Raw genomic sequence first — 57,671 nt, 5'->3', positions numbered from 1 at the left:
TGGACGACGCGGACGCGTATGCCGAAATCGGCCGCCGCGGCAACCCCTACGGCGACGGCCACGCCTGCCGCCGCATCGTCGATGCGCTGTGCGGCCGCCCCGTGGCCGAGTTCGCACCCCCGCCCCTCCAACCCGCTTCCGTTCCGAGCCTGGACTTCGCATGAGACTGCCCCATCGCCTCCTTCGCCCTCTTCCGCTGGTCCTCGGGGTCGGCCTGCTGGCCCCCGTGGCCGCCCTGGCCAGTCCTGCGGGCGACGCCCTGCAGCGACTGCAGGGCGAGACCTGGGTCACGCGCAGCTTCACGCTGGCCGACCTTGGCATCACCCGCACGGTGCTGCTCACCGGCTTCGACGCCAAGCAGGAGTTCTACCTGCCGGTGCCGCGCAGGGTGGCCATCGCCGATGCCGGCATCGACTTCCGCGGCCGCTACTACAAGCCCGAGGAGGCCCGCACCTCCATGACGCTGGCCGTCAACGGCCGGCCCGGCTACGCCACCCGCGTGGACACAGCCGAAGGCGACGCCAGCCAGACGCTGAAGGTGGACACCCGCACCATCGTCGACGGCTTCCTGCGCCTGGGCGTCAGCTGGATCAACAACTCGCCCGAGCGCATCTGCGCCTACGAGCGGCCGTCGGGCAACGTGCTGGCGGTCGAGCCCGACACCCGCTTCACCTACCGCTTCACCAGCGGCGCCCTGACCGACCTGGCCGACGCCTGGGTGGCCCTGCCCGCCAGGCCCACGATGATCGTGGCCGGCAAGCGCCTGTCCAAGGGCGCCTACGACAGCGCCTGGCGCATCGGCCTGGCCATGGAACAGGCCGGCCGCCAGATCAACGTGCGCAGCTTCCCCGCGGTGGGCGACAGCGTCGACACCCAGGGCTGGCAGATTCCGCCCGCGCTGGCCGGCCTGCCCGCCTTCTCGGGCCTGGCCGCCGGCGAGGCCCGCCACCAGATCCGCGACGCGGCCGAGGTGGGCGCGCTGATGGTGCTGGGCTCCGGCGCCGCCACGGGCGACCTGCTCGTGATGGACGCCCCGTTGCGCCAGCAGATGAATGCCGCGCTCGATGCGCTGGCCGCGCAGCTCAATGGCGATGCCGACGCCGCGCGTGCCCTGTCCGACTGGCGCGGCCGCCAGACGGCGCTGGCCGCCGACGGCATGCCCTCGCACATGGTGCGCCTGGCCACGCTGGGCGCCCGCCCCGTGATCGTGCTGGCCGAGGACGCCGGTGCGCAGGCCGCCGGTGCCTTCGCCGATGCGTGGCGCAACGTGCTGATCGGCCGCAATGCGGTGATCGACAAGGCCGACCAGGCCGAGGCCACCAGCCGCACGGTGATCCACCCGACGCAATGGGGCGGAACCAATCCCAACTTCGACGTGCTCGCCAAGGGCGACTGGACCGTCACCATGCCGCTGGCCGCGCTGTCGGCCGACGGCCGCCTGCCCACCGACATCGCCGTGGACCTGGCCGTGTCGCCCAGCGCGGGCCGCTCCGCGCCGGTGGCCACGATCTACTGGAACGACACGCTGCTGGGCGCGCGCCGGCTCAATGCCGACGGCCATCCCGAGCGCATCGACGCCCGCGTGCCCAGCTATGTGCTGGGCCTGAACAACGTGCTGCGCGTGGCCATCCAGCGCCAGCCCTACTACGACGGTTGCAACGAGGCGCCCCAGCCCTACCCGGTCCAGGTGCTGCGCACCACCGCCCTGCGCACCGGCGACGCCAAGCCCGACGGCACCTTCGTCGGCCTGCTGCCGCTGATGGCCTACCACCCGCAGGTGGCGGTGCCCGAGTCCTACCTGGCCGATGCCATCGCCACGCTGCCGCGCGTCGTGCGCATCGCCGCCGCTGCCGGCGTGAGCCCCGTGCGCGCCGAGCTGGTGGTGCAGGGCCAGGGTGCCTTCAACCCCGCCCGCCCCTTCCTGGCGCTGCAGGTTCCGGTCGACGGGGCCAACGCCCGCGTGTCCGTCAAGGACGGCCACCTGCGCATCAACGGCAAGCAGTCGCCCTGGCTGGATGTCGGCGGCCTGAGCCAGGCCAGCGCCATCGAGGTGGCCAGCAGCCACGGCCAGTACGGCCTGGTCTACCAGGTGCTGGGCACGCAGCCGGCGCTGGGCAAGCCCTTCGTGCTCAACCGCGGCGACCTGGCCGTGCTGGGCGATGAGGGTCCGGTGGCCTGGTCCGACGGCAGCACGGCCGCCAACAGCGATGCCGCGCCCGAAGACTCCGGCTTCCTGGCCGAATGGCGCCGCCATCTGTCGTGGGGCGTGCCGGTGATCGCCTTCGCGCTGCTGGCACTGCTGCTGCTCTTCGTGATCGCCCATCGCCTGAAGCGTCGCCATGACCGGAACAAGTGACCCCCAGGCTGCGCGCTGCGCGCTCCGCCCCCCCCCTGAAGGGGGCGCACCCGGCGGCCTGGCAAAGCCAGTTCCGCGGGTGCCTGCGCGTGGCCTGCTCCGCGGCCGCTTCTTGCGCGCCGGCGCCCGGCTCTGCGGATGCTGGCAGGGGGTGGTGCTGCGCTCGGCCAGCGTGTTGCGCTGAGGCACTTTCCAAGCATGGACTCGCTCTACTGGCCGTACCTGGCGGCCGACTACTACCACCTGCTGGAGGTGCTGACGGCGACCGTCGCGGTGCTGGTGCTGATCTCCGGCCTGGATGACCTGTTCATCGACCTCTGGTACTGGGTGCGCGAAGCCTGGCGCGCGCTGACCGTGCGGCGGCGCTATGCGCCGCTGTCGGTGGCGCAGCTGCGCGAACGCGCAGAGCAGCCCATGGCCATCATGATCCCGGCGTGGCACGAGTACGACGTGATCGCGCCCATGCTGGCCAACATGGTCTCGACGCTGGAGTACCGCGACTACGCCATCTTCGTGGGAACCTACCGCAACGACGCGCGCACCATCGAGGAGGTGGAGCGCATGCGCCGGCGCTACCGCCACCTGGTGCGCGTGGAAGTGCCGCACGACGGCCCCACCTGCAAGGCCGACTGTCTCAACTGGGTGGTGCAGGCCGTCTTCAAGTACGAGAAGTCCACCGGCCAGCGCTTTGCGGGCGTGGTGCTGCACGACAGCGAGGACGTGCTCCACCCGCTGGAGCTCAAGTACTACAACTACCTGCTGCCGAGGATGGACTTCATCCAGCTGCCCGTGACCTCGCTGGAGCGCCACTGGTTCGAGCTGGTGGCCGGCACCTACATGGACGAGTTCGCCGAATGGCACAGCAAGGACCTGGTGGTGCGCGAGAGCCTCGCCGGCACCGTGCCGTCGGCTGGCGTGGGCACCTGCTTCTCGCTCCGGGCCCTGCACACCCTGGCCGAGGCCACGCAGAACCAGCCCTTCAACGTCGACAGCCTGACCGAGGACTACGACATCGGCAACCGCCTGGGCCAGCTGGGCATGAAGCAGATCTTCGGCCGCTTCGAGGTGGACTACGTGACGCGCCGCACCAAATGGTTCGGGCTGGGCGGCGAGAAGGTGCATGCGCTGCGCATGCCGCTGGGCGTGCGCGAGTTCTTTCCCGACACCTTCCGCACCGCCTACCGGCAGAAGGCCCGCTGGACGCTGGGCATCGGCTTTCAGGGCTGGGAGCAGGTGGGCTGGCGCGGCTCGCTCGCCGCCAAGTACCTGCTCTACCGTGACCGCAAGGGGTTGGTGACGTCCTTCGTCGCCATGCTGGGCTATCTGCTGGTGCTGAACTTCATGCTGTTCTTCCTGGCCTACGAGTTCGGCTGGTTCACGGTGCACTACCCGCCGCTGCTGCATCCGGGCAGCTGGGTGGTGACGGTGATGGCCATCAACGGCGTCCTGCTGCTGTGGCGCGTGCTGCAGCGGGCCTGGTTCGTGACCCACATGTACGGCTGGGAGCACGGCCTGCTGTCGGTGCCGCGCATGGTGGTGGGCAACTTCATCAATGCCGCCGCCGCGGCCCGGGCCTGGCGCCTGTTCCTGTCGCACAAGCTCTTCGGCACGCGGCTGGTCTGGGACAAGACCATGCACGACTTTCCCTCCGACGACCACCTGGTGCAGACGCGCCAGCGGCTGGGCGAGCTGCTGCTGTCCTGGCGCGCCATCGACCCCGAGCACCTGGAAGCCGCGCTGCGCCTGCAGGCGCAGTCGCGCCGACCGCTGGGCGCCATCCTGGTGGACAACGGCTGGCTGGACGACGCCACCCTCGACGAGGCCATCGCCTTCCAGGAGAACGACTCGCAGTTCGTCGGCCTCGAAACCCACACCCAACAACAGGCACCCGCATGAAACCGCTGCACCGCAAAGCCACGCTGGCGATGGCCCTGGCCGCGGCCTGGCCGGTGATGCCGGCCCTGGCCTCGGTCGCGCCCCTCGCCGCCGAGGTACCTGCCGGGCAGGACACCGGCGTCCAGTTGCGCGTCGCGTGGCGGCTCGCGCTGCCCGAGACGGCCACGGCCGGCGGGCAGCCCGCCCCTACGCCCACGCCCTCGCCCGAAACCCCGCAGGACGCCCTGCAGATGGCCGAGCTGCCCGGCTGGCGCCGGCGCCTGTCGGGCGACAGCCTGGCCATGGTGCGCATGGCGCGCATCGAGCCGCGCGGCCTGCCCTCCTCCGCCGACGCCGATCCGCTGATGCAGATCGGCGGCGCGCCGCCGCCGGCGCCGCCGCAGGGGCCGTTCCCGCCCGGTGGCCCCGACGTGGTGCTGGGTGCCGGCGCCCGACGTCTGCCGACGATCCCCACGCGGCTGGACCTGGCGCAACTGCAGGAGCCGCCCTCGCCCGACGCGCCCGCGCAGTTCGTGCGGCCCGGCGAGCGCCGCGCGGCGCCGGCCGCGCGTGCGTCCGGCCCCCGCACCGGCCGCGCGAGCCGCGGCGGCAACCGCCTGCGCGGCACCGCCTGGCGCCTGGCCGCGCAGGGCTACCGCGCCTACAACCAGGGCCGGTATGCCCTGGCCCTGGAGCGCGCCGACGCGGCCCTCAAGCTGCGGCCGGACGTGCCGCGCCTGCAGCTGCTGCGCGTCTACACGTTGCAGAAGCTCGGCCGCCTGGACGAGGCCGAGCGCAGCGCCGCGCAGGCCATCGCGCAGGGCCACGGCAGCCCCGAGCTGCAGGCCGCGCTGGTCAACCTGCGCCCGGCGCCCGCCGGCACCGGCGCCGCCCCCACCGAGGCCTATCGCCGCGGCTTTCCCATCGCCACCGAGGCCTACACCCTCTACAACGACGGCAAGTACGCCGAGGCCGCCAAGCTGGCCGAGCAGGCGGTGCGCATCGATCCCAGCCAGGGTCCATGGACGCTGCTGTGGCTCAACGCGCTGGAGAACCAGCAGCGCTACGACGACGTGGTGCAGTACGGCAACGTGGCCATGGCCCTGGGCGCGCCCAACAAGGACGCGATCATGGCCCGCATGCGCCTGGCCCGGCAGCAGATCGCCAACCTGCACGCCCAGGCCGCCTACGCCGCCCTCAACAAAGGCCGCAACCGCGAGGCGCTGGCCGAGGCGCGCGATGCGGTGCGCATCGCGCCCGACGTGGCCAGCCACCGCATGCTGCTCATCGGTGTGCTGCAGGCCATGCGCGACGACGCCGCGGCCGAGAAGGCCGCCACCGAGGCGCTGTCGGCCGACGACGAGAACACCGGCGTGCAGCTGCTGCGCGCCTACCTGCGCCAGTCGCTGGGCGAGACCGCCGCCGCGCAGCAGGACATCGACGAGGTGCTGGCGCTGGACTGGATCACCGACGACCAGCGTCGCAATGCCCGGCTGATCGGCGCCGACCTGGCGCTGGCGGCCGACCAGCCCGATCGCGCCCGCGCCCTCGTCGCACCGCTGCCCGCGGACGACGCCCAGGCGCAGGCACGGCTCAAGCGCGCCAGCCGCTTCGCCGGCTGGGGGAGCGATGCGGACAACAGCCTGGAGACGCATGCGCCGCTGCAGCTGTGCCGCGACACGCCCTACGGCACCGTCTGCGAACTGGCGCCCTGGGACGACCCGGGCACCGACAGCCCCGCCAGCCGCGCCTATGCCGCCTATGGCCGGCAGGAATACCCCAAGGCCATCGCCCTGGCCCGCCGTGCCGTGGCCGAGCAGCCGGACAGCGAAGCCAACCAGAACCTGCTGACCACCACGCTGGCCTCCGGCAACGCACAGGAGCAGCAGGAGGCCATGGACCGCCTCAACACCGCCCTGGCCGCCAAGCCGCAGGACGCCGGGCTGCTGCGCCAACGCGCCTACCTCTATGGCGCGCGCAAGCAGTACGACCTGTCGCTGCAGGACTTCGTGGCCGCGCGCAGCACCGGCGAGGCCCCCGAGACCAACGTGCTGGACGAGGCCTATGCCACGGCGGCCGTCGGCAACCGGCCGGCCGCCGCGGCCATGCTGCGCCAGGCCATCGACGATGCCGATGCCGGCAAGCTCACGCTCGACAAGCAGCAGCGCTTCGACACCCGCAGCGCCATCGCCAACTTCTCGCGCGAATGGGGCGTCAACGCCTCGGTGGGCTACCGCGGCGCGCGCTCGCCGTCCAACGCCCTGGCGGGCCAGCCGATCTCGGTGCCGGGCAATGCCACCTTCAGCACGGTCGAGGCCTACTGGCGCCCGCCGGAATTCCTCAACAGCAGCAACCGCACCTTCGAGGTGTATGGCCGGCTGTCGAACACGCTGCACAGCGGCAATACGGTGACCGGCGCGCAGGTGGTGGACAACCCCTGCGGCGGCACGACAACCGTGAGCCAGGGCACCTTCAACAGCGCCTCGGGCTGGCCGTCGACCGTGGGCGCCATCGGTGCGCGCTTCACGCCCGATGCCGGCACCAACCTCACCTTCGGCATCGAGCGTCAGTTCCTGCTGGGCACGGCCACGCGCTCGGGTGCCATCAACGCCGGGCCGGCCTCGGTGCGCTGCGCGCTCAACAGCCAGGCCGCCACCATCGACTACCAGGGTGGCAAGGCCTCGGGTGGCTGGCAGGCCTACATGCTCTACGGCTTCTACGAGGGCACCGCACTGCGGCTGGACAAGCCCAGCTGGTACACGATGGAAGGCTATGTACAGGCCGGCTACACGCTGCTGGACCATGGCGTGGACTACACCGAGCGCGATGCCTCGGGCAACACGCTCGCCACCGGCAACGGACGCCTGCGCCGCGGCCAGGGCTTCGCGGCCGGCGAAGTGCGCGTGGGCCGCAGCTTCCTGACCTCGTACAGCGACCGTCTGGTGGTGTTCCCGCACGTCACGCTGGCGGCCGACTGGTACTCGACGCAGGCGCGCGTCAGCGGCGTGCCGCTGGCCGGCGCCAGCAGCTTCGCGCTGGCGGGCAACGGCAGCAGCTGGTCCGCCGGCGCCGGCATCGGCGTCAACCTGCGCTACTGGCTCAACGAGGACCGCTACAACGCCCAGCGCTCGCATGCCGACCTGAGCCTGCAGTACCGCGCCCGCCTGGGTGGCGACGCCGACCGGGCCAAGGGCCTGTTCATGACGCTGTCCTATTCCTACTGATTCCTGCCGACGCGCGGCCCAACCGCGCGCACCGAGACGACACGACGAGGGGTTTGCATCCATGACCGACGACCGCACCGCCCGCGGCCTGCGACGCCGCCACCTGCTGGGCCTGCCCATGGGCCTGGCCCTGGCCGGCCTGGCACGGGCCCAGCCCGCCGACAACCTGGCCTTCGTGGGCCAGGACAACTACATCTTCGCGGCCTGGGACAGCCTGACCACGCCCGACTGGAAGGGCATCAATGCCACCGTGGCGCGCGTGGCGCAGGTGGGCCAGCTGCTGGCGGCCAAGGGCGTGGCCCTGGTGGTGCCGGTGCTGCCCGACAAGATGCGCATCTACGAGGAGAAGCTGCCCGCGGACAAGCCCATGTCGCCCGAGATGCGGCAGCGCTACGCCGGCATCCTCTCGCGCCTGCAGGCGGCAGGCGTGGCGACCTTCGACGACGAGAAACTGCTGATCGCCCTGAAGGCTGCCGGCCAGCCGGTCTACTACCGCACCGACCAGCACTGGGCGCAGCCCGCGGCCGACGCCACGGCCCAGGCCACGGCCGACCTGATCCGCCAGAAGGTGCCGAACCTGGCCGGGCAGCCCGGCACCGGCATGGCGCTGGGGCCGCTGATCAACGAGCGCCGCTACGGCGACCTGGCCGACCGCTTCCTGTCGCCCGAGCAGCGCCGGGCGGTGGGCCGCGAAATCTATTCCGTGCGCCGCGCCGGCGATGGCGAAAGCCTGCTGGCCGATGCACCCTCGCCGGTGCACGTCACCGGCAACAGCATGGTGCAGCCCTACTTCGGCTTTCCGCAGAAGCTGTCGAACCTGCTCGACCGGCCCGTGTCGGTCAACTGGAAGCCGGGCGACGTGGGCTTCTGGCGCGTGCTGCTCGAATACGTGGAATCGAACGCCTTCCGCCAGCAGAAGCCGCAGGCGCTGGTGTGGCAGCTGTTCGAGCCCAACTTCCACCTGGGACCGGACGCGCGCGGGCTGTGGGACAGCGCGTCGGTGGTGTCGGCCGAGGAGTGGCAGCGCCGCATCCAGGCCGCGCTCGCGTGAGCATGGCCGCACCGCCTGCGCCCCCGCCCTCCGCCTCCGCCCCCCCCGACCGCCGGCACGTCCCCTTCGCCATCGTCATCGGCCTGCTGCTGGTCGCCGGCCTCGCCTGGGGCGCGTGGCGCTTGGCAACGACGGATCGCACCGCCTGGCAGCAGACCGGCGCCGAGGCCGCCATGAACCGCACGCTGGGCGCCTTGCCTGGCCAGGGCGACTGGACGCGCTGGGGTGCCGGCCTGCGCTGGCGCCTGCTGGGCGACCTGGGCCCACAGGTGGCCCCGGGCTGCCCGGGATGGCTCTTCTACCGCGACGGGCTGCGCCCCCAGGCGGGTGAGGCGGCCGCTGCAGCGGCCTATGCGCGGCGCGTGGCGCTCATGCGGCATTGGGCGCAGTTGCTGCGCGCACGCGGCGTGCAGCTGGTGGTGGCCACGGTGCCGGACAAGTCGCGCATCGAGGCCGCGCACCTGTGCGGCCTGTCGGTGTCGACCGCCATGCAGGCCCGGCTGGACGACTGGCAGCAGCGCCTGGCCGAGGCCGGCGTGCCGCAGGTGGACCTGCGCCCTGCGCTGGCGGCCCTGCCCCAGGCCTACTACCGCACCGACGTGCACATGGCCCCGGCAGGCGCCGAGGCGGCGGCCGATGCCATCGGGCGCGCCGCGCTGCCGATGCTGGGCGGTCCCGGCACCCAGCGCTTCGACGACCAGCGCGGCGCCGCGCCCGAGCCGCGCATGGGCGACCTGATCGTGCTGGCCGGCCTCGATCGGCTGCCTGAGGGCTGGCGCCCGGCGCTGGAGCGCTTTACGCCCGAGCGCATCGTGCCGGTGGCCAGCGGCGGCCTGCTGGATGCCGGCCCCGCCGCCGAGGTGCTGCTGGTGGGCGACTCCAACGGCCTGCGCAGCGAATTCCCCGGCCGCCTGGGCCGCCAGCTCGGCCGCGAGGTCTGGACGCTCAGCCATGACGGCGGCTACTTCTCCGGCGCCATGCTGGCCGCCCTGGCCCAGCAGGAGCGCTGGCCCGCCAGCCTCAAGCTCGTCGTGTGGACCTTCTCCGAGCTCTCGCTCTCGCTGCCCCTGAGCGCCGACGAGGCGCGCGCCGCCGCCGCCCTGCCCTGACGCGCATGCTGTTCAACTCGTACCTCTTCCTGTTCCTCTTCCTGCCGGTGGCGCTGGGCGGCTACTACGCCCTGGCCGCGACCGGCCGGCGCTGGGCGGCGCTGTGGCTGTGCCTGACGTCCTTCGTCTTCTATGGCTGGTGGAACCCACGCTTCGTCGCGCTGCTGGCCGGCTCGATCCTGGTCAACCATGTGTTCAGCCGGCTCATCATCGGCAGTGCCGCCGACAAGCGCCGGCAGTGGTGGATCACCGCGGTGGGCGTGGGCTGCAATCTGGCGCTGCTGTTCCACTACAAGTACTTCACCACGCTGCTGGGGGCGCTGGCCGACCTGGGGCTGCGCGCGGGGCCGGTGCAGGACATCCTGCTGCCGCTGGGCATCTCCTTCTTCACCTTCACGCAGATCGGCTACCTGCTGGACTGCCAGGCCGGCGCGGTGAAGAAGGCGAGCCTGCTCAACCACACGCTGTTCGTCACCTTCTTCCCGCACCTGATCGCGGGCCCGGTGCTGCATCACAAGGAAATGATGCCGCAGTTCGACCAGGCCGAAACCTATCGCTTCCGCGCCGAGAACCTGTCGGTGGGCGGCACGCTGTTCGTCATCGGCCTGGCCAAGAAGGTGCTGCTGGCCGACAGCATCGCGCCCTATGCCGATGCCGGCTTCGCGGCACCCGGCGACCCGCAGTTCTGGGGCGCCTGGGGCGCCGCGCTGGCCTACACGCTGCAGCTGTACTTCGACTTCTCGGGCTATTCGGACATGGCGCTGGGCCTGGCCAAGATGTTCGGCGTGCGCTTTCCGCTGAACTTCAACTCGCCCTTCAAGGCGGCCAGCATCATCGACTACTGGGCGCGGTGGCACATGACGCTGACGCGCTACCTCACCACCTACCTGTACTACCCGATGGCGATGAAGGTCTCGCGCTGGCGCAGCCGCCGCGGCCTGCCGGTGGGCGCCGCCGGCAGCCGCACGCCGCTGGGCTTCGCGCTGATGATCGGCTGGCCCACGCTCTACACCATGGGACTGGCGGGCGTGTGGCATGGCGCGGGGTTGCAGTTCTTCATCTACGGGCTGCTGCACGGCAGCTACCTGTGCATCAACCACGCCTGGCGCATCGGCCTGGCGCCGCGCATCGCACCCCAGGGGGAACGGGGCAAGCGCCTGTGGCTCTTCGGCTGCGTGGGCCTGACCTTCGCCTCGGTGACCGTGGCGCACGTGTTCTTCCGCGCCCATGACGTGCAGGGCGCTCTGGCGCTGCTCGAAGGCATGGCCGGGCTGCGTGGCGTGGAGTCGCTGGGCGGCGCCCAGGCGGCCGGCCTGCTGGCGCAAGGCTGGGCCGGCTGGCAGGCCTTCGTCGGCCGCCACGTGCAGGCGCTGCTGATCGTGGCGCTGCTGGCCATCGCCTGGGGCACGCCCAATGCGTACCAGATCCTCGGACGCTTCTCCCCTGCCCTGGGGCGCGTGCAGGAAGGCCGGCCCACGTGGCTGCGCTGGCAGCCCAGCGTGGGCTGGCTGGGCGTCGTGCTGCTCCTGCTGCTGGTCAGCGTCATGAACCTGCATCGCGAAGCGCGGTTCCTCTACTTTCAATTCTGATGAAGCCTCTCGCCTTCCTCCTTCACGCGCTGGTGCTGCCCGCCGCCTACGCCTTCATGGCACTGCCCGCCCATGCCCAGGACGGCACGCTGTCGCAGCTGTATGCCGCGCGGCCACCAGCCGGCTCGTCCTTCGTGCGCGTGGTCAACCCCACGACCGAGACGCTGCTGGTGCAGGTGGCCGGCGGCCCTGCGCAGCGCATCGGGCCGCAGACGCCTGCCACCAGCTACGCCATCGTGGCCGGTGGCAGGCCCTTCACCGTGCAGGTGGGCGGCAAGAAGGCCGCGACGCTGGAGGTGCAGCCCGACCGCTTCGGCACCTGGGTGCTGCGGCGCGAGGGCACGGGCCATGCCTTCACCGCCATCGACGACACGGGCGATGTGCCCGATGCGCTGAAGGCCGAGCTGCGCTTCTACAACCTGGTGCCCGGCTGCGCCAAGGCCCAGTTGCAGATCGCACCCGCCGGCACGCCCGTCGTGCGCGACGTGGCGCCGATGGCGGCCGGTGCGCGCTCGGTGAACCCGGTGACGGCCCAGCTGGCCGCGGCCTGCGGCGGTGCCACGAGCGCGGCGCAGCCCCTGCCTGCGCTGCAGGCCGGCGACCATCTGAGCCTGTTCATGACCGGCACGGCCGACAAGCCGGTGCTGACGATGCAGCCGGCCCGCACCGACACCTTCAAGCGTTGAGCGTCTCGTACAGCCGTGCCAGCCTGGCGCGGTCGGTCTTGTAGTTGACCGACACCGGCAGCTGCGCGCAGGCCAGCAGCTCCGACGGGATCATGTAGTGCGGCAGGCGCGCGGCCAGCAGCGCCTTCCAGTCGGCCAGTTCGGCCGGCAGCGCCGGGTCGTCGCTGCCCGTCTCGACGAAGGCCACCAGCCGCGCCACGGTGCCGTTGGGCCGACGAAGCGCCACCGCCGAGGCGCCGCGGCTGCCCGGCAGCGTGGCCAGCGCCGCATCCACCTCCATCAGCTCCAGCCGGTAGCCGTTGAGCTTGATCTGGTCGTCGATGCGGCCATGGCAGAAGAGCAGGCCGTCGTCGGTCTCGGTGCCCAGGTCGCCGGTGCGAAAGCCGCGCTGGCCGTCGCGCAGGAACATGCGCGTGGTGTTGAGGTCGGGCCGGTTGAGGTAGCCGCGCATGACGTGCGGGCCGGCGATGCACAGCTCGCCCTCGTCGCAGTACACGGCGCTGTCGCGCTTGGCACGCCCGATGGGCAGCGGCGCGTCGGTGGCGAGCATGGCGTCTTCCACCACCAGGAGCGTGGTGGCCACCGTGGCCTCGGTCGGGCCATAGGTGTTGAGCAGCGGCACGTCGGGAAAGCGCTTTCGCAGCTGTCGGCACAGCGGCACGGGCAGCGGCTCGCCGCAGAAGACGAAGGTGCGCAACTGCGGCAGCGCGGCCTGCGTGAAGCCCGGGTTGACCAGCTGCTGCTGCGCGAAGGACGGCGTGGACACCCAGGTCGTCACGCCGTGCTCGGCCATCAGCGTCGCCACCTTCAACGGCGAGGCGGCGTCCTGCCGGTCGAGCATGAGGATGGTGCCGCCCAGTGCCAGCGTGCCGAACACGTCGTAGAGCGACACGTCGAAGCTGAACACCGTCTGGTCGAGGAAGACCGGGCGCTCGCCCAGGGCGAAATCCAGCCGCATCCAGTCGATCAGGCCCTGCACGCTCTCACGGCCGATCTGCACGCCCTTGGGCTGGCCGGTGGTGCCCGAGGTGAACATCACGTAGCAGAGTTGCTTCTCGGCCAGCGGCATGCCAGGGCCATCGCGCAGCACCTCGAAGCGGCCCTGGGCCGCGTCGTAGAGCAGATGGGCATCGAGGATCTGGCAGATGCTGGCCAGGCGCTCGGCCGGGTACACGGCATCGACCGGCACGAAGGGCGCGCGCAGCATCAGCGCGCCCGTCAGCGCCACCATGAAGGCCGCTTCCTTGTGGCCGCGGATGACGATGGGCATGTCCGCGCCCAGGCCCAGGCGGCGGGCCTGGTCGCACCAGGCTTCGGCCTCGCGCTGCAGTTGGGCCCAGTCCAGGTGGCGGTCGCGGGCCACGATGGCGGGCCGCTCACCGCCGGACTCGGTCTGGACGAAGCGGCCGCTGTCGTAGTCGAAATGCATGGCGGGCGGGGCAGGCCTCAGGCTGCGTTGGCGACCACGAAGTCGGTCAGCGTGCGCACCGAGTAAAGATGCTCCTGCGCCTCGGTGATGGGCACCGTGCAGCCGAAGCGGCTCTCGATGGCCAGCATCAACTCGACGGCGGCCACAGAATCGAGCAGGCCGGATTCGAGCAGGGGCACCTCCGGGTCCACCTTCTTGAGGATGGCGGACTGGATCAGGGCGATGAGTTGTTGTTCGATCTCGGCAGGCGTGGTCATGGATGGAAAAGGCGGAGGCGCGGGGCCTCGATGTTCAAAGGTCGCGGTTGAGCGGCACGCCCAGCACCACGGTGGAAAGGCTGCCCAGGATGCGGTCGTCGTTGACCATCACCGCCGCAGCATGCGCGTCGCGGATGTGGCGGCTCAGGTAGAACTCGCCCGGCTCCATGTAGCCCTGGATGCCGCAGATGCGCAGCGCAATGTCGGTCACGCGCACCACCAGCTCCGAGGCGCCGACCTTCAGCGCGTTGTAGCTGACCATGCGCTCGGTGGCGGTCTGCGGGCCGTCGGCGTCCTCGTAGAGCGCCATGCAGGCGGCGAGCGTGCCGCGGAACTGCTGCACCAGCGTCTCGCCCTCGGCCAGGCGCAGGTTGGCGATGGGGTTGAGCGGCGCGCCGCCACGGTTGCGATGACGCAGAAAGGCACGGGCCCGGCCCAGCGCCGACACGGCGATGCCCAGCCACACGGCGCCCAGCAGCAGGTGCGAGGTGGGCAGCATGGTCTGCGACATGTGCACCGAGAACGGCTCGGCATAGACCTGCTCCGGCCCGCAGTCGGCCACCAGGTCGTAGCGGTCGGTGCGGGCGCCGCGCATGCCCATGGGGTTCCACGGCGCGTGGGCGTGCAGCTGGATCTGGTCCCTGAGCACGGCCACCAGCCGCTGGTCGGTGGGCGCGGCGTCCTCGGCGCGGCGGGCGCTCACCAGGAAGACGTCGGCCGCAGGCGCATAGGAGATGACGGCGCCGTTCTTGCGCAGCCGCAGATGGCCATCCGTCTGCGGGTCGAGGAAGCAGGCGCTGGAGCGGATGGCACCGCCGGTGGCGCCTTCGGTGGTGGCCGAGGCCACCAGCCACTGCCCGGACGCCATGCGCGCCAGCAGGCCCTGCAGCCAGTCGCTGTTCTGCGCATGCTGGATGGCCACGGCCGACTGCGACTGGTGCATGGCGTAGATCAGGCCGGTCGAAGCGCAGGCCTCGGACAGGCGCCGGCAGACGTTGACCACGGTGCGCAGCGGCAGCCCGGGGCCGCCGTGACGGGTGGGCACCAGCAGGCCCAGGAGCCCTTCCGCCCGCAGGGCGTCGAGCACCTCGGTGGGCAGCCGGCCCTCGCGGTCGACGGCATCGGCATGGGCGGCGGCCAGCTGGGCCGCACGGGATGTGGCGTCCTCCACGGAGGCCGCTGCAGACAACGATTCAGCGGCCTTCATGCCCGTCCACAACTTGCGAATGTTGATACATTTTTAGTATATGTTCACTTTTCGCAAGCTTTGCGGAGCCGGCGTGACCACCACCTGACGCGGGCGCGCCCGGTGTGACATCGGCCACGCGCGGACGCTTTTTTCAGGCGTCGCCGCCGCGCCAGTCGCGCAGCAGCTTCTTGGCCTCGGGCGTGTCGCCGAGCAGCCAGGGGTCGATGGCGAAGGCGAGCACATGCTCGGCGCCGTAGGTGCGCGCCACCTCCAGCTGGGCGCGCACGCGTTCCAGCGTGGCGGCCCGGGCGCGAAAGCCGTCGGGCTGTCCGGGCGGGTTGGGCAACTGCTCGAACAGCTCCACGATCAGGTCGAAGGCGACGCCACGCTGGCGCAGCAGGCGGCGCAGCGGCTCCAGCCCCGCATAGTTGCCCATGCCGGCCACGCCCACGCCATCCTGCAGCATGGGCCGCAGCGGCGCCGCGTCCAGGATCTCGGCCCACAGGCCATCCAGCGAGCCTGGCGTGGGCAGGCGGCTGTAGAAGGTGGAGACGGCCAGGCGCGGCTGCCCGCGCCGGGGCGGCTCGGCCGCCAGCTCGCGCAGCCAGGCCGTGAGCAGGCGCCGGCGCTCGGGCGTGGCCCAGTTGTACTGGTCGATCTCGTAGGGCAGGTACCAACCGCGGAAGGCGGCATGCCCGGGCCACGGCTCGGTGCGCATGGCCGCCAGGCTGCGCTCGCGCGTCTGATCCAGGAAGGCCGGCAGCGCCTCCGGCTGCTTCGCACCCAGCGTGGTCCACCAGCGCTCGTCGTAAGGCAGGCCCAGGCGCACGCCCATGCCCTGGCGCGCCGCTTCGTCGAACAGCATCTGCAGCAGCGCGGGCGGCAGCATCCAGTCGTTGGCGCCACCGTACAGGCCCATCCACTGGACGACCACCTCGCGGCAGCCCAGCTCGCGCGTCACGCGCAGGCGGCGCTGCCACTCCTCGAGCGACAGCGCCTCGTGGCTGCGCCAGGGCTGCAGGAAGGTGCCGTCCAGGCGCATCGGCGCGGGCGCGCAGCCGGCTGCCAGCAGGGCTGCCGCGGCGCCCGCGGCGCCGAGCCAGGAACGTCGGGTGGGCATCGTGTCGCCCGCTCAGGTGTAGCGCTTTTCGAGCGCGTCCCAGCCGGGCTTGCCCACCAGGCGCTGGCGCTCCGCGAAGGGCGCGACCAGCCCGCTGGACTCCTGCACTTCCTTTTGGTCGCGCAGCACGGTCAGGGTCTTCTGCATGCCCATCACCGCACCTTGCAGCGCGGCATTGGCGTACAGCACGATGCCGTAACCCAGCTCGCCGAGCTGGTCGGCATTGAAGATGGGCGTCTTGCCGCCGATCACCATGTTCATCAGCTGGGGCTTGGCCAGGCGCTGCGGCAGGGCGCGCACCTCGTCGGCCTTCGTCACGGCCTCGACGAAGAGGATGTCGGCCCCGGCCTCGGCAAACTGCTGCGCCCGCTCCACCGCGGCCTCGAAGCCGTGCGTGGCGGCCGCGTCGGTGCGGGCCAGGATCATCAGGTCGGCATCGCGGCGCGCATCGACGGCCGCCTTGATCTTGCTAACGGCCTCTTCGGTGCTGATGACCTCCTTGCCCGAGAAGTGGCCACAGCGCTTGGGCGCGACCTGGTCCTCCAGCTGGATGCAGTCGGCGCCGGCACGCTCCAGGGTGCGCACCGTGTGGTAGACGTTGAGCGCATTGCCGAAGCCGGTGTCGGCATCGACGATCAGCGGCAGCGACACCGCATCGCGGATGCGCGCCGTGTGGTCGGCGATCTCGGCCAGGCCCATGAAGCCCTGGTCGGGCATGCCGAACCACATGTTGGTGACGCCGGCGCCGGTGACGTAGATCGCCTCGAAGCCGAGGTCTTCGATCACGCGGGCCGAGAGGGCATTGAAGGCCCCCGGCACGAGCACGCCGCGGCGGGCCTCGACCAGGGTCTTGAGTTGTTTGCGAGTGGACATGCAAGCAAGGGGTTCGACGGTCGGGGGCCGCCCGGCAATGCCGGGCCCACCCTGGCCGTCCGGTTCAGAAACAGTCGCCGGGCACGCGCACCCAGCCTTCCATGAGCACACGGGCGCTTCGGCTCATGAGGGCCTTGGTGACCTGCCATTGCGGCCCGGCCGGCCCATCGACCTGCCGCGCCTCGGCGCCGACCCGCAGTAGACCAGAGGGATGGCCGAAGCGCACGGCGCTGCGTTCGCCGCCCCCGGCCGCAAGGTTGACGAGCGTGCCCGGAATGGCCGCCGCAGTGCCGATGGCCACGGCCGCCGTACCCATCATGGCGTGGTGCAGCTTGCCCATGGAGAGCGCACGCACCAGCAGGTCGATGTCGGCCGCGCGCACCGCCTTGCCGCTGGAGGCCACGTAGTCCTGCGGCGGCGCCACGAAGGCGACCTTGGGCGTGTGCTGCCGCGTAGCGGCCTCGGCCACATCGCGGATCAGGCCCATGCGCACGGCGCCCCAGGCGCGGATCGTCTCGAAGCGCGCCAGCGCGGCGGCGTCGCCATTGATGGCGGGCTGCAACTCGGTGCCGGTATAGCCCAGCTCGGCGGCGCTGAGGAAGATGGTGGGGATGCCGGCGTTGATCAGCGTGGCCGCGAGGGTGCCGACACCGGGCACGTCGAGCTGGTCGACCACCCGGCCGGTCGGGAACATCGCGCCGCCCTCGCCTTCCTCCGCCGGGTCCAGGAATTCGAGCGGCACCTCGGCGGCCGGGAAGGTCACGCCGTCGAGCTCGAAGTCGCCCGTCTCCTGCACCTGGCCGTCCGCCATGGGCACATGGGCCACGATGGTCTTGCCGATGTTGGCCTGCCAGATGCGCACGGTGCAGGCGCCTTCCGCTGGCACGCGCGACGCATCGACCAGGCCCGCCGCGATGGCGAAGGGCCCGACTGCCGCCGACAGGTTGCCGCAGTTGCCCGACCAGTCGACGAAGGCGCTGTCGATGGCGACCTGGCCGAAGAGGTAGTCCACGTCATGGCCGGGGCGCGCGCTCTTCGACAGGATGACGACCTTGCTGGTGCTGGAGGTGGCGCCGCCCATGCCGTCGGTCTGCTTGCCGTAGGGGTCGGGGCTGCCGATCACGCGCATCAGCAGCGCGTCGCGCGCGGGGCCGGGCGTGCGGGCGCGTTCGGGCAGGTCCTGCAGGCGGAAGAACACGCCCTTGCTGGTGCCACCGCGCATGTAGGTGGCGGGGATCTTGATCTGATGGGCGGGCATGGTTCAGCGGGCGGTCGGTTGAAGGCGTGCAGTCTGCCCCGCCAGGAAGTCCTGCGCAAAGCGCTGCAGCACGCCGCCGGCTTCGTAGACCGACACTTCCTCGGCCGTGTCCAGCCGGCAGCGCACCGGCACGCGCAGCAGCTCGCCGTTGCGGCGATGAACGATGAGATCCCACTGCGCACCGGGCACGCGCTCGCCCTCCACGTCGTAGGTCTCCGTGCCATTCAACCCCAGCGTCAGCCGCGTGGTGCCGGGCAGGAACTCCAGCGGCAGCACGCCCATGCCGATCAGGTTGGTGCGGTGGATGCGCTCGAAACCCTCGGCCACCACCGTCTCCACGCCAGCCAGGCGCACGCCCTTGGCCGCCCAGTCGCGGCTGGAGCCCTGGCCGTAGTCGGCGCCAGCGATGACCACCAGCGGCTGGCGGCGCTGCAGGTAGGTCTCGATGGCCTCCCACATGCGCACCACGCGGCCCTCGGGCTCGATGCGGGCGAGCGATCCCTTCTTGACCTCGCCATCGACCACGGCCATCTCGTTGACCAGCTGCGGATTGGCGAAGGTGGCACGCATGGCCGTGAGGTGGTCGCCGCGGTGCGTGGCGTAGGAGTTGAAGTCCTCCTCCGGCAGGCCCATGCGGGCCAGGTATTCGCCGGCCGCGCTGTCGGCCAGGATGGCGTTCGAGGGCGACAGGTGATCGGTGGTGATGTTGTCCGGCAGCAGGGCCAGCGGCCGCATGCCGCGCAGCGTGCGCGGCTGGGCCGCGAGGGCGCCCATGCCCTCGGTGTCCCAGTAGGGCGGGCGGCGGATGTAGGTGGAATGCGGGCGCCAGTCGTACTGCGGGCTCGTGCGCGCCTCGCCCTCGGCGCGGATGGCGAACATGGGCTCATACACGCGGCGGAACTGCTCGGGCTTGACGCTCGCCGCGACCACGGCGTCGATCTCCTCGTCGCTGGGCCAAAGGTCGGCCAGGCGCAGTTCGCGCCCCTGCCCATCGGTGCCGAGCACGTCGCGCTCGATGTCGAAGCGGATGGTGCCGGCAATGGCATAGGCCACCACCAGCGGCGGCGAGGCCAGGAAGGCCTGCTTGGCATACGGATGGATGCGGCCGTCGAAATTGCGGTTGCCCGACAGCACGGCGGTGGCGTAGAGGTCGCGGTCGACGATCTCCTGCTGGATGGCGGGGTCGAGCGCACCGCTCATGCCGTTGCAGGTGGTGCAGGCGAAGGCCACGATGCCGAAACCCAGCCGCTCCAGTTCGCCGAGCAGGCCGGCGTCCTGCAGGTAGAGCTCCACGGCCCTGGAGCCGGGCGCCAGCGAGGTCTTGACCCAAGGCTTGCGCAGCAGGCCATGGGCATTGGCATTGCGCGCCAGCAGCGCGGCGGCGATGACGTTGCGCGGATTGCTGGTGTTGGTGCAGCTGGTGATGGCGGCGATGACCACGGCGCCATCGGGCAGGCGGCCCGCGGCCTCGTCGGCCCGGCCGGCCGCCAGCTTGGCTGCATCGGCGATGCCGCGCTCGGCCAGGGCACGCGCCGGCAGGCGGCGGTGCGGGTTGGAGGGGCCGGCCAGGTTGCGCTCCACCGTTGCGATGTCAAAGCGCAGCACGCGCTCGTACTCGACCTCTGCCAGCGTGTCGGCCCACAAGCCGGCGACCCTGGCATAGGCCTCCACCAGTTGCACCTGCGCCGGCTCGCGGCCGGTCAGGCGAAGGTAGTCCAGCGTCTGCTCGTCGATGGCGAAGAGCGCGGCGGTGGCGCCGTACTCGGGGCACATGTTGGAGATGGTGGCGCGGTCGCCGATGGACAGGCGCGCCGCGCCCTCGCCGAAGAACTCCACATACGCGCCCACCACCTTCTGCTGGCGCAGGAACTCGGTGAGCGCCAGCACGATGTCGGTGGCGGTGATGCCCGGCTGGCGCTCGCCGACCAGTTCCACGCCGACGATGTCGGGCAGGCGCATCCACGAGGCGCGGCCCAGCATCACGTTCTCCGCCTCCAGGCCGCCCACGCCTACGGCGATCACACCCAGCGCATCGACGTGCGGCGTATGGCTGTCGGTGCCCACGCAGGTGTCGGCATAGGCCACGCCGTCCTGCACGGCCACCACCGGGGACATCTTCTCCAGGTTGATCTGGTGCATGATCCCGTTGCCCGCCGGGATCACCTGCACGTTGTCGAAGGCCCGCTTGGTCCACTCGATGAAGTGGAAGCGGTCCTCGTTGCGGCGGTCCTCGATGGCGCGGTTCCTGGCGAAAGCCTCGGGGTCGAAACCGCCGCACTCCACGGCCAGCGAATGGTCCACGATCAGCTGCACCGGCACCACCGGGTTCACCGCCGCCGGATCGCCGCCTTCGGCCGCGATGGCATCGCGCAGGCCGGCCAGGTCCACCAGCGCGGTCTGGCCCAGGATGTCGTGGCACACCACACGCGCGGGGTACCAGGGAAAGTCCAGGTCGCGGCGGCGTTCGATCAGCTGGCGCAGGTAGTCGTCGAGGCGCGCCGGGTCGGCACGCCGCACCAGGTTCTCGGCATGCACCCGCGCGGTGTAGGGCAGCCGGGCCCAGGCGCCGGGCTGCAGCGCCTCGATGGCGGCGCGGGCGTCGTAGAAATGCAGATCGGTACCGGCAAGCGGCTGGCGGTGAAGACGGTTCATGGGAGCGTGGAGCGGGCGGCGCCTAGGTGCGCCGCCGCGTTGCAAAAGAAGGCCGGGGGCCGGCGCCGGCCGACCGGTTTTTACTGGGCCTGGATGTTGTTGTCGCGCGCCACCTTGGCGTAGCGCGGGATCTCGGCCTTGATCAGCGCGCCGAACTGCTCTGGCGTGCCACCCGCGGGCGAGACGCCCGTGGGCTCCAGCTGCGCGACCAGCTCGGGCGCCTTCAGGCCGGTGTTGATGGCGCCGTTGATCTTGGCCAGCACCGCGGGCGGCAGGTTCTTGGGCGCGATCAGACCGTGCCAGGCCACCACGTCGTAATCGGGCAAGCCGGCTTCGGCGATGGCGGGCAGGTCCGGGTAGGCCGCCAGACGCTGTGCCGTGGTCACGCCCAGGGCGCGCAGCTTGCCGGCCTTCACATGCGGCATCAGCGCCTCGGTGCCGGCGACCAGCAGGTCCACGTTGCCGGCCACCAGGTCGGTCACGGCCGGGCCGGTGCCCTTGTAGGGAATGTGCGTGCCCTTGACCTTGGCCATGCCGAACAGGTATTCGGTCGTGATGTGCAGGTGGCTGCCGTTGCCGGCCGAGGCGAAGCTCAGCTTGCCGGGGTTCTTGCGCATGTAATCCAGCAGCTCCGCCATGTTCTTGGCCGGCACCTTGTTGGGGTTGATGCACAGCACGTAGGCGCCTTTGGACAGCTGGATCACCGGCGTGATGTCGGCCACCGGGTCGAACTTGAGCTTGTACAGCGCCGGGTTGACCGTGTAGCTGCCCGCCACCAGCAGCAACGTGTAGCCGTCCGCGGGCTGGTGCAGCGCGTAGTCCGTCCCCAGCGTGCCGCCGGCGCCGGGCCGGTTGTCGACGATCACCGACTGGCCCACGCCCTTGGCCAGCAGGTTGGAGCCCACACGGGCGATGAAGTCCGAGCCGCCGCCCGGGGCGAAGGGGCACACGATGCGGATCGGCTTGTTGGGATAGCCGTCCTGCGCGGCGGCGTCGAAGCCGAGCGGCAGGGCCAGGCTGGCGAGTCCGGTGTTGAAGAGGCGGCGATTGAGGGTCACGAAGATGTCTCCAGGTTGGCGGGCCGCACCATGCAGCCAGCCGGGCGCGGGATGGTCGGCGTCTCAACCTGACGGGAACCTGCGCGGATCGCGCGCATGAGGGCCATCGCTCAGCCCCGCTGATCCAGCGGCACGAAGGTCCGGTCCTCGGGGCCGGTGTAGACCGCGCTGGGCCGGATGATCTTGTTGTCCTGCCGCTGCTCGATCACATGGGCCGCCCAGCCGCTGGTGCGGGCGATGACGAACAGCGGCGTGAACATGGCTGTGGGCACGCCCATGCGGTGGTAACTCACGGCGCTGAACCAGTCGAGGTTGGGGAACATGCGCTTGGCCTGCCACATGACCGACTCCAGCCGTTCGGCGATGTCGAACAGCCGCAGATCGCCGGCCTGCTGCGACAGCCGCCGCGCCACGCCCTTGATGACGGCGTTGCGCGGATCGGCCACGGTGTAGACCGGGTGGCCAAAGCCGATCACGACCTCCTTCGCGTCCACCCGCCGGCGGATGTCGGCCTCGGCCTCGTCCGGCGTGGCATAGCGCTGCTGCACCTCGAAGGCGACTTCGTTCGCCCCGCCATGCCTGGGGCCGCGCAGCGCGCCGATGGCACCGGCGATGCAGGAGTACATGTCGCTGCCCGTGCCCGCGATGACCCGCGCGGCAAAGGTGCTGGCGTTGAACTCATGCTCGGCATAGAGGTTGAGCGAGGTGTGCATGGCGCGCACCCACGCCTCTCCCGGGCGTTGGCCGTGCAGCAGGTGCAGGAAGTGGCCGGCGATGGCGTCGTCGTCGGTCTCGACCTCGATGCGCCGGCCGTTGGTGCTCCAGTGGTGCCAGTACAGCAGCATCGAGCCCAGGCAGGCCAGCAGGCGGTCGGCGATGTCGCGGGCGCCGGCGGCGCCGTGGCCGTCCTTCTCGGGCAACACGCAGCCCAGGGCCGAGACGCCGGTGCGCATCACGTCCATGGGATGGGCGGCGGCGGGCAGGCGCTCCAGGGCGGCCTTCACGCTGGCGGGCAGGCCGCGCAGGGCCCTCAGCCGCGTCTTGTAGGCCGCCAGTTCTGCGCGGTTGGGCAACGTGCCGTGCACCAGCAGGTGCGCGATCTCCTCGAAGTCGCAGACCTCGGCGATGTCCAGGATGTCGTAGCCGCGGTAGTGCAGATCGTTGCCGCTGCGGCCCACCGTGCACAAGGCCGTGGTGCCAGCGGCCACGCCGGAAAGCGCGACGGACTTCTTGGGCTTGAAGGCGGGCGCGGCTTCCGGCGTGGGGGCAAGGGCGGTGGCAAGGCTCATGGGGCGGGTCTCCTGACGGTGCGCAGCGGCGAAACGCCAGCTTGCAAGGCTTCGCAATCTACGCAGAATGACGCCCTCCCACCAGGACTGAAAAGGCGAATCGGTGCGAACGAAATCGGCAAATCTGCGAATCCTGCGAATCGCTTTCTTAAGGCCGCGCGCATGAAGAAGAGCTTCATGGGCGTGCGCCTGCGCAAGCTGCGGGCCGAGCGCGGCCTCTCGCAGATCGCGATGGCACAGGCGCTTGGCCTGTCGCCCAGCTACCTCAACCAGCTGGAGCAGAACCAGCGCCCCCTCACCGTGGCAGTGCTGCTGCGGCTGAACCGCACGTTGGGCGTCGACATCCAGGCCTTCTCCGAAGACGACGAGGCGCGCCTCGTGGCCGGCCTGCGCGAGGCCCTGGCCGATGCGGCCGAGCCGGTCAGCCTGCCCGAGATGCAGGAGGTGGCCGCCCAGATGCCCGCACTCGGCCGCGCGCTGGTCGCGCTGCACCGCCGTCAACTCGACCTGCAGGCCCAGCTGGAGACCATGGCCCTGCGGCTGGGCGACGACCGGTCGTCCGAACTCGGATTGCCGCGGGCCACGCCCTTCGAGGCGGTGCGCGACTTCTTCTTCTCCCACAAGAACCACTTCGATCCGCTGGACCGCGCGGCCGAGTCGCTGGCGGCGCAGACCCGCGCACGCGGCGGCGCCATGGCGCCGTGGCTGGCGCAGCGCCTGCGCGAGCGGCACGACGTGCGGGTCACGCAGGCCGATGCAACCGGCATCGGCGGCAAGCGGCAGTACGACGCGGCCAGCCGCACGCTGACCCTCTCGCCGCTGCTGGCACCGGCGCAGCAGGCCTTCCAGATGGCGACGCAGCTGGCCTTCCTGGAGATGGACGAGACGCTGTCGGCACTGACGGCCGACGCCCCCTTCGACGCCGACGCGCCGGCCCGCCGGCTGGCGCGCATCGGCCTGGCCAACTACTTCGCCGGCGCGCTGCTGCTGCCCTATGGCGAGTACCTGGAGGCGGCCGAGCGGCTGCGGCACGACATCGACCTGCTGGCGCTGCGCTTCGGCGTGGGCTTCGAGACGGCCTGCCACCGCCTGAGCACGCTGCAACGGCCGGGTGCGCCGGGCGTGCCCTTCTTCTTCGTGCGGGTGGACCGGGCGGGCAACATCTCCAAGCGGCAGTCGGCCACGCACTTCCACTTCAGCCGCACGGGCGGCACCTGCCCGCTGTGGGCGGTGTACGAAGCCTTCAGCCAGCCGGGGCGCATCCTGCCGCAACTGGCCCGCATGCCCGACGGCCGCACCAGCCTGTGGGTGGCGCGCACGGTGGCTGGCGGCAGCCGCGGCTGGGGCGCCCCGCGCCAGACCTTCGCCATCGGCCTGGGCTGCGACATCCGGCATGCGCCTCGCCTGGTCTATGCCGATGGACTGGACCTGCAGGACCCGGCGCGCGCCACGCCCATCGGCATGGGCTGCAAGGTCTGCGAGCGGCGCGACTGCGCGCAGCGCGCCTTTCCCTTCGTCGGCCAGCCGCTCAAGGTGGACGAACAGCGCACCGAATTCATTCCCTATGGTTGCAGCTGATCGCATGCCGAGGGCCGGCCGATGTCGCCCGCGAGCGCCCGGGCAGATGCACCAAAGCCGTGCGCCACGTAGGATGCGGGCGGCGGCCACGACCGCCCCGTACCGGCCGCTCCGAGTCGGCCAGCCTCATCCTGCCGGCACCCGCGCGCGCCGGCATTGCCTGCGTGACCATGCCATCTCTCTCCTGGGCCGATCTGGCGGCCCGCTTCCGTCCCGCCTCCGCCCGGGTGGACGCCCGCGAACGGCTGCGCGCCTTCGCCGGTGCCGGCCTGGGCATCCTGCTCACGGCCCTGATCGCCCGCTGGTGGGCGCTGCGCACCGGCATGAGCGCCCCCTGGCTGGTGGCCCCGCTGGGCGCCAGCGCGGTGCTGGTGTTTGCGGTGCCGGCGAGCCCCCTGGCCCAGCCCTGGGCCGTGGTCGGCGGCAACACGATCTCGGCGCTGGTGGGCAGCGCCTGCGCGTTGCTGATTCCCGACCCGGCCTGGGCCGGCGCCGTGGCGGTGCTGGCGGCCATCGCCGTGATGTTCGCGCTGCGCTGCCTGCATCCGCCGGGCGGCGCCTCGGCGCTGCTGGCGGCGCTGGGCGGCGTGGGCTTCGGCTTCGCGCTCTTTCCGATGCTGGTCGATTCGCTGCTGCTGGTGCTGGCCGGCATGCTCTACAACGGCCTCACGGGGCGGCGCTATCCGCATGCGCCGCAGGCCCCGGCCGCCGCGCCCCCGGGCAGCCGCTTTTCCGCCGCCGACCTGGACGCGGCACTGGCCCACTACAACCAGGTGCTGGACGTGAGCAGCGACGACCTGCAGAACATCCTGCAGTACGCCGAATCGGCCGCCTACGAGCGCAACTTCGGCCACCTGCAATGCGCCGAGGTGATGTCGCCCGAACCGGCGTCGGTGCAGTTCGGCACGCCGCTGGACGAGGCCTGGACGCTGATGCGCGCACGGGGCGTGAAGGCCCTGCCGGTGGTGGATCGTTCGCAGCGCGTGGTGGGCATCCTGACGCGGGCCGACTTCCTGCGCCATGCCGGCTGGGAGCAGCGCGAAGGCGTGGGCGAGCGCCTGCGCACACTGCTGCGGCGCGACGGCCTCACCCATTCCGACAAGCCCGAGACCGTCGGCCAGATCATGACCCGCGAGGTGCGCGTGGTGAGCGGCCACCGCCGCATCGCCGAGCTGGTGCCGCTGTTCGCTGAGGCCGGCCACCACCACCTGCCGGTGATCGATGCCGACAAGCGGCTGGTGGGCATCATCACCCAGTCGGACGTGGTGCGGGCCCTGCACCGCGCCACCCGGCCGGCGGGTTGAGGGCGCGACGCAGCCACGGAGTCGACCATGAAGCCAACAACGATGACGAGACGACACCACGGAACGAAGGCGGCGCCCCCGCCGCGGAAATCGGGCATGCGCCCGCGCCGTGCCCGCCTGACCGTGCTGGTCCTGGCCCTTCTGGCCGGCACGGCGACCAGCGCCCAGGCCGCCGACGAGATGCAGCGCCGCATGGCCGCCTGCACCACCTGCCATGGCCGCGAGGGCCTGGCGACCAATTCCGGCTACTTCCCGCGGCTGGCAGGCAAGCCGGCGGGCTATCTGTACGACCAGCTGCGCAGCTTCCGCGACGGCCGGCGGCAGCAGGCCGACATGAACCACCTGCTGGCCCAGCTCTCCGACGCCTACCTGCGCGAGATGGCCGAGTACTTCGCCGGGCTGGACCTGCCCTACCCGTCACCTACTCCCTCCGACCTGCCGGCCGCCGAGCTGGCACGCGGCCGGGCGCTGGTGGTCGATGGCGATGCGGCCCGCGGCATTCCGGCCTGCGTGCGCTGCCATGGGCCGGCGCTCACCGGCGTGCAGCCGGGCATCCCGGGACTGCTGGGGCTGCCGCGGCTGTACATCGCCTCGCAGCTTGGCGCCTGGGTCACGGGCGACCGGCGCGCCCTGGCGCCCGACTGCATGGCCGAGGTGGGCCGGCGCCTCAAAAGCGAGGACATCCGCGCGGTCGCCGGTTGGCTGGCGGCGCAGCCGGTGCCGGTGAACTACAAGGCCGTACCCGCCTACGCCCTGCCCGCGGGCCTGCCGGTGGCCTGCAGCGCCATGGAGGCGCACCGATGAGCGCGCCCCTTGCTGGCGGGACCGGAGCCCGCCCCTTCGGCTTTCGACGCGTTGCCGTGTGGACCGCACTGGCCCTGGTTGCCGTGCTCGCCGCGCTGGCGACCACCGTGGTGCTGCTCAACCTGCGCGGCGAAGCCCCGATCCGCGAAGACCTGCCGCCGCCCGCGGCCTCGGCCGCGCAGCTCGAGCGCGGCCGCTACCTGGCCATCGTCGGCAACTGCGCCGGCTGCCACACCGCCCGCGGCGGCGCCGCATATGCGGGCGGCCGCGGCATCGAGACGCCCTTCGGCACGCTGTACGCCGGCAACCTCACGCCCGACCCGCTCACCGGCCTCGGCCAGTGGAACGCCGACCATTTCTGGCGCGCGCTGCACCATGGCCGCTCGCGCGACGGGCGGCTGCTGTATCCGGCCTTTCCGTACACCAGCTTCACGCAGGTCACGCGCGAGGATTCGGATGCGCTCTTCGCCTGGCTGCAAAGCCTGCCGCCGGTGACGCAGGCCAACCGGCCGCACACGCTGCGCTTTCCCTACGACACGCAGGCCGCGCTGGCCGTGTGGCGGGCGCTGTTTTTCCGGCCGGCCGAGTTCGTACCCGAGCCCGGCCGCTCGGCCGAACACAACCGCGGCGCCTACCTGGTGCAGGGCCTGGGCCATTGCATCGCCTGCCACGGCGCCCGCAACACGCTGGGCGCGACCGATGTGAGCCGTGGGCTGGCCGGCGGCGTGCTGCCGGGCGAGAACTGGTATGCGCCTGCGCTCGACGCGCCGCATGAGGCGGGCGTGGCCGGCTGGCCGCTGCAGGACATCGTGGCGCTGCTCAAGACCGGCCGCACCGCGCATGGCTCGGTGCTGGGCCCCATGGCCGAGGTGGTGTACCGCAGCACGCAGCACATGAGCGACGCGGATCTGCAGGCGATGGCGCTGTACCTGAAGGAGCTGCCGCAGCAGCCCGTCCAGCCCGCCCCCGCCCAACCACCGCGCCGCAACGAATCGCTGCTGGCCCGCGGCGAGAAGATCTATGCCCAGCAATGCGCCTGGTGCCACGGCGACCAGGGCCAGGGCGAGCCCGGCGCCTTCCCGCCGCTCGCGGGCAACCGGGCCATCAACCTTTCCAACCCGGTGAACCTGGTGCAGGTGGTGCGGCGCGGCGGCTATCCGCCGGCCACCGAGGGCAATCCGCGTCCCTACGGCATGCCGCCCTTCGGCCATGTGCTGAGCGATGAGGACATTGCCGCGGTGCTGAGTTATGTGCGCAACAGCTGGGGCAACACGGGGGCGGAGGTGACGCTGCGCGAGGTGATGCAGCGCTAGAGACGGCGCGTACCAACCGTCCCTCCCACGCTCCCGGCACGATGTTCCTGGGACGCCGGTCGACCGGGTCGGCCCCTCAGCCGCGCCGCCCGAGCGCCTGTGACAGCCGGGCCGACTGTGCCTTGAGCAGTTCCACGAAGCGGCGCACACAGGCCGCATCGACCCGAACGCTGGGCCCGAAGACGGCCAATGAGCCGATCACCCGCCCATCGCCCAGGAAGACCGGCACGGCCACCGCCACCGCACCCTTGATGAGCTCGTCGCGGCTGACTTCGTAGCCCTGCTCGCGGACCTGCTGCAGACGCTGGCGCAGGGCGTCGCCCTCAGTGCCGGCAGGCAGGTGCGCCTCGGGTGCCTGCAGATGCGCCAGGATCACGCGCCCGCTGGCACCGCGGGCCACGACGTCGCGGTGGCCGACACCGCGCTTGAAACTCAGCGGCTGGGCGCTGGGCAGTTCGGCGACGCAGACACGGTGATCGCCCTGGTGCAGCAGCAGCGCGACGGTTTCGCCCGTCTGCGCCCACAAGGCCTGCAGCATGGGCTGGGCCAGCGCCGCCACATCGAGGCCGGTGCTCCACACATGCGCCAACTGGGCCACCGACGCCCCCAATCCAAATCGCTGGGGCTCGCCGCTGGACACGATGAAGCCCCTGTTCTCCAGCGTGCGCAGCAGCCGGTAGAGCGTGGGCCGGCTCAGGTCCACCCGCTTGAGCAATTCGCCCGCCGTCAGCGCCTGGTCGCCCGGCCCGAAGGCCAGCAGGATGTCCAGGGCACGTTCCACGGCGCGTACGCCCTCACCCGATTTTTCTTCTGCGTCCAAGCGAGCACTCCAGTGTTGGGTCGGGGATTGTCACCATCCGATTGTCCATCAGATGGACAACAAGACCATCTGTTGACCATGATCAAAAGAGTCCGCACAATGGATACATGTCCGCCAAACGGACTTCCTATGACGATGGAGAACACACGATGAACAAGGAAATGTCCGAGACCCTTACCCGCGTCGGCCCGGGTACCCGCATGGGCGAGCTGCTGCGCCGGTACTGGGTGCCGGCCCTGATGTCCAGCGAGATCGCCGAGCCCGACGGCCCGCAGGTGCGTGTCCAGCTCCTGGGCGAGAAGCTGCTGGCCTTCCGCAACACCGACGGCCGCGCCTGCTTGATCGGGGAGTTCTGCTCGCATCGGGGCGTGTCGCTCTACTTCGGCCGCAACGAGGAGAACGGCATCCGCTGTGCCTATCACGGCGTCAAGTTCGACGGCGATGGCCACTGCGTGGACGTGCCCTCCTCGCCCCAGTCCTGCGCACGCATGCACATCAAGGGCTATCCATGCATCGAGCGCGGCGGCGTGGTGTGGGCCTACATGGGGCCCGAAGGCCAGCAGCCGGAACTGCCGGAGGTCGAGTGGTGCACGCTGCCCCCTGAGCAGGTGTTCGTCTCCAAGCGGCTGCAGTACAGCAACTGGCTGCAGGCCATGGAAGGCGGCATCGACACGGCGCATGTGTCGTACGTCCATCGCTACGAGGTCGACTCCGACCCCATGCACCAGGGCGTCAAGGCGCTCGACTACATCAAGGCCGATGGCAACGTGATCTTCGAGATCGAGAGGACGCCGTTCGGCCTGAGCCTGTTCGGCCGGCGCAACGGCGAGCCGGACTCCTACTACTGGCGCATCACGCAGTGGCTGTTCCCGTGGTTCACGCTGATCGCCCCCTTCGGCGAACACGCGCTGGCGGGTCATGTCTGGGTGCCCATCGACGACCACCATTGCTGGGCCTGGAGCATCAACTGGCGGCCCGACCGCGCGCTGAGCGAAGAGGAACTCGAGGCCATGCGCGCCGGCAAGGGCATCCATGTGGAATACGAGGCCCCGGGCAGCTTCGTGCCCGCAGCCAACCGCGACAACGACTACATGATCGACCGCGTCGCCCAGCGCGAGCAGCGCTCGTACAGCGGCGTATTCGGCTTCTCGGCGCAGGACTATTCGCTGCAGGAGAGCATGGGCCCGATCCAGGATCACGAAGCCGAGCGCCTGCTGCCCACCGACAAGGCCATCGTGATGGCGCGCCGCATGCTCAATGAAGCGGCGCTGGGCCTTGAACAGGGCGAGGCACCGCCGGCCCTCGATTCGCAGGCGCAGCGCGTGCGCCCGGCCGGTGTGCTGCTTCCCCGCGAGCAGAGCCCGCTGGCGTGGGCCCGCACGGAACTGGCCGACAGCACGCGCAAACCGGTCTTCAGCCTCTGAAGCCGGCCTTCGCCCCACGAACGACAGGAGACACCATGCGAATTCCCAAGACACTCGCCCTGGCCGTGCTGGCCGCGGCCTGCGCCACCTCGGCCTGGGCCGCCGACGCTGCCCCCGACTGGAAGCCCAGTCGGCCGGTGCGCATCATCGTGCCCATCGTCGGCAGCACGAACGACGTGCTGGCCCGACTGGTCGCGCCCAAGCTGCAGGAAGCCTTCGGCCAACCCTTCGTGGTCGAGAACAAGGGCGGCGCCGGCGGCAACATCGGGGCCGCCGAGGTCGCCCGCGCCGCCCCGGACGGCCAGACGCTGCTGGTGGGCTACAACGGGCCGCTGGCCATCAACGTCACGCTGTTCGACAAGATGCCCTTCGACCCGCGCAAGGACCTGGCGCCCATCGTGCTCGCCGTGAAGTCGCCGCAATACCTGGTGGTCAATCCTTCCACGGGCATTCGCGATGTGCGTGACTTCATCGCCAAGGCCAAGGCCAATCCGGCCAAGTATTCCTATGGCTCGGTGTCGATGGGCAGCGCCTCGCACCTGACGATGGAGATGATGAAGTCGGCCGCCGACTTCCGGATGACCCATGTGCCCTACCGCGGCGCGGGCCCGGCCGTGGCCGACCTGCTGGCCGGCAATGTGCAGGCCGGTTTCTTCGTGCCGGGCAATGTGCAGGGCTTCGTGAAGGACGGGCGCCTGAAGCTGCTGGCCACGAGCGGCGCCAAGCGCTTTCCCAGCACACCCGACGTGCCCACCCTGGCCGAGTCGGGCCTGAAGGATTTCGAGGCCACGTCGTGGATAGGCTTCCTGGCGCCCGGAGGCACGCCGCCGAACATCATCAAGCGCTACAACGAGGAGTTCGTGCGCATCCTCGCCATGCCCGACATCAAGGCCCGGCTGGAAGAGATGGAGTTCGAGGTGGTCGCAGGAACGCCGCAGGACTTCGGCCGCTGGATCGACACCGAGATCGGCCGCTGGGGCAAGGTGATCAAGGACACCGGCGCGAAGGTGGACTGACGATGGCCCTGACGAATTCCGCACGCCTGGCCGGCAAGGTTGCCATCATCACCGGCGCGGGCGCCGGCATCGGGGCGGCGACGAGCCGGTTGTTCTGCCGCGAGGGCGCTCGCGTGGCGCTGGTAGACGCCGACGCCGAAGCGCTGGCCCGGACGCAGTCGATGCTTCGCGAGGAATTTCCCGACTCGCTCACGCTGACCCTGGCGGCCGACGTCCGCGACGAGGCCGCCGCCACCGAGCTGGTGGCGCGATGCATGCGCGACTGGGGCGGCCTGCATGTCCTGGTCAACAACGCCGCGATGCGCAACTACAGCGCGGTCGACGCACTCACGGCCGAGCAGTGGCAGGCCATGGTCGCGGTCAATCTGGTCGGCATGAGCCAGTACTGCAAGGCGGCCCTTCCAGCATTGCGCACAAGCGGTTGCGGTGCCGTGGTGAACGTGTCGTCGTGCTACGCCGTGACGGGCCGCAAGGGCATGGCGCTGTATGACGCGACCAAGGCGGCGCAGCTGGCCTTCACCCGCACGCTGGCCTTCGAGGAGGCACCGAACGGCGTGCGCGCCAATGCTATCTGCCCCGGCTCGACGCTCACGGACTTCCACGTGCAACGAGCCACCACGTCGGGCAAGTCGGTGGAACAACTGCGCACCGAACGCAGCACCAGCTCGTTGATCGGGCGATGGGCCGATCCGATGGAGATCGCGCACCCGATCCTGTGGCTGGCCTCGGACGAGGCGTCCTTCATCACCGGCACCACGCTGATGGTGGACGGCGGCCTGCACATCATGTGAGGCCCCTGCATGTCTTTGCTTCGCGCACGGGTCCACACGATGCGCCACGAGGCCGATGGCATCGTCAGCGTCGAATTCCGCCCGGCCACGGCCGGCGTGAGCTTCCCGGCCTTTGCTGCCGGCTCGCACATCGACCTGCATCTGTCCAACGGCCTGGTGCGCAGCTACTCGCTGTGCAACCCCTGCAGCGACAGCGGTCGCTACGTGGTGGGCGTGCTCAACGACCGCAACAGCCGAGGCGGCTCGCGCTTCGTGCACCAGCAACTGCGCGTGGGCCAGGTGATCGACATCTCCGCCCCGCGCAACAACTTCGAACTGCACGAGGATGCACCGAAGAGCGTGCTGGTGGCCGGCGGCATCGGCGTGACGCCGATCTTCTGCATGCTGCAGCGCCTGGTGGCCCTGGGCCGGCCGGTGGAGCTGGTGTATTGCGCCCGCACCCGCAAGGAAGCCGCCTTCGTCGAGCCCATCACCGCGCTGGCCGCCGAGGCCAAGGTGCCCGTGACCTGGCACTTCGACGACGAGCAGGGCGGCCCGCCCAAGCTGGCCCAGCTGCTGGAAGGCCGCGGTACCGACAGCCACCTCTACTGCTGTGGCCCGACGCCCATGCTCGATGCGTTCGAAAAGGCCGGCGAGCAGCTGGGCTACGCCAACGCCCACATCGAGCGCTTCGCCACCGTGGTGGTCGAGTCGCCGGTGGAGACGCATGGCTTCGAGGCGGTCTGCGAGAAGAGCGGGACGACGGTGCCGGTGCCGGGCGGCAAGTCCATCCTGGACGCGCTGATCGACGCCGGCCTCAACCCCGACCACAGCTGCAAGGAAGGCGTCTGCGGCGCCTGCGAGACGCCCGTGCTCGACTTCGACGGCGAACTGGACCACCAGGACGGCATCCTTACCAAGATCGAGCGCCAGTCGGGCAAGACGATGATGATCTGCGTCTCGCGCTGCACGGGCAAGCGGCTGGTGCTGGACGTCTGAGACGCCCGTCCCGGCGCCCTGCCGGACCCGACCCGCCGCTCAGGCCAAGCCGCAGCGCGAGTGCTTCACGCTTGTGCAGTCAGTTCCTCGGGGCAGTGCAGGGTCGCCAGACTGTCTCAGTTGTCGAGCGTCAGCTTCTGCTTCTGCACCACGTCCTTGTAGACGGCGTACTCGGCCTTGATCTGTTCGGCGAACTGCTCGGGCGTGTTGGCCACGATGATCGAGCCGGTGTCCTCGATGCGCTTGCGCACGGCCTGGTCTTCCAGCGCCTTCTTGGTGCCGGCGCTGATCTTGTCGACCACGTCCTTGGGCAGGCCCTTGGGCCCGAGGATGCCGTAGTAGGCCATGCGGTTCACCGGCTCCAGGCCCACTTCCTTGAAGGTGGGCACATTGGGCAGTTCCTTCAGGCGCTGCGGTGCGGCCACCACGATGGGCACCAGCTTGCCGGCCTTGATGAAGGGCAGCGCCGAAGGCAGGTTGTCGAAGATCATGGGCACCTGGCCCGCCACCACGTCGTTGAGGGCCGGACCGGCGCCGCGGTAGGGAATGTGCGTGATGAAGGTGCCGGTCACGCTCTTGTACAGCTCCATCAGCAGGTGGCCGATGCCGCCCGTGCCGGAGGTGCCGTACGAATACTTGCCGGGGTTCTTCTTCAGCTCGGCGATGAAGCCCGCATAGTCCTTGGCCGGGAAGCTGGGGTTCACGGCGATCACGTTGGGCGTGGCCGCGATGTTGATGATGGGCGTGAAGTCCGTCAGCGGGTTGTACGGCGTCTTGGGGTTGATCGCCGGATTGGCGGCCGTGCTGGACACGGTGGCCACGCCCAGCTTGTAGCCGTCGGGCGTGGCACGCGCGGTTTCCAGCGCGCCCACGGCGCCGCCGCCACCCGCCTTGTTGGTGACCACCACCGGGTGGCCGAGGATCTTGCCCAGCGGATCGGCGATGACGCGGCCCACGATGTCGGTGGTGCCGCCGGGGGCGAAGGGCACCTGCAGCTCGATCGGCCGCTCGGGATAGCCTTGCGCGAATGCGGCGGGCGCCGCAACGAGGGCGGCGAGCACGGCGCCACTCGCCAATGCCTTCCAGGGACTGCGTTGCATGGTTGTTTCCTTTGTCGTGATCGGGAGCGGCCTCGTTGCGGGCCGGCCGGCAGTGTGGCGCGGCGGCGGCGCGGCGTCGTCCGTAGCCGCGGGCCCGCGGCCTCCGTGGGGCTACGCAGGGGTTATCCCCAATCCCGGGAAGCGCCGTTCTACAGGCCGTGCTCGCGCAGGAAGCGGTACAGCCCGTGGCTGTTGGCCACGCCCAGCTTGGCGAAGACATGGGCGCGGTGGGTCTCGATGGTGCGCAGCTCCACCGGGGCCAGCTCCTGCGCGATCTCCTTGTTGGGCTTGCCCTCGGCCACCAGCCGCGCCACCTGCATCTCGCGCGGCGTGAGCTTCTGCCACAGCGCCTGGGCGGCTTGCAGCGCCTGACGGCGCTCGGCCCCGGCCTGGGCCTTCTCCAGCGCCTTGGCGACGGCGGCCAGCAGCCGCTCGTCGTTGCAGGGCTTTTCGAGCCAGCCCAGGGCGCCGTTCTGCACCGCCTCCACGGCCATGGGGATGTCGCCGTGGCCGGAGAGGAAGAGCACCTCCAGCGCGCTGTCCCGCTCGCGCAGCGCGTCGAAGACCTGCAGCCCGCTCATGCCACCCAGCCGCAGGTCGAGGATCACGCAGCCCGGATGCTGCAGATCGGCCCCGGCCAGGAAGTCCTCGCCGCTCTCGAAGGTGCGCACGGCATAGCCGCGCGACAGCAGCAGCAAGCCCAGCGAGCGGCGCACGGCTTCGTCGTCGTCGACGACGCACAGGTTGTTGGCGGGCAGGGTCATGGTGGGGCGATGGGCAGTTCGAGCGTGAAGACGGTGCCGCCGCCCTCGCGCCCGGCAAAGGTGAGGCGGCCGCGGTGGGCCTCGACGATGGTGCGGCAGATGTTCAGGCCCAGGCCGAGCCCGCCTGCCCGCGTGGTGAAGAAGGGTGCGAACACCTGGTCGGCGATGGCCGGGTCGATGCCGGTGCCACGGTCGGCCACGCGCAACTGGATGCCGCCTTCGCGCCGCTCGGCGTCGATCTCGAGCCGGCGTTCGGCAGGCGGCACCCCGCGCATGGCATGCAGGCTGTTGGAGACGAGGTTGAGCAGCACCTGCTCCAGCAGCACGCGGTCGCCGCGCAGCAGCGGCAGGTCGCCGGGGATGCGCACCTCGGGCACCACCTGGCCTTCGCGCAGCTCGCCGCGCAGCAGGGCCAGCGCCTGGGCGACCAGCGTGGCGACGGCGCAGTCCTCGGCGCCGGCCGTGCGCTGGCGGACGAAGCCGCGGATGCGCCGCACGATCTCGGCGCTGCGCTGGGCCTGGGCGATGGTGTCGTCCAGGCTCTGGGCCAGCAGCGCACCCTCGCCGCGCTGCGCGAAGGCCTTCGCAGCACTCGCAAAGCTGCTCAGCGCCATCAGCGGCTGGTTCAGCTCATGGGCCAGCGTGGAAGCCATCTCGCCGAGGCTGGCCATGCGCTGGGCATGTTGCAGCTGGGCTTCATTCTGGCGCTGCTGCAGCTCGGCACGCCTCTGCTCGGTCACGTCGACCACCGAACTCATCCAGCCCGCGTGCCGGCCTTCGGCATCGATCAGCGGCGCCGTGTAGACCATGGTGATGACCTCGTGCCCGTCCTTGTGCCGCAGCCGCGACTCGTGGCCGGACTGCGAGGGCTGGCCGCTCATCATGGCCTCGTAGTGGTGCCAGTGGCGTGTGACCTCGTCGGGATGCCAGTAGGGATAGGGCGGCAGCCGGCCAAGCAGCTCGCCCGCTTCAAAGCCGGTCATCTGGCAGAAGGCGGGGTTGACGTAGGTGATGCGCCCCTCCATGTCGCGCGCACGCATGCCCACGGGCAGCGCGTCTTCCATCGCCTTGCGGAAGGCATGCGCCTCGCCCAGTGCGTGGGTGCGCTCCTCGACACGCAACTCCAGCTCGCGGCGGGCGTCGCGCTGCTCGGCAAAGCGTCGCTCGCGCAGGCGCCAATAAAGGCCGGCCAGCAGCAGCAAGCTCAGGCAGAGCAGTGCCACCATCCAGGCGCTCTCGCGCGTGCGCAGCACCTGGTCATGATCGGCCATGACCGTGAGCGTCCACGGCAGGTCTTCCACCGGCTCGCTCACAGCCAGGAAGTAGCGCGCCTGACCATCGATCTGCGTGCGGATCAGCGCGCCCGGTCGATCGCCATCCGGCGTCACCTTCCAGGGCAGCTGTGGAAAGCGCGCGAGCGGCCCATACTGCTGGTCGCGCCGCACCTGCGCCAATGCCGGCGGGTCGACTGGTCGCGTCGCGTGGTAGAGCCATTGCGGCACCGAGCTGAGAAAGACGATGCCGCGCGCGTCCGTGAGCAGGATCGGGTCTTTGGCAATGCGCCACGACTCCTGAAGTTGGCGCAGGCTGACCTTGACGGTGACGACGCCCAGTACCCCGCCATCACCGCCGCGCACCGGCGCCGAGATGAAAAGGCCCGGCTCGCCGGTCGTCTGGCCCACGCCATAGAAGCGACCACTACGACCCGCCAGTGCTTCGGTGAAGTAAGGGCGATTGGCATACGAATGACCAACAAAGCTGTGTGGTGCCACCCAATTGCTGGCGGCCAGCGTGACCCCTTGCCGGTCGATGAGGTAGAGCACATCGGAGCCGGCGAGGCGGTTGAGTTCCTCGAGATAGAGGTTGGTGCTCCGGCCGAGCGCAACGTCTTTGGGAGATCTCAGCAGTGCCAGCACCACCGGATGGAGCGCCGCGGCAAACGGCAGATGCCGATAGCGGCCGGTGGCATCACGCAGGCCGGAGAGTTGCACCTCGGCCGCGCGTCGGATCTCATCGGCTTGGTTGCGTGCCGCACGGCTGGCGGCCCATTCGCCGGTCAGGGCGATGACGAGGACCGCCAGGCCGAGCACGATTGCCCAGGCCGCGGGCCGACGAAAACGCCTGACGGCGCCGCGTGCGCACAAGTCGAATGCGAATGGAGCGGAGTTGGGCGGCATGGCGGGCCGCGATTTTCATCCAACGCTGCCTGCGGGGTACGGAAGACCAGCCCCCTCGCCGTGCTCACAAGCCACAGGCCCGGCGCCGCAGCACGCGCCGATGACCGCTTCGTCTTCAGCGTCCGAGGAGGAGAAAGCCCACCAGTTCCACCTCCTGGCCTTCCGAAAGGTTGTTGAACCGCGCGTTCGCGTCCCGGCTCCATTGCGCTGTTGCCGCCGAAGTCGACGCGGCCTGCGCATCCTCGCGCAGGTCGCCGAAACGAGCGTCGACGCGGCCATCGACCAGCGCGTCGAGCGATATGGCAGCGGACGGCGTCAGCCCCTCCATGCGGAGCACATGCCGGGGCGCAGTCCGGTAAGTGCCCACGCTTGCGCCAGGAATGGACCAGGGTACAGTCACCAGACACACCCTCAATTCATGGGGGGCGCCGCTCTGATCGGTGTAGACGTAGCGGTCATGCAGTTCAGGCCCGCGTCCCTCGGGAAGGGCTATGCCATTGGCCAGCATTGCATTCATTAGCTGCGTACCGCACATCGCCGAGCCCGCTGCACCATTGATGGCGTACCGCGGGTTGCCCGGATCATCGCCTGGCTGGATGTTGTGGGACACCGCCACGTAGGACTGATAGGTAGAGCGCCAGCCCATCACGAATTCGCTGAACATCCGCTGGAGGGCCGCCTGCCGATAGACATTCATGCCTGACATTACGGCGCCCATGATGGCGGCGATCACGACCAGCACGACGGAAAGCTCGACAAGACTGAAGCCTCGCTGCTCCGCAGATCGCCCGCAAGTCAGGTGATGGCGCGTCTTCATGGATTGCTCACAGGAGACAGAAAGAGCCCCTGAACCAGCGACTCGTTGGCACGATCGCGGACACGCGGTGCCAGTGCCGACAGACGGTCATCCTCATCCCTGCGCCCTTGCAGAGCCACTGCGTTTGACCCTGTCAGCTTTTCAACGGCCATATCAAGCAGCAACGCTCGATTCACGAGGTATCCGACATGGACTAACAGGTCCACGACACCGGCACCGCAAAAGATCGCTGCGTTGGCCAAAGCGGTCACCTGGAGTTCGTCGGCAGTACCCGCGGCGGCGTCAGTGACCGCGCTTTGCAGATTTACACAAGGCATGTCTGCCGCGATGAACTTGGCCGGCATACGAAGAGTCTGGGTAGCCAAATTCAATCCTGCATACACGGTTGCAGAAATCGCGGCCTCGTTGCGGATTTCCGCCATCTCCCGTTGCTGAGTTGCGGCGATATGCATCATCTGGGCGGCCACGGCGGTGGTCTTGTGCGCCCTGGCCGCACTGCCTACCAACGCACCACAGTGAAGGGTCTGCCACAGATTCGACGCGGTCCGCACGGCCCCGATCGCAGAATTCGATGCCGGCTCCGCAGAAGCGGGGTCTTGATCGGATTTCAACGGGCTATGAATTTCGTACGCAATGGATGCATCCGACGCATTAGAGCGTCCCAACGCGGCGCAGCGCTGAATGATCTTGTCTCCTCCGCTGAACTGAACGCTCGAAAAAGACCGCCCTTCGAGTTCAAACACGTCAACGGGCTCAGGTTCGCGCATATGGCGACCCCCTCCGCCCACCTTATAGGTAAGGGCCGCCGCACTGGCATCGGGAAGACCAATGGTTTTCCATGGGACATATCCGCTGCCCGAGCCACAGTCTTCCAAGCCACTATTGCTCGGGGAGGGACAAGGCAGGCGTGCATTCCGAACCAGGTAAGCAAGTATCGACCCATCCGCGCGCTCGACGAGGTCGCTCTCCAGCTGCGCGGTATTTGTTTGCGCTGCGCGCTCTTGCAGGCGAACAGCGGCCACAGTCAGCACCCCTAGGAGCGCCAATCCAACCGTCACCTCCAAGATGCTTACGCCCGCCTGGGCCGCACGTCTATAACCAAAGAATAAAGATCTCATGGTGTCAATCCCAGTTTTGCGTAATAGGCGACTTCTGCCCTTGCATCCTCGACCGTCTTCTCGGCCGTGACCTGTTTTGCTTCCCCATCAACAACGGCAGCCTGGACCGCCTGTTGCGCGGCAGGCCATTTGCTCTTGCGCTCCTCGTATGCAATTATCTCCACAGCGGTCAGTCCAATGGCTGCACCATACAACCCTACGTTAACAAGATAAAAAACCTCATCGACATAAGGCTTCAGCCCACCGTGACTCAGGGCCATGTTCGCAAAATCCATCGCCAACAAGGCGGCCCCAGCGTACATCTGCACGTAGCCAAGCCAAGCTTCATCCATCTGCGCATCGAACACCTTCTTTCCCACGCGCATATGCTCTGCATTCGCCTTGGCCAATTCCAGAATGTCTTCTGCTGCCCACAAATAGTTGGTCGCGGCCGCCATCCGCGCAAGCCGGTCAGGACACGAAAGAGCAGTGAAGATCTCTGCCGGGGCAATGCCGCGGGAATAACGCCCCTCGGCCTCGCGGGCGCGAGCCAGGGCACTTCCCGGCAAGGCGACCTCGCTCGGAGAATTCGCCAAAGGGGATGATGACGAATATTCGAGCATCGCCACAACCCTGACCATGTCGGACCCCGATCCCATCTCCAATAATTCATCAGGCCTCGCCTGTGCCAGATGCAGACAAAAATCCAGTCCCTGAGTTTCGGGTTCCGCAGGTACCAAGCCATGAGGGTTGTAGCGCACCTCCGCACTCCTCGTAAATGCCGGCGCCACAAAATAGCGAACGCGCCCATTTCCGCCCAGCGAAGAAGGCAACCACCCATCTTCTGCCTCGGGCAGATGGGCAGTGGCACTGACCAAACCTGCCAGCCCGGAGGTCGCGCTGTCGAGCACCTGTCTTTGCTGCCCGCCACTGCCCGAGGTGCCAGCCGGCTTCATGAGTTGGCCGGCACCCACCAAGACCGCCCCACCCACCAATACAGCAATGACTGTCTCGGCCAGCGTAAAACCACCAGAGCGACTCTTCATAGTCCTGCTCCCTTTCACCGAAAATATCATGGATTTGCTCCTGCCAGAATTTCGGCGCCCCGACGATCGATTGTCTCCAGAACCCGGTCCTGCCCCTGCCATATATCCATCGACTTGTAGCGATTCAGACGGACCTCTGCCTGTATCAGGGATGCCGAATTCTGTATGATCCGTTCAGTAAAGACAGCCAATTCGTACAATGCAAATCCCGACTGGATAAGCGCCTTGCCGCTGATAGCTTGTTGCGTCCCAGCCGCTACGCACGCGGCGGCATCGATGCCCGCTGACGATGTGCAAATACTGGCATCTTTGGCACTTGCCGCCTGTATCGCAGTGATGAGGGTCGACCGTTCGTTAACCTGTCCGTAGAACGTTTGCACTGCAGCAGCCCCCCATATCAGAATGGTATTGAGATGAGGCAACAGCGTCAGCTCAGTGAAACGCTCAATCTCAGAATCACGATCAGCGGGCAGATCTGTGTTCCAACCGTGGGCCATGGCCAAAACGTTAAGAGCATTGATTTGGGTGGCACAGGATCCATTTCGGGCCAGGTCACGGACCTTTCGCATCCTGACGCTCTCGGTATAGTCCGCCGACCGTTCGCGCCCCGGACTTTCCAGATGGCCTGCAGAGTCCTCATTGGCGCCAGTGAAGCCGGCGACTCCAGCTGCGGCAAGCCCATAGACATCCATGCCGCCCGTTATCTCATCTGCCGGCAGACCACCGTCCGCACCACCACGGCCACTCTGCACCACTGCGAGTTCGCGGCACAGGTCATACCCGTTGACAGTTCGCGCAATATTCGGCGAATTCGGAAAAATATCGGTAGGGCGAAGCAGACGCTGATCAACGGTGTATCGCAGCCCCTGGAGATCTCCAGCAAGTTCACCCGGTGCATAGGCGGCAGCAACGTCCGACGGAAAATACCCCTTGACCCGTCCACTATCGCAGTCCTGAGCCTCACCCCGATTGGCGGCGGGACAGGGCAAACGCGAATTGGCGGCGGCGAACGCCTCCACAATGGAATCGGCCTGGATTAGCAGCCGGTTTTGTCCGGCGCTGCCCGCCGCCTGACTCTGCGTAGCCGCAACGCGATACGCCGCGAAACCAGCAAAGCTGAGCACCGTTGCCATCGCCGACACGGCCAACAGGCTCATGCCGCTCTGCCGCGCCCGCGAACGGGTTGAAAATTTGGGACGAATTATCTTCATGGTAAGAGATTTTTAATTTACCCTTTTTTGGCCTCACTGGGCTCGAGTAGGCGCACCTCGGCAAAGCAAGGCTCGAAGCGAATACGGTGGGCGCAGTTGCGCTACGACGTCAGGAGGCCGGAACTGCATTCGCATCTCATCCCTTCTTTGAAAAAATAGCCAAAAGACCAGCCGCGGGTTCGCTGGAAATCGAATCCGTTAGCGGAAAGCACATCGTCCCGTGAGTGAGGTCACGGTTTTCGGAATCCAGAGGTACTCTTAGCGCAAAGGCGGCATTCGCCTGTCCCCGCGCGCAAGCGTCCGGGGTGAGTGCCGTGTACGGCTGCGAAGCATCGAAGGGCTGCAAAGCCACAACCTTAAGCGCGCGCACGAAGGCCTGCTCGGCGTCCGCAGCCGCTGCTGCATCCGGTCTGACCAAGTCAGCCGCGGCCGATCGGAACACCGCGTAGCGGGGACGCATCTCCAGCATCGCGGTACCCGAGCGGTCCGACATCTCCAATGAGACAACTGGCAACCATCCCTCCCGCGCGCCATTGCCGCAATCGCCCTCTAACCCATTACCCGTCAGATCGGGACAAGGCAGGCGCCGGTTTGCAAGAGCAAACGCCACGACAGCGTCGTGCCCAGCCTTGGCCTCCGCCTGAGCGGCCTCCACCTGGCCCGACGCACTCGTCAACTGCAGAAGCCGGAGACCGGCGAGCATGAGGGTCGCGCTTATCACCAGCACGACCGCAAGTTCCACCAACGTGAAGCCACCGCTGCGGCTGCGCATCCGCGTCGCGGGAAAAAGGCTGCCGAAGGCACGCTTTGCGCGCCAGGCATCACCAAGTACGACCCGCCGCGGCATCAGTGACCTCCTTCGACAGCTCCACGACCCTCGTCAAAAAAAGACGATATGCCGAGCGCCAAAGCTTGGAACTCGATGTCGACTCGTATAACGCCATCCCCACCCCCGAGCTCTCCATTGGAATGTCTCCTCTTCGATGGCCGCCCGGCCTCCAATGAAGCTTCAGCAGCAACAGTGCTCGGCCACGCAGATGCTTGCGGGCATTGCAACTCGCGATCAAAAATCACCAACCCATCAGGGGATGGTCATCACCGACCCCGGACAGAGAACCTGGGATGACGCTTGGTCGATCGATCCCATCGCACGAAAAAACTCGCGTGGCCGGTCAAACCAGTATCATTCGCTGGACGACAGGCAATCAGAGTCGGTCAGCTTGTACGAAGAGCAAAAACAGGTGCATGCAGCAGATTCCGAGATCGAAACAATTGACCTTGCCTTCAACCAAGGTCTTTCGAGCAAGCGACAACGGCAACGTAGAACGAACCGCATCCTTAAAATATCGATCCAAACCGCCAACCACAACCGATGCTGACAGCGTAGCGGGCTATATCGCCAAATCGGATAGATGTTTACCCGTACCCCCGCCCCTTATGTGCTCTATTTGGCAATACCTGCCAATTCTCATTTTGACGCCAACTGCACAATCTCGGCGGCCAGTGACCTTTTGCTCCGACCTTTCAAGCGGACGAATATGGACCGCCGCAGTTCTGAGCCCAAGCAATCAGCCTCTACAGGAAAATCATTTCTGCAAATCTAGGCAAGACACACATATCGATCCTGCCTGCCACATTACGACGTCGTCCTGCGCAACGAAAACTGTTACACCACCGCGGCGGCCAAAATTGCAAATTCAGGTCATGGAGACAGTCAAGATTAAGCACACGGCTACCGCCCCCCCGCGACCGATTACTCAACTGCTCACATCAGCTCCCAGACGCCCCCAATCCGTGTCCGAAACCGCACTCGGACAGCAATTACATCAGCCGTGCTAAAACGTGAGCTAGCTGCGATTCAGCGGCCGACAAGAAGATATGCCGCCAATTCCACCGCTTCACCTTCTTCGGCATTGTTCATCGAGGCTCGTTCGTCGGCAGACCAGTTGATCGCCGAGAACATCGACGCCTCAAAGCCCTGCTGCCGGAAGTCTCCATCAGAAGCGTGCACACGCCCATCGGTCATTGAGTCGAAGGTATTCGCCACCGAAGGGGTCAGACCGGTGATACGTAATACATGCCGCGGAACATTCTGAGGTACCGCGGCCGTTGTACCGGGTAAAGTCCAGGAAACTGTCTCGAAACAAATCTGAATTTCGTGAGGAGCCCCGCTCTTGTCGGTATAAACGTAACGGTCGGGCGTCTCCCGACTGCGCCCAACGGGCAATTCAATGCCACGACTCAACATCGCGCCAATCAACGCGTCTCCGCAAAGGGGTCTGTTCAGGCCTCCACCTACGGCGTACGTCGGCGCAGTGGTGGAGTCACCCGGCTGAACGCCGAAGCTGCTCGACACGAACGCGAGATAACTCGAACGCCAACCCAGCACAAAATCGCTATACATGCGCTGGACCGCCGCTTGCCGGTAGACATTCATTCCCGCCATGGTCGCACCCATGAGCACGGCAATCACAATAAGAACGACGGACAGTTCCACCAAAGTGAACCCCGACTCATGGCGACGGACGGCAGAAGCACTCAGCAATTTTTTTTCAGTCATTATCAATTTCCCATAGAGCCAATATTCATTCCTGCCGCAATCGATGAGAAGGCACGGTCTTCGATCGCCGTAGCCAATTCGGTGAGCTGCCTCACCTCCTCTTTTTGAGCCTCATAGCCCGCGGATGCCGCGGATTCAAACGCTGCCGTTAGGCCGTCCAACTCTTTCATCTTATTTTCCAGCATCAGCGTATGAACCGCGATGTCTGCCCCGCCGGCTACACAAGCCAAAGAGGCTCCGGGTGCCCAGACGGTGGCGAGGGATGCACCCAAAGCCAAACCCGCCTGGGCCACAAGACTGACCGCATTGGCACAGGTGGCAGCGGCATTGGCCGATCTTGCGCCTAGCCGCACGTACTCGGTGTACAAATCGACCTTGGCATAGTCAATCAAGAATTTGGCGGACTCCAAGGTCATGCCGTCGAGTTGATACAGCTCCTCGGCAGCAAGTTTCATCATCCGGGCCGCGAGCGCAGTGTTCATATACGCACGCCCAGAACCGGCAACAAGTCCACCGCAGTTCAGCTCGCGCCATAGTTCCGATTGCAGGCGAATCACGCCAATACCCATCGCATCAAGGGCGGTGGCTTTTTGATCAACAGTCGCTTCGACAGTAGGGCTGAACACCTGATATGCGCTTGAGGTTTCACCGGCAAGGGACGCTCTCATGGCCCTGCCCAACACATGGCACCAATGCACGGCACGGTCTGTAGAATCGATGTCGAATCCGACCACACTGATCCCATCCTTGAAATCGAGACTGATCACGCCCAGGCCCGGCGCCCGGCTTGCCAAATCATCTCGGCCGACGACGTATCGCAAATTGCCCGCCCCGGCATCTGGCAGCCCGATCGTGATCCACGGCACGAAGCCTACGCGCTGGCTCATCCCTTCGCCACAGGACTCTCGCCCCAGGCTGTCCACCGCCGGGCAAGGCAGTCGTGAATTGCGCGCCAAAAAGGCACGTATGGCGCGGTCTGCACGGCCAGACATCTCCCACTCGGCGCTCCTACGATTTTCCGTCACAGTACCGCGCTCTAGCGTGAAAGCGGCGACGGTGAGAACACCCAGAATCATCAGGGCCAGAACCATCTCCAGCATGGAGATGCCAAACTGGCTGTACCTGGAGCGTTGTGGAGTCATTGGCTAAGTCCCAGACTTGCGAAGCGAAGCAGCTCGTTCCTTGAATCGTCCAGCGCGGCAGCATAAGAATTCTCGGTCGCCGCGGCACGCGCCGCCTCTATTTCGAGCGCGGGGAGATCTCTGTTGATCCAATCGTCAATGGTGCTATTTACGACGTCACGCTGAGCGCGAATTTGGATCAAAGTCGATGTATAGCCAGCCACGACCCCCATATAAGCGAACTCTGCGGGAATAGTCCACGGCATCCTGCCCACATGCATAATTTGCAGAATTACCATATCTGCAATGATCAGCGCCTCCCAAGAATTCAGTCTCGAGACACTGACCGCCGCGTTGGCTTGCCCGGCGTATCCATTCTGTATCGCGTTCTTCCAATGTTGAGTATTCAACTTCGCCAATGCCAGCAAATCTGTTGAAATGTCAACATACCGCGCTGCAGCAGCCGCACGCGAGAGGCGCTCGCCGCAATCCAGCGCCGAGAAGAGTTCGGGCGACGAAATCGCGCGAGCGACGCGCCCCTGAACGCTCTGCATTGCAGCGTCGGCTGAGCCAGGCAAAGCCACACCCGATGCGCTGTCAGCGGTTGCGCCAGAAGAGGAGTACTCCAATACAGCAAGGGCCGGCACACCGGTTCCATTGCTGCCAACTTGTATCTGTGCACCGGGGCCGATCTGTGCCAAGGAAAGGCAGAAATTGAGTCCGGGGGAGTTGATGGCAAGATTAGAGGATGGACTGAAGACCACAGACGGCACCTGCGTCACCGCCGACGCGACGTGATATCGAAGCCGGTTGCCCCGGGCATTGCCGGTCAACGAGCGCGGCAGCCACCCGCTGTCTGACGCCGGCAGCATTGCATGCGCACCGGCATAGCCGACCAGGGCTTCGTAAGCATCCTGCAGTCCGATGTCATCCCGTTTTGACGTGGTTCCAGAAATGATCCGCACGAGCTGCACTGCGATGAGCAATGCCATACCCGCCATCGTGACGACGATGATCATCTCGATCAGACCGATACCGCTCTCGCGTGAGGGGCGCCGGCACCGCCGACCAGCGAAATTCAGACGAAAATTCTTCAAGGACCCTCCCTCCACACCAGCGGCCCGAGTGCATCGACGCTCTTGAGCACTCCATCCTGCCCATCCCAAATCGGAACAAGGTCGTAACCGGCGTAGAAATCTCTTGCTCTCGAAAGCTCAATGGCTGCTGTAATGGACCTAGTCATAAGCGCAGCGGCATCCACAGCCACCGCGAGGCCCTGCGTGCCAACAATGATGGCTTGGGCCGCATGGACCCCTGCCGCGATGCAAGCTGCCAAATATCCGCCGGTGCATTCTGCCTCGCACTCCGACTCGAGCTCATGCATGCCTGTAATAAGGAAAGCAATGTCGCCGGCATAGACGGCGGCCTCATCAATGGCCATAAACGTCCAGGTCACCAACGCATTGGCCATCGGCCAGATAATGTACGTCTTATAGTCAAATGCGAGCTTCGAACGTATTCCAGGCATCGCGGCATGCCAGCTCGCAGCGACCGTCAACATGTTCAAAGATCCGATGATCGATGCGCAATTGGCCTCCCGCGCAAGTGCGCGAACGGTCACCTCTCGAACGCGCTCCCTGTAGATCGCATTCTGCTCCCTGTCTTCACTCTCGAACGATCCGGTCGCGCTTGAATTACGGCCCGTAAAACCAGAAGGGCCAGCCGACGAAAAACTGTAGGCGACCGGCTGCCTGGAACGCACGAGACCTGGCAGCCCGCCATCAGGATCACCTCCCAAAGGGCTCAGTAGCGCCAGCTCCCTACAAAAGTCATGACCGTTGACGATTTGAGGGTCATGGGGTTCTTTGGGAAAGTTGTCGCTGATCACCGACAGCCGTTGATCCGCAAAATATCGCAGGCCCCTGAGACGTTCTGCGGTGCCTGTTGGCGCCAGTGCGGCCGCCACTTCGGCAGGAAACCATCCTTTGGACAGTGTGCCGTCACATTGCTCGGTCCCACCGAAGACCTGGGCAGGACAGGGAAGTCGCCCTCTGATGGCGACAAACGCACGGACAGCTGCATCAGCCTTGTCAAGCAAGAGGTCCTGGGAAAGACGATCCGCCGCCAGCTGATTGACCTGCACACGTTGATATACGGCCAAGGTCACGATCGCCATCAACGCAGCAAGTGCCGCGGCGACCACTAGAGAAAAGCCGGACTGCTTGTGGCGTCCCCAAGCGACTGCGCGCGGCCGTTGACGTCCCTTCAGGGAGATATGAGGCATACAGATCACCGACGCACAGACATTGTCTGACCAATCAGGTCATAGACGGGCAGCACCAAAGCAGCAACGAATACCGCCAGCAAGGCACCTGCAACAAAAATCACCAGCGGCTTCAGAATTTCCGACAGAGTTGCCACGACACGACTGAGCCGTTTTCTGTACTCACCGGCGATGTAGATCAACTGTTCACTGAGCGTCCCCGATTCTTCGCCCACCCCGATGATGCGCAGCATCATCGGGGGAAATCCGCCGACTCGGCGCATTGCGGACGAAATTCGGTCGCCCCGCTCCACATACATCCGCACTGTTGCTAGCTTATCTTTGTAATGCAAATCCCTCGTGATTCCCTCGAGAACCGTAAGACTTCGAACGACATCCACGCCCGCTCTGAGCAACAGCGAAAAATATTCGGAAAAAAAGGCCATCGCACTGGCGAGCATCAGACGCTTAGCAACGGGCATGGCGTGCAAGACGCGATAAACCCCGAGTCTGAATTTGTAGCTCCCGTACCAACCAAAGACAGCCGAAAGAAGTGCCCCGATCATCAACGCCAACACGAGAAAGCCGTTTTGCCTTACCCAGTCCGACGTGGCGACCACCGCTATGGTCAGCGGTGGGAGCTTGATATTGAATTGTTTGAACAGCGATCCCAGATTGGGGACGACATAATAAAGCCAGAGCGCGGCCGCGCCGAAAATTGCGGTGAATACGAACGTCGGGTAGATGAGCGCCTGTTTCGAATCGGCTTTCAATGTCATGACCCGCTCGATGTGATCGGCGGCCTCGTGAAGCATGCGATCCATTGTTCCGGTTTCATCGCCCAAGCGGGTCAGATTGCGCACGGCCTCGGGAAACACACTGGGTTGCCGATCAAATGCCTCACCCAAGGTTACACCTGCGCGAAGATCGTCAAGAATTCGCCGCGCCACGCTGGCGACCGCAGGCCCCACAGACTCAGCGTCATCAGCAAGTGTCCGTACCGCATCGATGATCGGCACGCCGGCTTTGGCCAGCACGGCGAGATCCCGCAATAGCACCACCATGTCGGCATCTCTGAGCTTGCGCCCAGAAAGACCACGTGCCGAACGGGCCGCCTGGACGAGCGGCAAAGGAATCTGGCGCACAGAGAGTACAGCGCCCCCCTCATGCTCGTGCTCGAGCAGTTCTCGTGCAGTGTGGGGATCACCCACGTCGAAATCCCGCAGGCCTGAATGCACAGCGCCCACGGCATCGACAACGCGGTAGAAATACCAAGTCACGGCCCAACCCCGAGGCAGCGCACGATCTCGTCGCACGTGGTCGCCCCGTCGACGACGCGCCGTTTAGCGCAACTCTCTATGTCCCGAAAGCCGCTGCGCTCAGCGGCCCTTCTCAGTTCGGCACGGCGGGCATCGCCCGCGATGAGATCGGCAAGTTCGTCGTTGATGGCCAATACCTCATAGACGGGTACACGACCGTAATAGCCAGTGCCCCGGCAGTTGGGACATCCCTTACCCCGCATCCCCTTGGAGCCGAGGGGTCGGCCGAGCCAGCGGCACTCTCGTTCCGTCAGCTCGACCGATTCCGCGCATTCTGAACAGTTCTTGCGCGCCAGCCGTTGGTGGACGACTAGCAGAAGATTCTCAGCCACGATCGATGCCTGCCCACCCAATAGTTGAAGACGAGGCACCGCGCCAAACACAGAATTGACGTGCAGAGTCGAGAGCACCAAGTGCCCAGTTGTCGCAGCATCCAGCGCTGCGACCGCCGTCTCCGAATCACGCATTTCGCCGACCAGAATGACGTCGGGGTCGTGCCTGAGGAAATGCCGCAACGCCGACTGAAAATCGTAGCCGGTCTTTCGATTGACTTCCGTCTGACCGGCACCAGGAACCCTGTATTCCACAGGATCCTCGACCGTTAACACGTTGCGTTCGATCAGATTCTGCATACGCAACGCGGCGTGCAGCGTACTACTTTTGCCCGAGCCGGTCGGACCTGTTATGACAACAAGGCCAGAGGGCCGTCGCAGGCCCTGCTCCAGCAACAAGGTATCTTCTTCGTAATAGCCGATCTCGCGCAGTCCCTTCAGATCGTGGCTTTCCGGGAGCAGTCGCATCACCATTCGCTCACCAATATCGGTAACGATGGTGGAAAGTCTTACCGTGTGAGGAACGTCAAGAATCCGTGTATGAAAACTTCCGTCCTGCGGCTTTCGCTTTTCTGAGATATCAATCTCAGCGATCAACTTGATGTAGCTGCCGATTCGGGTGAGCTCCAGCGGCAGCGCAAATGCGGGGCGAAGAACGCCATCCACACGCAGTAGCACGTGAATGCTTGACGCGGCGGGTGCGATATGAATGTCGGTAGCACGCTCCTGCACTGCGAGATGCAGAAGATGCTGAAGAAATGCGGCCGGACTACGATTTCCATCCTTGTCGCCGGCCAGATTCCGGATTTCTGCCTCAATCAGGTCGACGATAGGATTCTGGGCAAAGAAGAAACTGTGCCTTATCAGCGTGCGCACACGAGAAAACTCGCCCAGCACAAAGCGACTGCGCAAGCCGCATCGACGCAATACCAGCTGCTGGACCTCTGTAGGATTGGCGTCTCCCAACAGAACCAGTAGATGCTCGCTGTCTCGTCGCAAAGGCAGGAACTCGGATTTCTGGCACAGTTCACGGTTGAACAAAGAAAGAATATCTGCTCCTGGGCGGCTGACCTGGTCAAGATCAGCGAACTCGATTTCAAGCAGTTCGCCAAGCAGCGCACAGACGATTCGCTCGCGCACCAATCCATTGTCGATAAGGACGCGCCACAACGGTTTGACTTCCACGCGCTGCTTCTGCTGCGCATAGCTTGCCTCAGCGCGCGAAAGTATTTCCCTTTCCTGCAGCTTGAGGGCCATAAGCCCACTGAGCCGGTCTACCGAGTATTCCATACCAGAGCAATCCGGAAATCAGTTATTGAGTGGTGGCCGAGCTACAAAAATCGACCGCCCCTCGATCTCTGAGAGCAACGTGTCGACTTCGGTTGCTTCTGGATGAATAAGCTTCAGCTTCCTCAGCCGCGCCACTGCGTCTTGAACCTTACCCTCTCGCGCATCCAGAAGCGCAAGATTCATGGTGGCGTTTAAATCGTCAGGCAGTTTGTTAAGAATGCGACCTAACAACCTACGCGATCCATCGGCGTTACCACGCATCTGTTCCACCCAAGCGGCTCTCCTGGATAAAGCGACGCTATCTGGCGGAAGAAGCGAACTAAGAAGACTCACGGCCGACGACGCCTCTGCCACATCACCGCGCCGTTGAGCTTGTGAAAAAAAGTCCATGAGACGCGATATTTCGGCTTCTCGTGCAACCATCTCCTGCCGCTCTAAGACCGCACGATCAGGCGCTGACTTCGCTGGGCTAACTGTCTTTCGAACGGGTGCAGGCATCACCTCGTCCGGCGAAGCCGCCGCCGCCGGGGCCAAATCGGCGGCAGACGCAATGCACGCAGACAGTGTGAGCAGAGCAGCCACCGGCGCAGCAACGCTGAGTCGCGACACCGAGCACCAGGGGCGAACTTTGTTTTTCATAGCAATGTCGCTTTCAGGAGAATCACCAATTCGCGGCTCGTCTGCGCATTGGAATTTGTGTCCAAAGCAGGACCGATCGCCGGAACGTCGCTCAGTCCCGGTACGCCTGCGTTGTTGACATTCGAAGACTGATCGGCAAGACCTCCCAGTACCACCAAGTCGCCACTCCGCAGGGACAGCGTCGTCGCAACCGCTTTCGAGTCCACAACAGGAAGAGTCACCGCATTACCACTTCCAAGTTGGACCAAGTTGAGCGTACCGGCGCGAACGATGGACTGATTGGGATGGACGAACAGTTCGATGGAGCCGTCCTCGCGAATTGCGGGTGTCAGACCGACCATCAATCCGGAAAAGAGCGAGTTCGTCTCGGAGTTGTAGGAAGTTTGGCTGACGCCCTGGACGACCGTGGTCGTGGCGGTCACCTTGGAGATATAGCGATATGTGGTGCCCACGCTCACAAATGCGGGCTCACCACTGCGGGCTCGCAAAGTCGGATTGGAGATCAACTTCACATTGCCAAAGGTACGAAGCGCGTTGACCACGGCCGACACCCTGTTCGAAGACAGGGCAATACCAGCGCCCCCCGTCGTGCCCCCTACCGTCTGCTCGGAAATCACCAACGAGCGCGGGTTAACTGAAAGGCCGTTCCCCGGTATTGCCCAAGTTGCCTGCGACAGCGTCCCGATCGTGCTGCCGCCCACCGCACTTGCACGATTACCAAGCAGCTGCCAATCGATGCCCAACTTGTGCGATTCGCTGAGCGCGACATCGATGATCTGCATATCGAGCTGCAGTTGGCGCCCTCGCACGGCGCGCGCCTGTGCAAGAAAATCCGACACCTGTCGCACCCGAGAAGGCTTGGCTCGTACAAAAAGCGTCTGGCTTCGCCGGTCCAGCGCAACCACCGGCTTCAACGACTCATCCTCAACTTTTGTTCCCTCAGGATCCTTGACGATGGTCTCCACCGATTTCAGGATGGAATCGAACGGATCGCTCTTCTGCCCGACTTCACCGCCGAATTTGACCGAACCTTGCAGTCCCTTGTCGCCGCCGGTGCCTCCAAGAACGTCGCCGCCAGAGTCCACATTCAATTTCACACTGCTGGACAGCAAGTCCACGGGAAAGACCTTCTGCTCCAGTGACGCGACACTGATCGTGTTGCCTGAACGGGTGGCACTCAAGTCGAACAGCTGTGTCACTGCACCTATTGCTTCTCGAGCAGAAACCTTGCTCAAGAAAAGGCTCGCCCTGCTCTCCGACTTCAAAACCTTGGGCTCGACAATCAAATTGAAGCCCAGGTCCTTGGCGATGGCCCACAGGAATTGATCGGCCTTCGCTTCGTACATGTCGAAGCTCAGAATTTTTTCTTCCAAGGGATCACGTTCGGCAATAATTGCCAAAGGCAGCTGTGGGCGCGCGACTTGACTGCGTTCCAGACCCGCACGCATTGCTTCGGAGGGAGACACCACATCACCGGCCGCTTGGGCAGCCTGAACCGCCGCTGAGGCCATCATGCTGCGATCGGTACCTGGCGCCTCTTCATCGCCTTTGAAAGCAGCCCGTGGAGACACGCATCCGGCGAGGAGCACCGAAATCGCACATCCGGCTGCAACCTGCGGCAATCGATATTTAAGATCAATCATGAACGTGTTACCTCTGCAAGCAACCTTGCTGCCGTTTCACTGGCCGTAGGTCTGGAAGAAACAAAGCAAAGCGTGTTTGCCTCGGCGGGCCGCCAATCAGTCGACTCAAACGGCACCTGCACCGCAAAGGCAACGTTGGCGCCCTCGGAAGAACACTCCGCTTCGCTACGTGCAATGACCGGTTGTGAAGGGTCTGCCGATGCCGATGCGGCCGCGGTCAACGAAAAGTAGAGTGCTTGTGACGGTGTATCGGCCTGCGCATTTGCAGGCCTCACCAAGTCGCTCCCTGCGGTTCTATAGACCGCGTAGCGGGGGCGGCGCAGCGTGTCGGCTGCTGCATTTCGATCGCTCATTCCCAGCGCAACCACCGGCAGCCAGCCGACACGCATGTTGACGTCGGTGCAATCGCCTTCATGTCCATCACCAATCACGTCGGGGCACGGAAGCCTATGGTTCGTTCGGGCAAATGAAACCAGGGCAGCGCGCGCAGCATCCGACGTGGACTGAGCACCAACGGATGATCCGCTGCTGTGCACAGAGAGCGCCCAATCCATGCCGCCCGCCGTCAAAATAGCGCCGATCACCAGAACTATTGCCAGTTCGAGAAGCGATATTCCGATCTGCCGATTTGCGTTAGCCGCAGATGGGCTCCTGCTAAATTTTCGGGCACTCGACAATTTTTCGGTCATTGCGCCCCCGCAGACTTCGTTCGCTCACCCGTACTAGCGGTGGGAGTCTGCATCCTGCCCACCACGGATTGAATCTCCTTGTATTTTTCTGCCAGTTTTGCCTTATTTGCTTCTTTTGCCTCTTTCGTTTCCGCTGGCGCAGCGCGCAGTTGCTCGATTTCCTTCTGCAGCTCTTGCATTCTGGATACACCGCGCAAGTTCGATCGGACGGCCTTGAGGTCAATCCCCCCCACAACACTGGAGCCATAGACACTCTCCAACTCCGCAATCGCCTTTTCGACTTCGACCGGATCTGGTTTGTTATTTGCTCGCATCGTTTGCAACTTCGCGGAAATTTGCTCCAGCCGCCGCATGCGTTCTGAGTCCGCGGCACTCGCCGCCGGCGGAACGTTACCGGGCCCCTGCGAAGCAGCATTCTTTGTTGCGCCCGCCGCGTCGCTCCTCTCCCACGGCGCGGCGAGTGTTCGACCCTCGGCGGGGGATTTCACAGGGTCGGCAGCCGAGGCTGGCCGCGGCGCCGGCTCAACGGCCGCGGGCGAGGCATTGCTCTCCGTTGTTGCGGAGGCGCCAGCACCTTCTTGGGGAGAGCACGCACATAGCAAGGAAACGGCAAGACAAACAGAGATCAGGCTAGGCGCACCGTCGAACATATGGCACTTCATGGCTTTTCCTTTTCGGCTTGAGCGGGCTTGGATGGAGCGAGGCTTTGAGGAACCGAATAGTTGGTCATACGGCCGCTGGCCTCTTGGATGACCACCGTTCCGTTCCGAATGAGGTGCACACGACTCCCGTCAGACAGGACATCGCCCTCGTGCTGAATTCGCTCGTCAATTACAGCGGCCGCGCCCCCGCCTTCGGAGATCAATACAACACTGATCTTGTGAGCAGCGGGCTCTTGAGGCTGGGGGTTTTCATTTGCGCGCTCGGCCGATGACATCTGATTGATCGGATAGCTACTCACACTGAGTGGCTCAATGCCGTCGAGCGCTGAGACATCGTTGAGTGTCCGGAATAGTTCCTGTCGCACCTGTGGCGTAAGCATTGAACCAGGCTGAGTTCCCCCCCCCGAATCAGTCCGTTGCGTATTTTTTCCTGAAATGGCTTTCCCGGAGGAAGACGAGAAGTGAATATGGGTCACAGCAGACAGAGCTGCGCCGATTGCAGCCATTGCGCCAGCGGCCATGATTGCCGTGTAGCACAGCGGTATCCATTTAGCCTTCATCGCTGCACCTGACCCTGCGGATTGCTTCTGGTCGACCTGATCTGATAGGAGAAAACCGTCCTACCATTTGCGAGACTTCCTCGTGCCTGGCCCTCTACTTCAGCAACAGAGAATCCCTGCTTTCTCAACAATGCGACAAAATCGGACAAGGCATCAGCTTCTGCACGATTGGCAGAAACATCCACAGTCGCATCGATCTGAATGCGTGGCCCTTGGCCAGAGGTGGAGTTCTGCGTGCCCGACCCGGTACTCGCGGCGCCGACAGTGCGTGCAGGCGTCTTTTCTGCCTGGACCGTATATACCCGCAGTACACGCACACCCGATCCACCTGCAGCAGCCAGTGCCCCTAATATTTGGGTCAGGTCCGGTGAACTGGTGAATGTGGATAGCCGTTCTACCAGTGCTCGCGTCTCCTCAAATGCGGGCGGCAATGTCGCTGCGCTTGCGCGCTGCCGTATGTTCTCTTCTATACGATCAGCTTCTTTTTCGGTTTGTTGAGCTGCCGTACGTAGGGAGGAAGTCGATAACGCGAATCCTGCAGCACCCGCGGCGGAGAGGGCGGCAATCGCCAGCGAAACCCAAGCCGCAGACCTCAATTGACTGAGCGCTGTCAATGCCGCTCGATCAGCCGGCGCACAAACGGCTAGAGAAGGACGATAGACGCGTCTCAGCGCAGCTAGGCCCGACATCCAGCCCGCTGAACCACCCGCAAGCGGTTCGTGCACGATCGGCACAATGCCAGTTTTCAGAGACGCGGCTATCTTGGCAATTATCTCCTTATCTATTGCCTCTCGATCAGGCGCCTCGACAAGTCTGCAGACCCACGAAATGGTGCCAAGCGTACTGATCGCGTCGGCCCCTGCTGGAGACTGAGCCAGTTGCGCGCGAATTCCCTCTGCAAGAACGCCGGCCATTGCAGAAAGATCCGAAGCATCTTCACTGAATGCCTGCGTGCTGAATTGAACCGGCGATCCACCGAGATTGGCGAGAAAAGTGAAGCGGCTTCCGCTTCGATAGATAAGAGCCTTGCCCTGCCCCAAGAAACGCCACAAGAGCGACATGATCGGCACGACAGCCACCGAATGGGATTGAGCCGAAGCCCAAACCTGAACGGCACGCCACCGCGTCGCTGGGTAAGCAGAGAAGAGAAGTTCGTACTCTCCTCCACGTCGAAACGAAGTATGCACAACGACGCTGGGCTCGCCATCGGTCAGCCCCTGTTGCCGAACATGGCGCCCAGCAAGGGCCGCTGCATGCTTTGGATCACCGCCCAGTCGGACTGTTTGCGTGATCGATTCTTCAATATCGACGATCAGAAGCAGATCCTCTTGAACGTCGAATTCGCTGGGCATCTGTTTGACGCCTTCTTGCTGATAGACCTCGCAAGTCGCGCCTCTGAGACAGGCAAGGCGGGAAGGGCTTCTCATTTTGCAACCCTGAACATGGAGCGGCCTTTGAGAACGACCTGGAAGTCTTGCGTTACGTCGCCAAACAATCCAGCAGTTGCGTCGGTCGCTGCAATATCGAACTCCTCGGCACTGAAAACCTGGCCTCGAAACGACTGTGCCTGAGACAAGATGTCCACAGCTGCCCTTCGTTTGGCCTTAGGCTCCCGGATATCGACGCCACGACCTACCCACTGCCCCGCCATCAGCCCTTTTTCCTTTGCAGCCTCTACAAATTGGGCAGCGAACTGAGCCATTTCGACTTGCTGGATCGACAGTTGATCGCGCGCGGACGCCTGCTTGAGACGAGTTTGCTGGAATTCCACGCTGGACCGCGCCTTGCTCCACACGTCAATGGAGTACCAGAGAATGGCCGTGGAGATGAACAACGCCAGACATGCAGATCCTGCAAGCCGCAAGGGTACAGACGAGCCACTCCCAACGCGCCTCGCCCTCGGCAATTCAGAAACATCAATAGTCATGATGAAAGTCGAAGACGAGGCGGCCGGATTATTGATTCATCTTGTAGTGAGCAACGACTGTTGCAACCTGATCTTCACCCGTTTGAGCCGTAGTTCCAGTGATTGCCGCCGTGTTATTGACCGACCAATCGAGGGTGCCAGCAGTGACACCACCGGACATATTGCCGTGCGCAACACCCTCTTGCCGGAACACGCCGGTATTGGCGTCCGCCGTCCCCTTCAGGCCGGACGACAGAGAACGAGCCAGATCTGGCGTAAGGCCGGTGATCACCATCACGTTACCCGAGCCCGAAGGGGTGCCAGGCGTATTCCACTGGAAGCAAACTTGGATTTCCTGCGGGTTGCCATTGCTGTCCTGATATGCATAGCGGTCTTCACGACCCGCGCCACGACCAGGCGGAAGTTCGATGCCCGCCTCACGCATCAGCGTAATCAGATCCATGCCGGCCTGAGCAGCGCGGGCCATGTTTGCGCCTGCACCATTGCTGCAGACGGCCGGCGGTGGCGTCACATTGCTCATGTTGCCGCCGGAGATAACGCCATTGCTGCCGGTGAAGTTTCGGCCGTTGATCATTTTTCGGGGCATTGCGGGGTCGTCGCCCACAGAAACTCCAAATCGCTGATAGTAGGCGTTATACGCCTCAGCCCATTGATTGAGAAATACCTGTCTCACGCGCACATATTCCGCATTGCGCTGCACGTCGCGACCGATCATCACTGCCGAGATGATCATGCCAATGACGATCAGCACCACTGCCATTTCCACGAGGGTAAAGCCCTGTTGGCCCCGCTTCGAAGCGGGATAGGAATTTCTGGATTTCATCGATGTTCCCTGAATTTGGAAGACTTGAGCCGCACATACGAGCGACCCTCTGGCTTCATTCTGCCGATCCCGCGGCATCGAATGGAGTGGGCGTAGTTTAGGCGAACGAAGGTTTTAATGCTGCGGAAAAAGTCACGCAAATCGTACTACGAAAGCCCTAACTCTGGCAAAAATTTTCATTTAGTTATTTTTTTAATTTTTTATCGGTACTTGCAAGAAGAAATTGTGAATCCTTAATCCCTTTTTCAGGAGAGCCAGTCAAAGCTTTTGTTGACTGAAATTCACAATATCGAAATTGTTTTATTACAGGGGTGCCTCGAACGACGGTTGGAGGGGTGGCAGAGATCCCTCAACGGCATCGCGCCAGCCGCAATCAATCCACGGAGACCCGCATCAGCACCTCCCCCGAAGCCCCACCGGGCAGCGAGCCGGTGAAGCTCCAGCTCACCGCCCCCGTACCGCCGATGGCCTGCACCGTGGCGCAGCCCACGGCCGCAGCCGGTGCCGCATTCGCCGGCGTCACCTTCGTGCACGTGCCCAGCTGCACGGGCGTCGTGCCCGCCTGCGCACTCACGAAGCTCGTGTACG

Annotated in this window: 50 protein-coding genes (1 of these 50 running past the window's edge); 17 read left to right on the top strand and 33 right to left on the bottom strand. The window is 66.2% G+C overall.

Translation table 11 applies throughout. The features are described 5' to 3' along the window. From wecB to DFR41_RS18610, 8 genes are all read left to right on the top strand, one after another. Positions 1–164 carry the end of a non-hydrolyzing UDP-N-acetylglucosamine 2-epimerase gene (wecB, locus tag DFR41_RS18645; protein ID WP_114803848.1) on the top strand. It extends 1,012 nt beyond the left edge of the window, so only the last 164 of its 1,176 coding nucleotides appear in the window; its start codon lies beyond the left edge, outside the window; the stop codon is at positions 162–164. Next, entirely contained in the window at positions 161–2,356 is a 2,196-nt protein-coding gene (locus tag DFR41_RS18640) for a cellulose biosynthesis cyclic di-GMP-binding regulatory protein BcsB (RefSeq protein ID WP_114803847.1), read from the top strand. The genes wecB and DFR41_RS18640 overlap by 4 nt, the downstream gene beginning before the upstream one ends. A 198-nt stretch (positions 2,357–2,554) precedes the next feature. Continuing rightward, positions 2,555–4,252, top strand: a complete 1,698-nt coding sequence (locus tag DFR41_RS18635; protein WP_114803846.1) for a glycosyl transferase family protein — start codon at positions 2,555–2,557, stop codon at positions 4,250–4,252. After that, on the top strand, positions 4,249–7,455 hold the full coding sequence (locus DFR41_RS18630) for an NfrA family protein (RefSeq protein WP_114803845.1): 3,207 nt from the start codon (positions 4,249–4,251) through the stop codon (positions 7,453–7,455). The genes DFR41_RS18635 and DFR41_RS18630 overlap by 4 nt, the downstream gene beginning before the upstream one ends. Positions 7,456–7,516: 61 nt before the next feature. Then, positions 7,517–8,506 carry an alginate O-acetyltransferase AlgX-related protein gene (locus DFR41_RS18625; RefSeq protein ID WP_114803844.1) on the top strand — a complete coding sequence of 330 codons (990 nt, stop codon included), beginning with the start codon at positions 7,517–7,519 and terminating at the stop codon, positions 8,504–8,506. A 2-nt stretch (positions 8,507–8,508) separates the two neighbouring features. Then, entirely contained in the window at positions 8,509–9,615 is a 1,107-nt protein-coding gene (locus DFR41_RS18620) for an alginate O-acetyltransferase AlgX-related protein (protein ID WP_114803843.1), read from the top strand. Between the two features lie 5 nt (positions 9,616–9,620). Further along, positions 9,621–11,204 (top strand): MBOAT family O-acyltransferase, encoded by a 1,584-nt coding sequence (locus tag DFR41_RS18615; RefSeq protein ID WP_114803842.1) that lies wholly within the window; start codon positions 9,621–9,623, stop codon positions 11,202–11,204. After that, entirely contained in the window at positions 11,204–11,890 is a 687-nt protein-coding gene (locus tag DFR41_RS18610; protein WP_114803841.1) for an alginate O-acetyltransferase AlgF, read from the top strand. The genes DFR41_RS18615 and DFR41_RS18610 overlap by 1 nt, the downstream gene beginning before the upstream one ends. On the opposite strand, the gene DFR41_RS18605 is transcribed toward DFR41_RS18610, so the two are convergent. The 9 genes from DFR41_RS18605 to prpC all read right to left on the bottom strand — a co-directional run bounded on the left by DFR41_RS18605 (position 11,880) and on the right by prpC (position 23,015). Then, on the bottom strand, positions 11,880–13,319 hold the full coding sequence (locus DFR41_RS18605; protein ID WP_114803840.1) for an AMP-binding protein: 1,440 nt from the start codon (positions 13,317–13,319) through the stop codon (positions 11,880–11,882). The two genes, DFR41_RS18610 and DFR41_RS18605, sit on opposite strands and share 11 nt — an antisense overlap. Before the next feature lie 17 nt (positions 13,320–13,336). Continuing rightward, the gene (locus tag DFR41_RS18600) at positions 13,337–13,576 is read right to left on the bottom strand and encodes an acyl carrier protein (protein WP_017760834.1); all 240 of its coding nucleotides are present in this window, start codon (positions 13,574–13,576) and stop codon (positions 13,337–13,339) included. A 34-nt stretch (positions 13,577–13,610) separates the two neighbouring features. Beyond that, positions 13,611–14,783, bottom strand: coding sequence for an acyl-CoA dehydrogenase family protein (locus tag DFR41_RS18595; RefSeq protein ID WP_114803839.1), 1,173 nt, complete (start codon positions 14,781–14,783; stop codon positions 13,611–13,613). A gap of 133 nt (positions 14,784–14,916) precedes the next feature. Further along, a complete protein-coding gene (locus DFR41_RS18590; protein ID WP_114803838.1) occupies positions 14,917–15,885 on the bottom strand; it encodes a DUF4434 domain-containing protein in 969 nt (322 codons plus the stop codon). Positions 15,886–15,897: 12 nt separating this feature from the next. Beyond that, positions 15,898–16,758, bottom strand: a complete 861-nt coding sequence (locus DFR41_RS18585; protein ID WP_114803837.1) for an isocitrate lyase/PEP mutase family protein — start codon at positions 16,756–16,758, stop codon at positions 15,898–15,900. Between the two features lie 64 nt (positions 16,759–16,822). Beyond that, the gene (prpF, locus tag DFR41_RS18580) at positions 16,823–18,016 is read right to left on the bottom strand and encodes a 2-methylaconitate cis-trans isomerase PrpF (RefSeq protein ID WP_114803836.1); all 1,194 of its coding nucleotides are present in this window, start codon (positions 18,014–18,016) and stop codon (positions 16,823–16,825) included. A gap of 3 nt (positions 18,017–18,019) precedes the next feature. Next, positions 18,020–20,668, bottom strand: coding sequence for a Fe/S-dependent 2-methylisocitrate dehydratase AcnD (gene acnD, locus DFR41_RS18575; protein ID WP_114803835.1), 2,649 nt, complete (start codon positions 20,666–20,668; stop codon positions 18,020–18,022). A gap of 80 nt (positions 20,669–20,748) precedes the next feature. Next, the gene (locus tag DFR41_RS18570; RefSeq protein WP_017761495.1) at positions 20,749–21,726 is read right to left on the bottom strand and encodes a tripartite tricarboxylate transporter substrate binding protein; all 978 of its coding nucleotides are present in this window, start codon (positions 21,724–21,726) and stop codon (positions 20,749–20,751) included. Positions 21,727–21,836: 110 nt separating this feature from the next. Beyond that, positions 21,837–23,015, bottom strand: a complete 1,179-nt coding sequence (prpC, locus tag DFR41_RS18565; protein WP_114803834.1) for a bifunctional 2-methylcitrate synthase/citrate synthase — start codon at positions 23,013–23,015, stop codon at positions 21,837–21,839. Between the two features lie 162 nt (positions 23,016–23,177). Here prpC and DFR41_RS18560 point away from each other — a divergent pair, with 162 nt between their 5' ends. From DFR41_RS18560 to DFR41_RS18545, 4 genes are all read left to right on the top strand, one after another. After that, a complete protein-coding gene (locus tag DFR41_RS18560; RefSeq protein ID WP_114803833.1) occupies positions 23,178–24,593 on the top strand; it encodes a short-chain fatty acyl-CoA regulator family protein in 1,416 nt (471 codons plus the stop codon). Between the two features lie 170 nt (positions 24,594–24,763). Then, positions 24,764–25,897: an HPP family protein gene (locus DFR41_RS18555; RefSeq protein WP_114803987.1), complete on the top strand. Its 1,134-nt coding sequence runs from the start codon at positions 24,764–24,766 to the stop codon at positions 25,895–25,897. Positions 25,898–25,993: 96 nt separating this feature from the next. Then, positions 25,994–26,701: a c-type cytochrome gene (locus DFR41_RS18550; protein WP_114803832.1), complete on the top strand. Its 708-nt coding sequence runs from the start codon at positions 25,994–25,996 to the stop codon at positions 26,699–26,701. Then, entirely contained in the window at positions 26,698–28,014 is a 1,317-nt protein-coding gene (locus DFR41_RS18545) for a c-type cytochrome (protein WP_114803831.1), read from the top strand. Before DFR41_RS18550 ends, DFR41_RS18545 begins: the two co-directional genes overlap by 4 nt. Positions 28,015–28,090: 76 nt before the next feature. On the opposite strand, the gene DFR41_RS18540 is transcribed toward DFR41_RS18545, so the two are convergent. Then, positions 28,091–28,834 (bottom strand): IclR family transcriptional regulator, encoded by a 744-nt coding sequence (locus tag DFR41_RS18540; RefSeq protein WP_114803830.1) that lies wholly within the window; start codon positions 28,832–28,834, stop codon positions 28,091–28,093. A 149-nt stretch (positions 28,835–28,983) separates the two neighbouring features. Here DFR41_RS18540 and DFR41_RS18535 point away from each other — a divergent pair, with 149 nt between their 5' ends. The 4 genes from DFR41_RS18535 to DFR41_RS18520 are packed head-to-tail and all read left to right on the top strand — an operon-like array spanning position 28,984 to position 33,043. Next, on the top strand, positions 28,984–30,258 hold the full coding sequence (locus DFR41_RS18535) for an aromatic ring-hydroxylating dioxygenase subunit alpha (protein WP_017760176.1): 1,275 nt from the start codon (positions 28,984–28,986) through the stop codon (positions 30,256–30,258). 35 nt (positions 30,259–30,293) lie between these two features. Further along, positions 30,294–31,274 (top strand): Bug family tripartite tricarboxylate transporter substrate binding protein, encoded by a 981-nt coding sequence (locus DFR41_RS18530; RefSeq protein ID WP_017760177.1) that lies wholly within the window; start codon positions 30,294–30,296, stop codon positions 31,272–31,274. 2 nt (positions 31,275–31,276) lie between these two features. After that, entirely contained in the window at positions 31,277–32,065 is a 789-nt protein-coding gene (locus tag DFR41_RS18525; RefSeq protein ID WP_114803829.1) for an SDR family NAD(P)-dependent oxidoreductase, read from the top strand. Positions 32,066–32,074: 9 nt separating this feature from the next. Then, positions 32,075–33,043 (top strand): PDR/VanB family oxidoreductase, encoded by a 969-nt coding sequence (locus tag DFR41_RS18520; RefSeq protein WP_114803828.1) that lies wholly within the window; start codon positions 32,075–32,077, stop codon positions 33,041–33,043. Between the two features lie 116 nt (positions 33,044–33,159). On the opposite strand, the gene DFR41_RS18515 is transcribed toward DFR41_RS18520, so the two are convergent. From DFR41_RS18515 to DFR41_RS18485, 8 genes are all read right to left on the bottom strand, one after another. Next, positions 33,160–34,143, bottom strand: a complete 984-nt coding sequence (locus DFR41_RS18515) for a tripartite tricarboxylate transporter substrate binding protein BugE (RefSeq protein ID WP_114803827.1) — start codon at positions 34,141–34,143, stop codon at positions 33,160–33,162. Positions 34,144–34,292: 149 nt separating this feature from the next. After that, positions 34,293–34,907, bottom strand: a complete 615-nt coding sequence (locus DFR41_RS18510; protein WP_114803826.1) for a response regulator transcription factor — start codon at positions 34,905–34,907, stop codon at positions 34,293–34,295. Beyond that, the gene (locus DFR41_RS18505) at positions 34,904–37,084 is read right to left on the bottom strand and encodes a sensor histidine kinase (RefSeq protein ID WP_114803825.1); all 2,181 of its coding nucleotides are present in this window, start codon (positions 37,082–37,084) and stop codon (positions 34,904–34,906) included. The genes DFR41_RS18510 and DFR41_RS18505 overlap by 4 nt, the downstream gene beginning before the upstream one ends. 115 nt (positions 37,085–37,199) lie before the next feature. Next, positions 37,200–37,901, bottom strand: a complete 702-nt coding sequence (locus tag DFR41_RS18500) for a prepilin-type N-terminal cleavage/methylation domain-containing protein (RefSeq protein ID WP_114803824.1) — start codon at positions 37,899–37,901, stop codon at positions 37,200–37,202. Further along, on the bottom strand, positions 37,898–39,019 hold the full coding sequence (locus tag DFR41_RS27460) for a type II secretion system protein (RefSeq protein WP_147284390.1): 1,122 nt from the start codon (positions 39,017–39,019) through the stop codon (positions 37,898–37,900). The genes DFR41_RS18500 and DFR41_RS27460 overlap by 4 nt, the downstream gene beginning before the upstream one ends. Then, on the bottom strand, positions 39,016–40,074 hold the full coding sequence (locus DFR41_RS27455) for a hypothetical protein (protein ID WP_147284389.1): 1,059 nt from the start codon (positions 40,072–40,074) through the stop codon (positions 39,016–39,018). The genes DFR41_RS27460 and DFR41_RS27455 overlap by 4 nt, the downstream gene beginning before the upstream one ends. Then, the gene (locus DFR41_RS27450; RefSeq protein WP_147284388.1) at positions 40,071–41,255 is read right to left on the bottom strand and encodes a hypothetical protein; all 1,185 of its coding nucleotides are present in this window, start codon (positions 41,253–41,255) and stop codon (positions 40,071–40,073) included. The genes DFR41_RS27455 and DFR41_RS27450 overlap by 4 nt, the downstream gene beginning before the upstream one ends. A gap of 136 nt (positions 41,256–41,391) precedes the next feature. Further along, positions 41,392–42,102, bottom strand: coding sequence for a type II secretion system protein (locus tag DFR41_RS18485; protein WP_114803821.1), 711 nt, complete (start codon positions 42,100–42,102; stop codon positions 41,392–41,394). 154 nt (positions 42,103–42,256) lie between these two features. On the opposite strand from DFR41_RS18485, the gene DFR41_RS27445 reads away from it, so the two are divergent. Next, positions 42,257–42,634 (top strand): hypothetical protein, encoded by a 378-nt coding sequence (locus tag DFR41_RS27445; RefSeq protein WP_147284387.1) that lies wholly within the window; start codon positions 42,257–42,259, stop codon positions 42,632–42,634. A 479-nt stretch (positions 42,635–43,113) separates the two neighbouring features. On the opposite strand, the gene DFR41_RS18480 is transcribed toward DFR41_RS27445, so the two are convergent. The 15 genes from DFR41_RS18480 to DFR41_RS27755 form a co-directional block, all read right to left on the bottom strand. Continuing rightward, positions 43,114–43,815: a type II secretion system protein gene (locus DFR41_RS18480; RefSeq protein ID WP_114803820.1), complete on the bottom strand. Its 702-nt coding sequence runs from the start codon at positions 43,813–43,815 to the stop codon at positions 43,114–43,116. Positions 43,816–43,817: 2 nt separating this feature from the next. After that, positions 43,818–44,957 (bottom strand): type II secretion system protein, encoded by a 1,140-nt coding sequence (locus tag DFR41_RS18475; protein WP_114803819.1) that lies wholly within the window; start codon positions 44,955–44,957, stop codon positions 43,818–43,820. Beyond that, the gene (locus DFR41_RS27440) at positions 44,954–45,955 is read right to left on the bottom strand and encodes a hypothetical protein (protein ID WP_147284386.1); all 1,002 of its coding nucleotides are present in this window, start codon (positions 45,953–45,955) and stop codon (positions 44,954–44,956) included. The genes DFR41_RS18475 and DFR41_RS27440 overlap by 4 nt, the downstream gene beginning before the upstream one ends. A gap of 74 nt (positions 45,956–46,029) precedes the next feature. Continuing rightward, positions 46,030–47,220 (bottom strand): hypothetical protein, encoded by a 1,191-nt coding sequence (locus tag DFR41_RS27435; protein ID WP_211322624.1) that lies wholly within the window; start codon positions 47,218–47,220, stop codon positions 46,030–46,032. Positions 47,221–47,225: 5 nt separating this feature from the next. Further along, positions 47,226–48,479: a type II secretion system F family protein gene (locus DFR41_RS18465; RefSeq protein ID WP_147284384.1), complete on the bottom strand. Its 1,254-nt coding sequence runs from the start codon at positions 48,477–48,479 to the stop codon at positions 47,226–47,228. Next, the gene (locus DFR41_RS18460; RefSeq protein WP_244917796.1) at positions 48,476–50,140 is read right to left on the bottom strand and encodes a GspE/PulE family protein; all 1,665 of its coding nucleotides are present in this window, start codon (positions 50,138–50,140) and stop codon (positions 48,476–48,478) included. Before DFR41_RS18460 ends, DFR41_RS18465 begins: the two co-directional genes overlap by 4 nt. 18 nt (positions 50,141–50,158) lie before the next feature. Further along, positions 50,159–50,779, bottom strand: coding sequence for a tetratricopeptide repeat protein (locus DFR41_RS27430; protein ID WP_147284383.1), 621 nt, complete (start codon positions 50,777–50,779; stop codon positions 50,159–50,161). Beyond that, positions 50,776–52,422, bottom strand: a complete 1,647-nt coding sequence (locus tag DFR41_RS18455; protein ID WP_114803816.1) for a hypothetical protein — start codon at positions 52,420–52,422, stop codon at positions 50,776–50,778. The genes DFR41_RS27430 and DFR41_RS18455 overlap by 4 nt, the downstream gene beginning before the upstream one ends. Beyond that, entirely contained in the window at positions 52,419–53,111 is a 693-nt protein-coding gene (locus tag DFR41_RS27425) for a type II secretion system protein (protein ID WP_147284382.1), read from the bottom strand. Before DFR41_RS27425 ends, DFR41_RS18455 begins: the two co-directional genes overlap by 4 nt. Further along, complete coding sequence (locus DFR41_RS27420) at positions 53,108–53,773, bottom strand: hypothetical protein (RefSeq protein WP_147284381.1); 666 nt, start codon at positions 53,771–53,773, stop codon at positions 53,108–53,110. Before DFR41_RS27420 ends, DFR41_RS27425 begins: the two co-directional genes overlap by 4 nt. Beyond that, positions 53,770–54,333, bottom strand: a complete 564-nt coding sequence (locus tag DFR41_RS27415) for a hypothetical protein (RefSeq protein WP_147284380.1) — start codon at positions 54,331–54,333, stop codon at positions 53,770–53,772. The genes DFR41_RS27420 and DFR41_RS27415 overlap by 4 nt, the downstream gene beginning before the upstream one ends. Further along, entirely contained in the window at positions 54,330–55,685 is a 1,356-nt protein-coding gene (locus tag DFR41_RS27410; protein WP_147284379.1) for a hypothetical protein, read from the bottom strand. Before DFR41_RS27410 ends, DFR41_RS27415 begins: the two co-directional genes overlap by 4 nt. Positions 55,686–55,756: 71 nt before the next feature. Then, positions 55,757–56,104, bottom strand: coding sequence for a hypothetical protein (locus DFR41_RS18450; protein ID WP_170159418.1), 348 nt, complete (start codon positions 56,102–56,104; stop codon positions 55,757–55,759). 184 nt (positions 56,105–56,288) lie between these two features. Next, positions 56,289–57,083, bottom strand: a complete 795-nt coding sequence (locus DFR41_RS18445; RefSeq protein ID WP_114803814.1) for a type II secretion system protein — start codon at positions 57,081–57,083, stop codon at positions 56,289–56,291. A gap of 373 nt (positions 57,084–57,456) precedes the next feature. Next, the coding region (locus tag DFR41_RS27755; RefSeq protein WP_170159417.1) for a hypothetical protein at positions 57,457–57,671 on the bottom strand (215 nt) is incomplete at its 5' end.

Origin of the sequence: Pseudacidovorax intermedius (assembly GCF_003350475.1) — a bacterium.
Classification (GTDB): Bacteria; Pseudomonadota; Gammaproteobacteria; order Burkholderiales; family Burkholderiaceae_C; genus Xenophilus; species Xenophilus intermedius.
Note: the sequence above shows the minus strand (reverse complement) of the source record. Positions and strands in the feature narration are given on the sequence as shown.

Bases quoted from the DNA above. Each gene is read 5' to 3' on its own strand.
- DFR41_RS18585 (WP_114803837.1), bottom strand. From the start codon at position 16,758: ATGTCCACTCGCAAACAACTCAAGACCCTGGTCGAGGCCCGCCGCGGC.
- DFR41_RS18640 (WP_114803847.1), top strand. From the start codon at position 161: ATGAGACTGCCCCATCGCCTCCTTCGCCCTCTTCCGCTGGTCCTCGGG.
- DFR41_RS18630 (WP_114803845.1), top strand. From the start codon at position 4,249: ATGAAACCGCTGCACCGCAAAGCCACGCTGGCGATGGCCCTGGCCGCG.
- DFR41_RS18635 (WP_114803846.1), top strand. From the start codon at position 2,555: ATGGACTCGCTCTACTGGCCGTACCTGGCGGCCGACTACTACCACCTG.
- DFR41_RS27415 (WP_147284380.1), bottom strand. From the start codon at position 54,333: ATGAAGGCTAAATGGATACCGCTGTGCTACACGGCAATCATGGCCGCT.
- DFR41_RS18610 (WP_114803841.1), top strand. From the start codon at position 11,204: ATGAAGCCTCTCGCCTTCCTCCTTCACGCGCTGGTGCTGCCCGCCGCC.
- DFR41_RS18530 (WP_017760177.1), top strand. From the start codon at position 30,294: ATGCGAATTCCCAAGACACTCGCCCTGGCCGTGCTGGCCGCGGCCTGC.
- DFR41_RS27455 (WP_147284389.1), bottom strand. From the start codon at position 40,074: ATGATATTTTCGGTGAAAGGGAGCAGGACTATGAAGAGTCGCTCTGGT.
- DFR41_RS18515 (WP_114803827.1), bottom strand. From the start codon at position 34,143: ATGCAACGCAGTCCCTGGAAGGCATTGGCGAGTGGCGCCGTGCTCGCC.
- DFR41_RS18545 (WP_114803831.1), top strand. From the start codon at position 26,698: ATGAGCGCGCCCCTTGCTGGCGGGACCGGAGCCCGCCCCTTCGGCTTT.
- DFR41_RS18525 (WP_114803829.1), top strand. From the start codon at position 31,277: ATGGCCCTGACGAATTCCGCACGCCTGGCCGGCAAGGTTGCCATCATC.
- DFR41_RS18595 (WP_114803839.1), bottom strand. From the start codon at position 14,783: ATGAAGGCCGCTGAATCGTTGTCTGCAGCGGCCTCCGTGGAGGACGCC.
- DFR41_RS18555 (WP_114803987.1), top strand. From the start codon at position 24,764: ATGCCATCTCTCTCCTGGGCCGATCTGGCGGCCCGCTTCCGTCCCGCC.
- DFR41_RS18625 (WP_114803844.1), top strand. From the start codon at position 7,517: ATGACCGACGACCGCACCGCCCGCGGCCTGCGACGCCGCCACCTGCTG.
- DFR41_RS18605 (WP_114803840.1), bottom strand. From the start codon at position 13,319: ATGCATTTCGACTACGACAGCGGCCGCTTCGTCCAGACCGAGTCCGGC.
- DFR41_RS18505 (WP_114803825.1), bottom strand. From the start codon at position 37,084: ATGCCGCCCAACTCCGCTCCATTCGCATTCGACTTGTGCGCACGCGGC.
- DFR41_RS27440 (WP_147284386.1), bottom strand. From the start codon at position 45,955: ATGATCATCGTCGTCACGATGGCGGGTATGGCATTGCTCATCGCAGTG.
- DFR41_RS27450 (WP_147284388.1), bottom strand. From the start codon at position 41,255: ATGAAGATAATTCGTCCCAAATTTTCAACCCGTTCGCGGGCGCGGCAG.
- DFR41_RS27420 (WP_147284381.1), bottom strand. From the start codon at position 53,773: ATGAAGTGCCATATGTTCGACGGTGCGCCTAGCCTGATCTCTGTTTGT.
- acnD (WP_114803835.1), bottom strand. From the start codon at position 20,668: ATGAACCGTCTTCACCGCCAGCCGCTTGCCGGTACCGATCTGCATTTC.
- DFR41_RS18620 (WP_114803843.1), top strand. From the start codon at position 8,509: ATGGCCGCACCGCCTGCGCCCCCGCCCTCCGCCTCCGCCCCCCCCGAC.
- DFR41_RS27425 (WP_147284382.1), bottom strand. From the start codon at position 53,111: ATGACCGAAAAATTGTCGAGTGCCCGAAAATTTAGCAGGAGCCCATCT.
- DFR41_RS27410 (WP_147284379.1), bottom strand. From the start codon at position 55,685: ATGCCCAGCGAATTCGACGTTCAAGAGGATCTGCTTCTGATCGTCGAT.
- DFR41_RS18500 (WP_114803824.1), bottom strand. From the start codon at position 37,901: ATGAAGACGCGCCATCACCTGACTTGCGGGCGATCTGCGGAGCAGCGA.
- DFR41_RS18590 (WP_114803838.1), bottom strand. From the start codon at position 15,885: ATGCCCACCCGACGTTCCTGGCTCGGCGCCGCGGGCGCCGCGGCAGCC.
- DFR41_RS27445 (WP_147284387.1), top strand. From the start codon at position 42,257: ATGAAGCTTCAGCAGCAACAGTGCTCGGCCACGCAGATGCTTGCGGGC.
- DFR41_RS18550 (WP_114803832.1), top strand. From the start codon at position 25,994: ATGCGCCCGCGCCGTGCCCGCCTGACCGTGCTGGTCCTGGCCCTTCTG.
- DFR41_RS18445 (WP_114803814.1), bottom strand. From the start codon at position 57,083: ATGAAATCCAGAAATTCCTATCCCGCTTCGAAGCGGGGCCAACAGGGC.
- DFR41_RS18600 (WP_017760834.1), bottom strand. From the start codon at position 13,576: ATGACCACGCCTGCCGAGATCGAACAACAACTCATCGCCCTGATCCAG.
- DFR41_RS27435 (WP_211322624.1), bottom strand. From the start codon at position 47,220: ATGCCTCATATCTCCCTGAAGGGACGTCAACGGCCGCGCGCAGTCGCT.
- DFR41_RS18485 (WP_114803821.1), bottom strand. From the start codon at position 42,102: ATGCCGCGGCGGGTCGTACTTGGTGATGCCTGGCGCGCAAAGCGTGCC.
- DFR41_RS27460 (WP_147284390.1), bottom strand. From the start codon at position 39,019: ATGAGATCTTTATTCTTTGGTTATAGACGTGCGGCCCAGGCGGGCGTA.
- prpF (WP_114803836.1), bottom strand. From the start codon at position 18,016: ATGCCCGCCCATCAGATCAAGATCCCCGCCACCTACATGCGCGGTGGC.
- DFR41_RS27430 (WP_147284383.1), bottom strand. From the start codon at position 50,779: ATGAAAAACAAAGTTCGCCCCTGGTGCTCGGTGTCGCGACTCAGCGTT.
- DFR41_RS18455 (WP_114803816.1), bottom strand. From the start codon at position 52,422: ATGATTGATCTTAAATATCGATTGCCGCAGGTTGCAGCCGGATGTGCG.
- prpC (WP_114803834.1), bottom strand. From the start codon at position 23,015: ATGAGCCTTGCCACCGCCCTTGCCCCCACGCCGGAAGCCGCGCCCGCC.
- DFR41_RS18560 (WP_114803833.1), top strand. From the start codon at position 23,178: ATGAAGAAGAGCTTCATGGGCGTGCGCCTGCGCAAGCTGCGGGCCGAG.
- DFR41_RS18475 (WP_114803819.1), bottom strand. From the start codon at position 44,957: ATGACTCCACAACGCTCCAGGTACAGCCAGTTTGGCATCTCCATGCTG.
- DFR41_RS18615 (WP_114803842.1), top strand. From the start codon at position 9,621: ATGCTGTTCAACTCGTACCTCTTCCTGTTCCTCTTCCTGCCGGTGGCG.
- DFR41_RS18460 (WP_244917796.1), bottom strand. From the start codon at position 50,140: ATGGAATACTCGGTAGACCGGCTCAGTGGGCTTATGGCCCTCAAGCTG.
- DFR41_RS18510 (WP_114803826.1), bottom strand. From the start codon at position 34,907: ATGACCCTGCCCGCCAACAACCTGTGCGTCGTCGACGACGACGAAGCC.
- DFR41_RS18520 (WP_114803828.1), top strand. From the start codon at position 32,075: ATGTCTTTGCTTCGCGCACGGGTCCACACGATGCGCCACGAGGCCGAT.
- DFR41_RS18480 (WP_114803820.1), bottom strand. From the start codon at position 43,815: ATGACTGAAAAAAAATTGCTGAGTGCTTCTGCCGTCCGTCGCCATGAG.
- DFR41_RS18535 (WP_017760176.1), top strand. From the start codon at position 28,984: ATGAACAAGGAAATGTCCGAGACCCTTACCCGCGTCGGCCCGGGTACC.